This window comes from Streptomyces sp. NPDC014764 (genome assembly GCF_043082785.1).
Taxonomy (GTDB): domain Bacteria; phylum Actinomycetota; class Actinomycetes; order Streptomycetales; family Streptomycetaceae; genus Streptomyces; species Streptomyces althioticus.
Window position 1 is genome coordinate 395,106 of record NZ_JBIBXY010000001.1, and the last position, 55,323, is coordinate 450,428.

Sequence of the window (55,323 nt, forward strand, 5' to 3'; positions counted from 1 at the left end):
TCGGCGTTGGTGTGGGCGACGTGCAGCGCGATGTCGTTCTTGATGAGCGTGTGCACCACGCGGCCCTTGAAGGTGGAGGCCGCGACGGTGGTCGTGCCGCGCAGGTAGAGCGGGTGGTGGGTGACCAGCAGGCCGGCGCCGATTTTCACCGCCTCGTCGACGATCTCCTGGACCGGGTCGACGGCGAACAGGACGCGCGTGACCTCCTGGTCCGGGTCGCCCACGACGGTGCCGACCGCGTCCCAGGACTCGGCCCGCCCGGCGGGCCACAGGTCGTCCAGCGCGGAGATGACTTCTGACAGACGGGGCACGCCGCCAAGGCTACCTGCCCCTTTCGCACGGCAGTACCGGATCGGGCGCCCGCCGCGGTGCTCCGGCGATCCCCTCGCGATCTCCGCCGTGGCGGCCGCCCTCCCCGTGCCGCCGCCGTGGAGCACAGTCCCGGCGCTTCCTCAGCAGAATCGTTCCTGGAGCACCCTTACGTGTGAAGCGCGCCCCTCCGCTCCGCCGCCTCCCTCTGCGAAAACTACCGTTCGTCACCGGAGGTGACCGAAAGATGACGGTCTGCGCCATCGAACCTGCGGCGGCACACGAGAACGGAGCGGGACGGGCGGGCTGCACCATCACCGCGGACGGCTGCTACGCCGCCCGCCTGGCCCTCGCCGGCGACTCCCTGTTCCCGGAGCGCTGGACCCTGGACGGCCCCGAGCCGTACGCGGTGCCGCTCCCCGGCAACCAGCCCGAGGAGCCCGGCACCGAGGTGCAGCCCCTCGCCGACGGCCGGGTCCTCATCCACCGGCTGGTGGACGGGCGGCACGCCTTCTCCCTGCTGTACCCGACCGGCCCCGGCACCGGCGAACTGCCGCTCGGCACGGTCGACCGCCGCGAGGGGACCCGGCTGCGGCTGCTGCCCCCGGCCCCGGACGGCCGCCGGGCGTACGCCCTCGCCGCCGGCCGGCACAGCGCCGCGGTGTGGCTGGTGGCGGGCGGCGGAGCCGGACCCGAGCGGGTCGCGGAGGTCCCCGGCGGCTGCTCGGGCGGGGTGTGGCTGGACCGTGAGGGGCGGATGCTCGCCCTCGACCGGGAGTCGGGCGGACGCACCAAGTCGGTGGTGGTCGACCTCGGACGCGGCGGTGAGGTGTCGCCGTTGCTGCAGATCGCCCCCGGCAGCGACGACCGGGTGCTGCTCGCCGACCCGGACAGCGGTCTGCTGCTGATCCGCTCGGACGCGCCCTCCCCGGGAGAGGCGCGGCTGGGCTGGGGCGTGCTGGGCAGCACCCTGCCCGTGCGGTTCCCCGAGTGCCTGCGACTGCCGGACCGCACGGTGACGCCGTTCGCGGTGCAGCCGGGGCAGATGCTGACCCCGGAGGGGTGCGCGGTGGCGCTGCACGTCGAGGGGGCGGACGGCGTCGGCTGGATCGGGCTGTGGCGCCCCTCCGAGCGGCGCGTCCACCATGTCCCGGCACCGGCGGGCTGGCTGGGCGGCACGGGGCTGTGGACGGCGGACGGGGTGCTGCGGCTCCCGTACTCCACCGGCGCGGTGCCGTGCGGGGTGGCCACGCTGACGAATCCGGTTGAGGAACGGCGGCCGGAGGACGGCGGCTCCGCCGACGACGCCACGGCGGAGGCGGAGGGCGCCGAGGGCGCGGGATCGCCGTCTCCGCGCGGCGAGCAGTACGGCGGTCGACTACCCACCGGTAAGACGGAGATGACTGTCCATCACCTCGATTCCCTGGCCGACGTGCCGCGTCCCGTGCCTCTTCAGCAAGCACCCCTCGGACGGCTTGTAACGAAGTAGCGGCGGTTGGCGTGGCCGTCTGGATCCGGGGTGCGGTGGGCCGGTTAGACTCGCCCGGCTGTAGGAAAGATCATGTTTACGGGGTGAAATCCTTCCGATGAGCGACGTCATCACGCACGAGCCGCGGCCCGTCGAGCACGAGCAGGTCGCCGCGGGGCACGGCAGGCACCGGGGTCCGGTCTCCACGCAGGAGGCGGAGACGTCCCCGCGTGGCCGGCACCGCAAGCCGACCCAGGAGAACGACCGCGGGGAGCAGGCCGCCTGACCCAGGTCGGCCGGTCCCGCCCCCGCGGGCGGAACGGAAAGCACGGCCCCGATCGTCGTCCGACGGTCGGGGCCGTCTTCGTGCTCACCCTCGGGCGAACCCCACCGTCGCGCCCGCCAGCACGGGCGCGTCCCCGCGTTCCACCGCGCCCACGGCCACCCGTACCGTGGCGTCCCCGCGCCACATCCGGATCCGCAGCGTCTCGCCCGGGTACGCCACCCCGGCGAACCGGGCGGTCCAGGTGCGGACGCGGCTGACGTCGCCGTCGAGGAGGGTGTCGACGACCGCCTTGAGGGTCATGCCGTAGGTGCACAGCCCCTGCAGCACGGGGCGGTCGAAGCCGGCGCGGCGCGCGAACCCCGGGTCGGCGTGCAGGGGGTTGAGGTCGCCGGTGAGGCGGTAGAGCAGCGCCTGGTCCTCCCGTACGGGGCGCTCGACGGTGCGGTCGGGGGCGCCCCGCTCCTCCGGCGCGGCCGCGGAGGGCCCGCGGTCGCCGCCCCAGCCGCCCTCGCCGCGTACGTACACCTGCGCCTCGGCCGTCCACAGCGGGCCGTCCGCGTCGGCGGCGTCGCTGCGCAGGACGAGCACCGCCGCCTTGCCCTTGTCGTGCACGGCGGTGATCCGGTCGGTGCGGGTGGCGGCGGCCCGCACGGGCAGGGGACGGTGCACGCGGAGCGACTGGGCGCCGTGCAGCACGCTCGCGAGATTCACGTCGACGCCGGGCATGGACAGGGCCGCGATCACCCCGGGCGCTCCGCCGCCCGCGACGGTGGCGAAGCTCGGCAGGACGTGGAGGCGGGACTCCAGGGTGTAGCGCAGTTCGCGGGGGTCGGTGGCGGGGACTCCGGCGCCGATGCCGAGGTGGTAGAGCTGGACGTCCTCGGGGGTCCAGGAGATCTCGGTGGTGCGGGGCGCGGCGGCGAGCGCGCGGGCGGTGTCGACGGGCATGTCGCTCCTGATCGCCGGGGGTTGGTCCGGACCCTGTATAGCCCGGATGGCCCGACGCCCGCGCGGGCCTGCGGTCGGCCGGCGGCGCCGCCCCGGACCTCGGGTTCAGCCCGACTGCCTCGCAGGCGTCCGCGGCAGCCAGGCCCACATGAGGAGGGCGCCCAGGGCCAGGACGGCCGTGCCGGTGGTGAAGACGAGGGCGTAGCCCTCCGTCAGGGCCTCCGGGGTGTCGGCGCCGTTCGTGCGCGCCGCCGCGATCGTGGCCATGACCGCGAGGCCGAGGGAGCCGCCCATCGTGCGGGAGGTGTTGACCAGACCGGCGACCAGACCGGCCTCTTCGGGGGCTGCTCCCGATGTGGCGAGGGACGCAAGCGGGGTGCCGGCGAGGCCCGCGCCGAGCATCATCAGGACGCCCGGGATCATGATCGCGGTGAGGTACTCGCCGTCCGCCGTCATCGTGGACTGCCAGGCGAAGCCGGCCGTCGCGACGAGCGTGCCGAGCACCGCCACCGCGCGGGGTCCCGACGCCCGCATCAGGCGCGGGGCGACCTTGGAGCCGACGATCACGGCGATCGAGCTGGGCACCAGGGCGAGTCCGGCGTTCAACGGGGTGTAGCCGAGGACGTTCTGCGCGTACAGGGTCATGAAGAACCACATGCAGAACATCGCGGAGCCGCTGAGGAACATGGCGACGTTCGCGGAGGCCACCGACCGCACCTTCAGCAGCCCGAGCGGCATCAGCGGGGACTTGGCGCGGGCCTCGGCGAGGAGGAACAGGGCGACGAGGGCGAGCCCGGCGCACAGCGGCACCACCGTGGACACCGCCGTCCACCCGGCGGCCTCGGTCTGGGAGACCCCGTACGCCAGGGTGGCGAGGCCGGCCGTGACGAGGAGCGCGCCGGGCAGGTCGAGGCGGCGGCCGTCGCCCGCGCGGCTCTCGGTGATCCAGCGGGCGGCGGCGGCCAGCACGACCGCGCCGACCGGCACGTTGATCAGCAGCACCCAGCGCCAGGACAGCGTCTCGACGAGCACTCCGCCGACGAAGCCGCCCGCCGCGCCGCCGCCCGCGCCGACGGCGGTCCACGTGGCGATGGCGCGGGCGCGGGCCGCGCCCTCCGGCACCGCCGAGGTGACGAGGGTGAGCGTGGAGGGAGCGAGGACGGCCGCCCCGAGCCCTTGCACGGCCCGCGCCACGAGCAGCTGCCAGCCCTCCTGGGCGAGCCCACCGGCCAGCGACGCCAGGGTGAACAGGCCGAGCCCGACGAGGAACATGCGCTTGCGGCCGTAGAGGTCGCCGGCGCGGCCGCCGAGCAGCATGAAGCCCGCGAACGCGATCGAGTACGCGTTGACCACCCACTGCAGGCCCTGCTCGTCCAGCCCGAGGCCGCCGCGTACGGACGGCAGCGCCACGTTCACCACGGAGATGTCGAGGACGACGAGGAACTGGCCGGCGCAGGCGAGCGCCACCACCAGCCAGACGGGCGGTGCGGTACGGGCGGGGGCGCGGGTGGTGTCGGGGGCTTCGAGCATGAGGGTCATGCTCTCAAACCCCCGCGCGCGGGCCGCATCGGCATTTCGTCCGACCTTCGACTCCTCCCTCGGACCGAGGGAGGGGCCGCCGCGGCCGGGCGTCCGGTCTGCTGGTGCCCAAGGAACGGTCAAGAAATTGTTAGTGGGTCAAAACAACGGAATAGTTGCCTCGGCGCACGGGGTTCATGCTCCACGTACCTTGTCGTTCGGCCGCCTGGAGGCACCTACATGACACAGACGACGCCCGCCCGTCCCTCCGGCAGAGCGGGCGCGGCGGTGGTCCCCGTCCTGGCCTTCGCGGGCATCGTCGTCGCGGTGATGCAGACCCTGCTCGTCCCGGTCATCAAGGACCTGCCGCGGCTGCTGGACAGCGCGCCCTCGGACGCGACCTGGGTCCTGACCTCGACCCTGCTGTCGGGCGCCGTGGCCACCCCCATCATGGGGCGGCTCGGCGACCTCTTCGGCAAGCGGCGGATGCTGGTCGCCAGCCTCGCGGTGATGGTGGTGGGCGCCCTGGTCAGCGCGTTCACCAGTGATCTGCTGGTGATGATCGCCGGCCGTACCCTCCAGGGCTTCGCCATGGGCGCGATACCCCTGGGCATCGGCCTGATGCGGGACATGCTGCCGCGCGAACGCCTGGGCTCCGCGATGGCGCTGATGAGCTCCTCCATCGGCGTCGGCGGCGGTCTGGCGCTGCCCGCCGCCGCACTGGTCGCCCAGCACACCGACTGGCACGCCCTCTACCTCGGCGCGGCCGGCCTCGGCGTCCTGGCCATCGCCCTCACCCTGGCATTCGTTCCCGAGTCACCGCTGCGCGCCAAGGGCTCGTTCGACCTGCCGGGCGCGCTGGGGCTGACCGCCGGACTGCTGCTGTTCCTGCTGCCCGTCTCCAAGGGCAGCGACTGGGGCTGGACGTCCGGCACCACGCTGGGCCTGTTCGGCGCGGCGGCCGTGGTGCTGCTGCTGTGGGGGCTGATGGAGCTGCGGGTCGCCGCGCCGCTCGTGGACCTGCGCACCACGGCCCGCCGTGAGGTGCTGCTCACCAACCTCGCCTCGATCATGGTCGGCGTCTCCTTCTTCGTCGTCTCCCTGGTCCTCCCCCAGCTGCTCCAGCTGCCCACCGCGTCGGACGGGCTCGGGCAGTCGATGGTGGTCGCGGGCCTGTGCGTGGCCCCGCTGGGCCTGACGATGATGTTCACGGCGCCGGTCTACGCCCGGCTGTCCGCCCGGTACGGCCCCAAGGTCACCCTGATCATCGGCCTGCTCGTCATCGCGGCCGGCTACGGCGGCGGGCTCGGGCTGATGAGCGCCGCCTGGCAGACCGTGGTCACCTCGGTGGTCCTCGGCGCGGGCATCGGACTCGCGTACTCCTCGCTGCCCGCCCTGATCGTCGGCGCGGTCCCGGCCTCCGAGACGGGCGCGGCGAACGGCCTCAACACGCTGATGCGCTCCATCGGCACGTCGGTGTCCAGCGCCGTGATCGGCATGGTGCTGGCGAACACCTCGGACGTGGTGGGCGGGGTCGCGGTGCCGACGCTGCACGGGTTCCGCGTGTCGTTCGGGATCGCGACGGCGGCGGTGGCCGTCGGCCTGGTGCTGGCGCTCTTCCTTCCCGGCCGGCGTCCGCCGGAGGGCCCCCGGCTGCGGGCGAGCAGCGAGGAGGAGGCGAACCTGGAGCGGGCGCGGGAGGCGCTGCGCGGTTTCCGCGGCCGGGTCCTGGACGCGTCCGGCGCGCCGGTCGCCCGTGCCCGGGTCACCCTCATCGACCGCCACGGCCGCCGCGCGGGCGCCACGGTCACCGCGACCGACGGCACCTACGCCCTCGCGGTCCCGGCGCAGGGCCCGTACGTCCTCGCCGCCCGCGCCCCGGGCCACGGCCCCCTGGCCTCCCCGGCGACCCACACGGGCACCGGCGACTGCGTCGCCGTGGACCTGTCGCTGCCGCCGGAGACGGTCACGGCATGAACGCCGGGTGCCGCCCGTGACGCACCACGGGCGGCACCCGGTCACCTCCCGGCACCCCGATTCACCGGCCCCGCAGGGACTGCGGCAGCATGACCCCGTGGAGACTTCTGTGACCTGCGGAAAGACGGAGCTCGTGGTGAAGGCGCCGGAGGCGGCCGTGCTCGCCGCGTTCGAGGCGGCGAAGGGGTTCATGCCGCTGGACGAGGGGCTGGCCCTGTACGCCGCCGCGGTCGAGGCCGGGCGGCTCGGGCTTCCGCTGCTGGAGATCGGCACGTACTGCGGCCGTTCCACGATCCTGCTCGCGGACGCGGCCCGTGCGGCGGGCGTCACCGCGCTCACCGTGGACCACCACCGGGGCAGCGAGGAACAGCAGCCGGGCTGGGAGTACCACGACCCGGAGACGGTCGACCCCGAGCTGGGCGTGATGGACACCCTGCCGGCCTTCCGGCGGACCCTGCGCCGGGCCGGTCTGGAGGAGCACGTGGTGGCGCTGGTGGGGCGGTCCCCGCAGATCGCCGCCCTGTGGGGGCGTCCGCTGGGCCTGGTGTTCGTCGACGGCGGCCACACCGACGAGCACGCGAGCGCCGACTACGAGGGCTGGGCCCCGCACGTCGCCGAGGGCGGGCTGCTCGTCATCCACGACGTCTTCCCCGACCCGGTGGACGAGTTCACCGGGCAGGCCCCGTACCGCGTGCACCAGCGGGCGCTGGCGTCCGGGGAGTTCACCGAGGTCTCCGCCACGGGTTCGCTGCGCGTCCTGCGCCGTACGGGTGCGGCCGCCGCGCACCGTTAGGGTGGCTGCGTGTCGTACACAGGTCCCGACTTCGATCCGCCCCCGGAGCGGCGTTCGCGCCGTGGTCCGCTGACCGTGGCCCTCGCCGCGCTCGTCTGCGGCGGTCTGCTCGGCTGGGGCGTGTACGCGGCCACGGGCGGCACGGACGACAAGGGCGCGGAGGCCGGGGGTTCCCCGCCGGCCGCGCCCCGCACGCCGTCGCCCGCCGCCTCCTCCCCCACCGCCGACGGCTCGTCCCCGTCCGCGGAGGCCGAGGAGCCCCCCGCCTCGCGGACGCCCTCCGCGTCCGCGCCCGCCGCGGCCGGACCGCTCAAGGGCAAGGTCGTCGTCGTCGACCCGGGGCACAACCCGACGAACGCGCAGCACACGGCGGAGATCAACCGTCAGGTGGACGTCGGTACGCACCGCAAGGAGTGCGACACCACCGGCACGTCCACCAACGACGGTTACGCGGAGGCCGAGTTCACCCTGGACGTCGCCCACCGGATGCGCGCCCTCCTGGAGAAGCAGGGCGCGACGGTGAAGCTGACGCAGGACCGCGACCGGCCTTACGGGCCGTGCGTGGACGAGCGCGCCCGGATCGGCAACGCGGCCAAGGCCGACGCGGTCGTCTCCCTCCACGCCGACGGCTCCGGCGCCGGCAACCGCGGCTTCCATGTGATCCTGCCGGGTTCCGTGAACGAGGGCGAGGCGGACACCCGCGCCATCGTGGCGCCTTCGCGCGAGCTCGGGGAGCGCATCGCGGGCAACTTCGTCCGTGTCACCGGCACCGCGCCGTCCAACTACACCGGCGGCGGCACCGGACTCGTCACGCGGAAGGACCTTGGCGGTCTCAATCTGTCAACGGTTCCGAAGGTGTTCATCGAGTGCGGGAACATGCGCGATAGCAAGGACGCGGCGCTGCTGACCAGCGGCGCCTGGCGGCAGAAAGCGGCGCAAGGGATTTCCGAGGGAATCGTGAGTTTCCTGCGCGGGTAGGGATCAGCCCGCTGATCCGGGCGGACAGCCCCGTCCGGCGGACGATAGTGTCGTCCGTACGATCAGGGGCCACCCCCGCGCTTCGCACCGGACCCTACGGGGCGACCTGGTGACAGCGACGCCTCTTCCGACGACGAGACGACCTACGAAGGACCTGAAGTGAATATCCGCTCCCTCACTCGAGGCGACGGCGTGGTGATCGGAGCAGCCGTACTGCTGTTCATCGCGTCGTTCCTCGATCTGTACTCGATCGAAGGCGCCTCGGACAGCGTGGACATCCCCAGCCTGTGGGCGAGCGGTCCGGTGCTGCTGAGCGTGGTGCTGGCGGGCCTCATCGCCGCGGCCCTGATCGTCGTCGCCCGGGGTCTGCCGCAGGCGCCGAAGGTCGCGGGTCTCGACCTGGCGCCGTTCGGCGTCGCCTTCGCGGTGTTCGCCGCCTGGAGCGCGCTGGGCAACGTCTTCGACCCGGCCGGCGGCGCCGACAACTTCGGGGGCGGCGGCGACGGCCCCGACGCGGGCATCGGCCTGATCCTCGCGCTCGTCGCCACGCTGGTGATGGCGGCCGCCGCCGTGGCCACACCGCTGGTGCCGGCGCTCAAGGGCGCGCTGCTCCCGGCCGCCCGCCCCGCCGCCCCGCAGCAGCCGTACGGCGCGCAGCCGCCCGGCGGTTACGGCTACCCGGGCGCCCAGCAGGCGTCCTTCGGCGGCGGCCAGCCGGGCCAGCCGTACGGCGGTCAGCCGCAGCCGGGCCAGCCCGCGGCGGCGCCCGCTCCCGACTTCTCGCCGTTCTGGTTCGCCGTGCCGGTGCCGCGTCCTCTGTTCCCCGAGGACGGCTCGCCCACGCCGATCGCCGAACTCGCCCCGGGCACCTGGTACCTGGCGGTGGAACAGCGCGGTCAGGCGCTGGTCGCGCAGACGCAGGACGGCCGCCGCGGCGTCCTCCAGGACACGTCGGGCATCCAGCGCGGCTGAGCCCCGGCCCCGTCGTCGACGGCCCCTCGCCCTCGCGGGCGGGGGGCCGTTCGCGTGCGGGCCTCGAAGAGGGCTGGTTTCAAGCGGGCGTTCGGGGCCAGACGGACAGCATGTCCCCTCGATATCGCTCTGGTTCCACCTCCGCGGGGACGGTCATCGCGGTGATCGCGGACGTCATGGCCGTCATCCTCGGACTGTGGATTCTGATGTATCTGCTGGACGCCAACCGGGCCAACGACCTGGTGCGGTTCGTCCATGACGCGGCGAACTGGCTGGCCGCCTGGTCGCGTGACCTGTTCACCTTCGACGAGGAGTGGGCGCGGGTCGTCTTCGGCTACGGACTCGCCGCCGTGGTCTACCTCTTCATCGGCCACGCCATCGCCGGCCGCCTGCGCCGCCACTGACCCGGGCCCACGGTCCTGGCCCGGCCGGCCCGGTGGTTCGTGCACCGGTGCTACGGCGTCAGGCGTCCGGGCAGCAGTCCGGGTCCATGCCCTTCGGCAGCTGCTCGCCGCCGAAGACCGCGCAGGTCGGCTCGTGACCGCCGAGGGCGGCGACGGCCAGCAGCAGCGACCCCGCCGTCCAGGTGGTCAGCTCGCGCGGCCATATGGCGTCGTCGTCGAAGACGTAGCCCGTCCAGTACAGGCCGCTCTCCGGGTCGCGCAGGTGCTGGATCGACTGGAGGATCTCCAGCGCGCGGTCGGACTCGCCCGTCGCCCAGAGCGCCAGGGCGAGTTCGGCCGACTCGCCGCCCGTGACCCACGGGTTGGGCACCACGCAGCGCACCCCGAGGCCGGGCACGACGAACCGCTCCCAGCCCGCGTCGATGCGCTCCCGCGCCTCCGCGCCGGTCAGCGCGCCGCCGAGCACCGGGTAGTACCAGTCCATCGAGTAGCGGTCCTTGTCCAGGAACCGCTCAGGGTGGCGCCGGATGGCGTGCCGCAGCGCGCCCACGGCCAGCTCCCAGTCGGGCTGGGGCTCCTCACGCTGCTCGGCGATCGCGAGCGCGCACCGCAGGGCGTGGTGGACGGAGGAGGAGCCGGTGAGCAGCGCGTCCGCGGCGGGCGTGCCGTCGTCGTCGCGCCGCCAGCCGATCTGCCCGCCGGGCTGCTGGAGCTCCAGCACGAACTCCACGGCCGCGCACACGACGGGCCACATGCGGTCCAGGAAGGTGTCGTCGCCGGTGGCGAGGTAGTGGTGCCACACGCCGACGGCGATGTAGGCGACGAAGTTGGTCTCCCTGCCCCGGTCGGTGACGGCGTCCGGGTCCCCGTCGGCGTAGGCCGCGTACCAGGAGCCGTCGTCGAGCTGGTGCCGGGCCAGCCACAGGTAGGCCCGCTCGGCGGCCTCGTGCTCGCCCGCCGTGTCCAGCGCCATCGCGGCCTCGACGTGGTCCCAGGGGTCGAGGTGGTGACCGCGGAACCACGGGACGGCGCCGTCCTCCCGCTGCACTGCGAGGATCCCGGCGACGGTCCGGACCGCCTCCTCGGGCGTCAGCACGCCGTTGAGGACGAGGTGTTCGAAGCTGGGGGTGCGGGGGTCGCCGGCCGGCCGGGAGGTCGTCACGTGGCGTCCGCCTCGGCGCGCGGCAGGTGCGGCTTGGTCGCGTAGGCCACGAAGCTCTTGCCGATCACCGGGTTCAGGGCCCGCTCGGCGACCCGGGTGGCCAGCGGCTTCTTCATGATGTCCCAGACCAGCAGCTTGTGGTACGCCCGCACCGGCAGCGCCTTGTCGTTGTCGACGCCGAAGGCGCACTTCAGCCACCAGTACGGCGAGTGCAGCGCGTGGGCGTGGTGGGTGCCGTAGGGGCGCAGGCCGGCCTCGCGGATCTTCCCCAGCAGCTCGTCCGCACGGTAGATGCGGATGTGGCCGCCCTCCACCTCGTGGTAGGCGTCGGACAGGGTCCAGCAGACCTTCTCGGGGCCGTAACGCGGGACGGTGACGGCGATGCGGCCGCCCGGCTTGAGGACGCGCACCATCTCGGCGAGCACGCCCTTGTCGTCGGGGATGTGCTCCATCACCTCGGAGATGATGACGACGTCGAAGGACTCGTCGGGGAAGGGCAGGGCGAGGGCGTCGCCCTCCATGGCGGTGGCGGTGGCGCCGGCGGGCGCCTCACCGGCCTCCTTCATCGCCGCGAACCACTTGGCGACCTCGCGGATCTCCTCGCCGTTCTGGTCCAGCGCGACGACCTGGGCGCCGCGCCGGTAGCACTCGAAGGCGTGCCGTCCGGCGCCGCAGCCGAGGTCCAGGACGCGGTCGCCCGGGGCGAGCGGGAACCGGGAGAAGTCGACGGTCAGCACGTGGCCCTGCTTTCACGGTCGGAGGAGTCGGCCGCGGAGACGGGTACGACGCCCGTGTCCGCGAGAGCGTCGGGGACGAGGTCGAGGTTCTCGGGCGCCGGGGCCTGGGGGGCCGGTGCCGTGGCGCGCGGGGCCCCGCCCCGGCCGGCGCGGGCGGTGCCGATGGCCTCGCGGTAGCGGGCGACGGTGCCCTCGGCGGCGCGCGCCCAGGTGAAGTTGGCCAGCACGCGCTCGCGTCCGGCGGCGCCGAGGCGGGCGCGCAGTCCGCTGTCGCCGAGGAGCCGGGTGAGCGCGGTGGCCAGCGCGTCCGCGTCGCCGGGCGGCACGGCCAGGCAGGTCTCCCCGTCGCGTCCGGCGACCTCGGGGATGGCGCCACCCGTGGTGGCGACCAGCGGGGTGCCGGTGGCCATCGCCTCGGCGGCCGGGAGGGAGAAGCCCTCGTAGAGCGACGGCACGCAGGCGACCTGCGCCGAGCGCACCAGGTCGACGAGTTCGGCGTCGGAGATGCCCTTGACGAACTCGACGGCGCCTTCGAGGCCGTAGCGCTCCATCGCCTGGGCGACGGGGCCCTCGGCGGGGCGTTTGCCGACCACGACGAGGTGGGCGTCGGGCTGCTCGGCGCGCACCTTGGCGAGCGCCTCGACGAGGTAGACGAGGCCCTTCAGCGGCACGTCGGCGCTGGAGGTGGTGACGATCCGGCCCGGGACGACCTTCACGGACGGGTCGGGGGAGAACAGGTCGGTGTCGGCGCCGATGTGGACGACGTGGATGCGGTCCTGCCGTACGCCGAGGTCCTCGACGATCTCGTCGCGGGAGCTGCCGGAGACGGTGAGCACGGACGGCAGGCGGCGGGCGACCCGCTTCTGCATGCGGGTGAACGCGTACCAGCGGCGCACCGACATACGGCGCTTCCAGTCCTCGGCGGCGTCCAGTTCGAGGCGGCGGTCCACGGTGATGGGGTGGTGGACGGTGGTGACCAGGGGCGCGCCGAGGTCGCCGAGCAGGCCGTAGCCGAGGGTCTGGTTGTCGTGGACGACGTCGAAGTCGCCGCGGCGGGCGCGCAGATGGCGGCGGGCGCGCAGCGAGAAGGTCAGCGGCTCGGGGAAGCCGCCGGTCCACATGGTGGAGACCTCGAGGGCGTCGACCCAGTCGCGGTACTCGTCACGCTTCGGGGTGCGGAAGGGGTCCGGCTGCCGGTAGAGGTCGAGGCTGGGCAGCTCGGTGAGGCTCAGCCCGTCGTACCCCTCGTCGAGCACCGGGTAGGGCTGGGCGCCGATGACCTCGACGCGGTGTCCCAACCGGGCCAGTTCGCGGGAGAGATGGCGCACGTAGACGCCCTGGCCGCCGCAGAACGGGTTTCCCTTGTAGGTGAGGAGCGCGATGCGGAGCGGTCGCGAGCCGTCGGATGCGGGGCCCGCCGAGGGCCCGGCCTGACTGGCCTCAGCGGTCACTCTGGGACCCCCTTCTGCCTGCACTGTCCCGCGACAGTACGACGGGACGCCGATCTAGAACAAGTTTCAGAGTTGATCGTTCGGAGGAACCGAATCTACCGGCAGGTAAGAACGTCGGCAGCGGTGGATCAGGTGATTCACGCCACGGCGGACGCCGTGCCATGCTGTCCGATCATCGATCCTCACCGACTGTCACGGACGGGACCCATGCCCGCGGAAGCCCACAGGACCAAGGCGGCGCCGGACGCCGGGCGCGCCGGGCCGGCCTCCCCGCTCACGGAGCGGCAGGAGGCGCGGCGCCGACGCATCCTCGAGGTGTGCGCGCGGCTGGCCTCGCGGGGCGGTTTCGACGGGGTGCAGATGCGTGAGGTCGCGGAGTCCTCGCAGGTGGCGCTGGGCACGCTGTACCGGTACTTCCCGTCGAAGATCCATCTGCTGGTGGCGACGATGCAGGATCAGCTGGAGCATCTGCACGCGACGCTGCGGAAGAAGCCCCCGGCCGGCGAGACGGCGGCGGAGCGGGTCGCCGGGACGCTGATGCGGGCGTTCCGCGCGATGCAGCGCGACCCGCACCTGGCGGACGCGATGGTGCGGGCGCTGACCTTCGCGGACCGCAGTGTGAGCGCGGAGGTGGAGCAGGTCTTCCGGCGGACCACGGCGATCATCCTCGACGCCACGGATCTGACGGACCCGACGCCCGAGCAGCTCTCGGCCGTCCGGGTGATCGGGCACACCTGGCACTCGACGCTGATCACCTGGCTGTCGGGGCGGGCCTCCATCGAGCAGGTGGGCGTGGACATCGAGACGGTGTGCCGGCTGATCGACCTGACGGCTCCGCCGCGCTCCGGGCAGCACTGACGGAACGCGGTCAACGACTCCCCCTCGCCCGCACCCGCCCACGGGTGCGGGACGGCTCACGGGCGCCGTGACGCCCGTCACCTCACGCCTGTGTGCCTCTCCTCGCGCCCCCGGCCGCCCCGGACACCCGTTCTACGGGCGGGTAGAGTGGCCGCGTCGTATCACAGCCGTACGGGGGGAAGCCGGTGCGAATCCGGCGCTGACCCGCAACCGTGAGCCGTCCTGGGGACGGTGAGCCGGAATGCCCCGCACGGATCGTGACCGGCTCACGTGCCCGGCATCCGCCGGTGCACGGGCACCGTCGAGGTATACGGAGCCGAGCCGCCGGGGTGTCCCGCGCTGCCCGGCCCTCTTCAGGGAGAGGCACCCGCCCGTCATGAACGTCCGCCGCAGCGCAGCGGTGCTGGCCGCCGTCGCCGTCCTCGGCGCCGCCGCACCGGCCGCAGCCGACTCGTCCCCGTCGCCGACCCCGCAGGCACTGCCGTCCGCGCTGTACGGGGACACCGATCCGCAGTACGACGGGGTGTGGCGCCAGTCGCTCGCCCTGCTCGCCCAGCACGCCGCCGGCGCCGAGCCGCCTAAGGCCGCCGTCGGCTGGCTGACCGGCCAGCAGTGCGCCGACGGCTCCTTCGCGCCGTTCCGTGCCGACCCGTCCGCCGCGTGCGACGCGAAGACCATGGTCGACACCAACCAGACCGCCGCCGCCGTGCAGGCGCTCGCCGCGCTCGGCGGCCACGACGCCGTCACGGAGAAGGCCGTCGGCTGGCTTAAGTCCGTGCAGAACGAGGACGGCGGCTGGGGTTACACCGCGGGCGGCCCCAGCGACACCAACTCCACGTCCGTCGTCGTCGGCGCGCTCGCCGCCGCCGGCGAGAAGCCGGGTGAGGTGAGGAAGGGCGGCAAGTCCCCCTACGACGCGCTGCTCGGCCTGGAGCTGCCCTGCACCGGTGAGGGCGCGGGCGCGTTCGCGTACCAGCCGGAGAAGGACGGCTCGCTGACGGCCAACGCGGACGCGACGGCGGCGGGCGTGCTCGGCGCGCTCGGCAAGGGCCTGCTGGTCGAGCCCGGCAAGGGCGACGGCGCCGCCGGTTCCTGCGTCGAGGCGACCACCCCGGCGCAGGCCGCCGCGAACGGCGCCGCGCACCTGGCAGGCGCGCTCGCCGCCAAGGGGTACCTGCTCGCCTCGACGCCCGGCGCCGCGGACCAGCCCGACTTCGGCAACACCGCCGACGCGGTGGTCGCACTCGCCGCGCAGGGCGACACGGCCCAGGCGGAGAAGTCGTACGCCTGGCTGGAGAAGAACGCCGCCGACTGGGCCGCGCAGAGCGGGCCCGGCGCCTACGCGCAGCTGATCCTCGCCTCCCACGCGACCGGCGCGGACCCGCGCGACTTCGGCGGCACGGACCTGGTGAAGCAGCTCCGGGCCGCCGGCCCGGCCGCCCCCGAGAAGACCGCGAAGGCGACCGAGAAGGCCGAGGACGAGAAGGACTCGGACTCCCCGTTCGGCGTGTGGTGGTTCGTCGGCGTCTGCCTGGTCGCGGGCATCGGCATCGGCTTCCTGATCAGCAACCGCACCAAGAGGCAGCAGCCGTGACCCGCCGCCTCACCGTGCTGTTCCTGGCCGCGCTGCTGCCGCTGCTGGCGGGCGCCGGCCAGGCCCAGGCCGCCGGGTACCGCTACTGGTCCTTCTGGGAGCGGGACGGCTCAGCGTGGACGTACGCCACCGTGGGCCCCTCGATGTCGCGGCCCGCGGACGGCGACGTGCTGGGCTTCCGCTTCTCGGTCAGCGAGGACTCGGGCGACGCGGCCAAGCCGCGCGGCACCGCCGACTTCGACACCATCTGCGCGAAGACGCCCGCCGAGGACGGCACGAAGCGAGTGGCGCTGGTGATCGACTTCGGCACGCCCGCCGACGCCCCGTCCGGGGCGAAGCCGCCGGCCGGCCGCACGGCCTGCGCGCAGATGGCTCAGGACGCCACGACGGCGGAGGCGCTGGCCTCGGTCGCCGAGCCGCTGCGCTACGACAGCAACGCACTGCTGTGCGCGATCGCCGGCTACCCGGCGAAGGGCTGCGGCGAGCAGGTCGCCACGGGCGGGAAGGGGTCCGCCTCCACGGGGGCCGCCGAGACCGACGAGGAGGCCTCCGCGCAGGACGACGGCGGCTCCGGGCCCTCCGTGGGGCTGATCGCGGGCGCCGCGGTGGTGGTCGTGCTGGGCGCCGCCGCCGTCTGGCAGGTCCGTCGCCGTGCGTGAGGCGGACGGCTCCGGGCGTCAGGGCCTCGCCCGCCCGCGCCCGGACCGGGGGACGCCGCCCGTCGGCGTCTCCGTGCCGCGCCCGCGCCGCGCCCTGCACCCCGGCGCGTGGTGGCTGTGGGCCCTCGCGCTGGGGACGGCGGCCACCCGCACCACCAACCCGCTGCTGCTCGCCCTGCTGATCACCGTCTCCGGATACGTCGTGGCCGTCCGCCGCCCGCACACCCCGTGGGCCCGCTCCTACGGCGCGTTCGTGAAGCTCGCCGCCGCCGTGCTGGTGCTGCGGCTGGCCTTCGCGATCGTCCTGGGCTCCCCGATCCCCGGCACGCACACCCTGTTCACGCTGCCCGAGGTACCGCTGCCCGACTGGGCTCAGGGCATCCGCCTGGGCGGCCGGGTCACCGCGGAGGGCCTGACCTTCGCCCTGTACGACGCGTTGCGGCTGGCCGCGCTGCTGATCTGCGTGGGCGCCGCGAACGCCCTCGCCAGCCCGTCCCGCCTGCTGAAGTCGCTGCCCGGCGCCCTGTACGAGCTGGGGGTTGCCGTGGTGGTGGCGCTGACCTTCGCGCCGAACCTGATCGCCGACGTACGGCGGCTGCGTGCCGCGCGCCGGCTGCGGGGCCGCCCGGACAAGGGCGTGCGCGGTCTGGTGCAGGTGGGCCTGCCGGTCCTCGAGGGCGCGCTGGAGCGCTCGGTTTCCCTGGCCGCCGCGATGGACGCGCGCGGGTACGGCCGTACGGCCGAGGTGCCGACCTCCGTGCGGCGCACCACCGCCGCCCTCACACTCGGCGGCCTGCTGGGCGTGTGCGCGGGGACGTACGGGCTGCTCACCGCGGCGGGCGGCAGTTACGGGCTGCCCGTGCTGCTGGCCGGTCTGGCGTCGGCGCTGGCGGGCCTGTGGCTCGGCGGGCGGCGCAGCGTGCGCACCCGTTACCGCCCGGACCCGTGGGACGCCCGCGCCTGGCTGGTCTCCGCGTCCGGCGCGGCCGTGGCGGCCCTCATGATCCTGGCCGGCTCGCTCGACCCCGGGAGTCTCGACCCCGGTGTGGTCCCGCTGGAGCCGCCCGCCCTGCCCCTGTGGCCGGCGGCGGCCGTGCTGCTCGGTCTGCTGCCCGCCTTCGTCACCCCCGCCCCCGAGGCGGCCCGCGACCCCCGCAAGGAGCCGACGACGTGATCCGCTTCGAGAACGTGTCGGTGACCTACGACGGCGCGGCGCGGCCCGCCGTGCGGGACGTCGACCTGGAGGTCCCCGAGGGCGAACTGGTGCTGGTGGTGGGCCCGTCCGGCGTCGGCAAGTCGACCGTGCTGGGCGCGGTCGGCGGACTGGTGCCGCACTTCACCGGGGGCACCCTGCACGGCCGGGTGACGGTCGCCGGCCGCGACACCCGCACCCACAAGCCGCGTGAACTCGCCGACGTGGTGGGCACGGTGGGCCAGGACCCGCTGTCCCACTTCGTGACGGACACGGTGGAGGACGAACTCGCCTACGGCATGGAGTCGCTGGGCCTTCCGCCGGACGTGATGCGCCGCCGCGTCGAGGAGACCCTCGACCTGCTGGGCCTGGCCGACCTGCGGGACCGGCACATCTCCACGCTGTCCGGCGGCCAGCAGCAGCGGGTGGCCATCGGCTCGGTCCTCACCCCGCACCCGAAGGTGCTGGTCCTGGACGAGCCGACGTCCGCCCTGGACCCGGCGGCCGCCGAGGAGGTCCTCGCGGTCCTCCAGCGCCTGGTGCACGACCTGGGCACCACGATCCTGATGGCCGAGCACCGCCTGGAGCGGGTCGTGCAGTACGCCGACCAGGTCGTGCTGCTGCCGGGCCCCGGCGAGCGGCCGTGGATGGGCTCCCCGGCGGAGGTCATGGCGGTGTCCCCGGTCTGCCCGCCGGTGGTCGAGCTGGGCCGCCTGGCCGGCTGGTCCCCGCTCCCCCTGACGGTCCGCGACGCCCGCCGCAGGGCGGCCCCGCTGCGGGAGCGTCTGGAGGGCGGGCGGCCCGCGCCGGACACCGCCGCTCCCCGGACGGCTGCCCCGGCGAGGCGTCTCTTCGGACGGGCGAGGAAGGAGGACACCGGCGCTGCCGAACCGGTGGCCGAGGCGCGGTCCCTCGCGGTCCGCCGGGACCGGGTGCAGGCCCTGACCCGGGTGGACCTCACGGTCTCGCCGGGTGAGACGGTCGCGCTCATGGGCCGCAACGGCGCCGGCAAGTCGACGCTGCTCGGCGCGCTGGTCGGGCTGGTCGCCCCGTCGTCCGGGTCGGTCCGCACCGGCGGCGCGGTCCCGCACCGCACCCGCCCCCGCGACCTGGTCCGCAAGGTCGGCCTGGTCCCGCAGGAGCCTCGCGACCTGCTCTACGCGGACACGGTGGCGGCGGAGTGCGCGGCCGCCGACCGTGACGCGGAGGCGGACCCCGGCACCTGCCGTGCGCTGCTCGGTGAGCTGCTGCCGTCGGTCGCCGACACCATGCACCCCCGGGACCTGTCCGAAGGACAGCGGCTCACGCTCGCCCTCGCGGTGGTGCTCACCGCGAGGCCGCCCCTGCTGCTGCTCGACGAGCCGACGCGCGGCCTGGACTACGCCGCGAAGGCCCGGCTGACGGCGATCCTGCGCCGGCTGGCCGCCGACGGCCACGCCATCGTCATGGCCACGCACGACGTGGAACTGGCGGCGGAGCTGGCGCACCGGGTGGTGCTGCTCGCCGAGGGCGAGGTGATCGCGGACGGCCCGTCGGCGGAGGTGGTCGTGGCGTCCCCGGCGTTCGCCCCGCAGGTGGCGAAGATCCTGGCGCCGCAGCCCTGGCTCACGGTCGCCCAGGTGAAGGAGGCGCTGGAGCGATGAGCGCGCCGACGACACCCGCACGGCCCGTGGACCGGCAGGCCCGCGCCCTGCGCCTCGGCCCCCGCACCTGGCTGGCGCTGGCCCTGGTGAGCGCGGTGGGCGTGGCCGGCTTCGGCTGGCCGTTCCTCGCTCCGCCGGAGTCGGCGGTGAACGCGCACGAGGGGGACGCGCCGTGGCTCTTCGCGGGGCTGCTCGTGCTGCTGGTCGCCGTGGTGGCGGCTGCCCTCTCGGAGTCGAACCTGGGCGCGAAGGCGGTGGCGATGCTCGGCGTCCTCGCGGCGGCGGGCGCGGCCCTGCGTCCCATCGGCGCGGGCACCGCCGGTCTTGAGCCCATGTTCTTCCTGATGGTGCTCAGCGGCCGGGTCCTCGGCCCGGGGTTCGGGTTCGCCCTCGGCTCGGTCACGATGTTCGCGTCCGCGCTGCTCACCGGCGGGGTGGGCCCCTGGCTGCCGTTCCAGATGCTGGCGATGGGCTGGTTCACCATGGGCGCGGGCTTCCTGCCCGGCCCGGACCGGCTGCGGGGCCGCCTCGAGGTGTGGATGCTCGCCGTCTACGGCTTCCTCGCCGCCTTCGCCTACGGCACGGTGATGAACCTGGCGGGCTGGACCTTCATGAGCTCGCTCGCCTCGAACATCGCCTTCGACGGCGACGACCCGGTGGCCGCCAACCTGGCCCGCTTCGTCGCGTACTGCCTGGCCACCTCCCTCGGCTGGGACCTGGGGCGGGCCGTGATCACGGTGGTGCTGACGCTGACCGTCGGCGCGACGGTGCTGCGGGCGCTGCGCCGCGCCACCCGCAGGGCCGCTTTCGAGGCGCCGGTCACATTCGACGACGCCCCTGGGTGAGGGTGCGTACGCGCCGTGTGGGCGTGGGGGTGAAGCACCGCACATGACCGGCGTCACATACGAAGGAGGGCCGTAGAGCGGTCGCGCGCCCACTCGGGACCATCGCGCACCAAAACGGACGTTGCGGACAGGTCGGTACGAGAATCTCCGACCATCGGTAGTAAAGGGGACCTTTGCGGGCGATCCGGTGATTTGTTTCTGTGGAGCAGTCGCCAGGCGCCGACGAACCCCACGGGTCGCGGCGCCGACGTATGCCCCCGCCGCACGGCGGGGCCGCGACTCCCCTGCATCCGACCGGAAGGCCGCCTGTGTCCGCCGTTTCCATCCTCCGCTCCGTCGCCACCCCGAAGAAGGCCGTCGTCGGCGCCGCCCTGACGGCCGCCACGTGCGGCACGCTGATCGCCGCCGCGCCCGCACAGGCCGCGACCACGGCGGCCCCCACCGCCGCCTCGGCCCAGGCGACCGCGAAGAAGATGATCGGCAACTCGGCCGAGTTCCAGTGCTTCTCCAACATCGTGTCGCACGAGAGCGGCTGGAACCCGAAGGCCACCAACTCCTCCAGCGGCGCCTACGGCCTGGTCCAGGCGCTCCCGGCCTCGAAGATGTCCTCGGCCGGCTCGGACTGGAAGACCAACCCGGCGACCCAGATCAAGTGGGGCCTGGACTACATGAAGGACCGCTACGGCAGCGCCTGCGACGCCTGGTCCTTCTGGCAGGCCAACAACTGGTACTGACGAGCGAGCGTCACCCTGATACCGAAGGCGGCGGCCCCCCGATCCCCGGGGCCGCCGCCTTCGCCCGTCTCAGCCCAGGACCAGCGGCAGCCGCGCGTCGGGACCGCCCAGCGCGGAGGTCTCGCCGGCCGTGGACGTGCGCCGGCCCGTGCCGACCAGCAGGGCGTCGGTGTCGGACAGTTCCGCGGGGAAAGGGGCGCCGGCGATCCGCTCCAGCGCGGCCCGGGCGGCCGCCAGTGTCCGCGCCGGAGGCCTCGGGGCGGACGGCAGGTGGGCGACGAGGTCCAGGTGGTGCAGGGTCCACTCCAGCACGTACGCCGTGAGGTAGTCACCGGCGGTGAGCACCTTGTCCTTGGTGCTCACCGGGGCGGCGGGGTCGGCCGGCCGTGCGGCCCGCCCGGCGGCATCCCAGCGGCCCCGTTCGGCGCCGCCGTCGATCTGGACGACCTTCGAGGTGACGTGTCCGGCGGCCGGGGAGGCCGGCCGGTGCAGGGTGGCGGGCCACGTCCCCGGGCGTTCCCGCACCGCGCGACGCCCCGCACGTCCTCCGGGGACGACAGGTCCGCGGCGCGGGTGGGCGCGCCGGGCACGTCCGCCTTCTCCAGCACGTCCGCGCGCCGTCCGAGGAGCAGCACCCGGCCCCCGGCCGTCCCGAAGGCCCGCGCCGCCGCGAGCCCGATCCCCGTACCACCGCCGCCGATCACCACCTTGCGTGCCATGGTCCGGATCCTGGGCGCCGCGCCCGGCGCGCCGCGGGGAGTTCCGGCGCGGGCCGCTGCCCTCAGATCTCCCCCGCCGCCCGCAGCCACGCCCTGAACCCCGCGGTCAGTCCGGGCGGGTTGGCGGCCTCCGTGGCGTGGGCCTCCCAGCCGGGGCGTGCCATGTCGAAGACGACGACAGGAAGGGGACGGCCGAGGACGCGCTCGATCACACCGTCGGCGTGCAGATGCCGGGCCAGGTCGATCACGGCGTCGCAGAAGTGGGCGCGCAGCAGTTCGGCGCGGGCGGCCACGTCCTCGTCCTCCAGCACCCGGTCCAGGTCGAACTCGCCGTCGTACCAGGCGCCGAGGCTGCGCACCTCCTCCTCGTACACCTCGCTGCCGACCGGGTCCTCGGGGACGTTGCCGAGGGTCTCGAAGCCCTCGAGGAGCCAGTAGGCGTAGTTCCAGCGCGCCTCTCCGTCGTCGCCCGGGGTGCGCTCCCGCTCGTACCGGCTCTCGGTGTTGTAGCCGATGGCCACGTACGGGCGGCGGTCGTCGTCGTCCACCCGCCAGATACGGAAGGACAGGGCGTAGATCTCGGGTCGCAGGCCGGCGGGGAAGCGTTCGAGGACGCCGACGGCCGCGGTGCGCAGATGGGCGAGGAAGGTCTCCGGTCGATCCGTCATCGCAGGAGCATCCCATCCGTCAACGACGGCCGAGGGGACCCCCCTTGAGGAGTGAACGCGGGGGCGGAGTATGACGTCCTCATGATCGTGCCCTCTGCCGACCTCACCCTGCTCCGGCGGCCGGCCCCGGCCACTCGGCGGACGGGGGCCTTCCGCTCCTTCTGCCGGCATCGCCGCGCCCCGCTCCTGGCCACCCTGGCCGTGCTGCCGCTGTACGTGCTGTGGTGGGCGGCGCTGGCGACCGGCGGCGGTGACCTCGCCGCCCAGGACGCGTGGGCGGGGTTCGCGGCGCGGCACGGCTCGTCGGCGTACAACCTCTTCTGGTACGGCGGCATGCACACCGCCAACTACAGCCTGATATCCCCGTACTTGATGGCGGCCGTCGGGGTGCGGGCGCTCACCGTGGCCTCGGGGCTGGTTGCCACCTGGATCGCGGCGGTGCTGGTGGAGCGGGTGCTGCCGCGCCGGCCGCTCGCGCCCGCGCTGCTCGCCGCGCTCGGCCTGTGGGGCAACGTGGCGTCGGGGCGCACCACGTTCGCCCTCGGGGTCGCCTTCGGACTGGCCGCGTGTCTGTACCTCACCGGCGGCGCGGCCCAGCAGAAACGTCTCGTCCTCACCGGTTCCTACGCCGCCCTCGCCACCATGGCGTCCCCGGTCGCGGGCCTGTTCCTCGCGGTGGCCGGCGCCGGGTACGCACTGGTGCGACGCCCGGCTCCCGCCGCCGCCCTGCTCGTCCCGCCCGCGCTGGTGGTGGGCGCGACCGGTGTGCTCTTCCCCTTCCATGGGGAGCAGTTGATGCCCGCGGGCCGCATATGGATACCCGCGGCCCTGGGGATCGCCGTCGCGGTACTGTCCCCGGCGTCATGGCGGGCCGCGCGGTGGAGCGGCGCCGTCTACGCGGCCGGGACCGTGCTGGTGTATCTGATCCCCTCCCCCATCGGCACGAACGTCGAGCGGTTCGCCGAGTACGCCGCCCCCGTCGCGCTGCTGCTGGCCCTGCTCGCCCAGCCCCGGCTGCGGCCGGTGCGCCGCGCCCTGCTCGTGGCGGCGCTGGTGTTCTCCGCCGGGTGGACCGTCAAGAAGACCGTCGACGACCTGAAGGTGTCCACGGACGTCCCCGCCTGGGCGGCGCAGACGGACGGCGTGGTGCGCGCCCTGGAGTCGCTGGGCGCCGACCGGACTCGGGTGGAGGCGGTGCCTGCCCGCAACCACCGGGAGGCGGTGGCGCTCGCCCCGCACGTGCACCTCGCGCGGGGCTGGAACCGGCAGCTCGACATGGAGCGGGCCCGGCTGTTCTACGACGGCTCGTTCTCCGCCGCCGCCTACCGGGCATGGCTGGACCGGTGGGCGGTCGGGTTCGTGGTGCTGCACGACGGCAAACCCGACGGGTACGCCGAGGAGGAGGCTCGGCTGCTGCGGGAGCGGCGGCCCGACTGGCTGGTGCCGGTCTGGCAGGACGCCCACTGGGAGGTGTTCCGGGTCCGGGACGCGGTGCCGCTGGTGTCCGCGCCGGGGTCGGTGGTGCGGACCTCCGGCGCGGACCTGGTGCTGCGGGCGGCACGGCGGGGCGCGATGACCGTGCGGATCGCGTACTCGCCGTGGCTGCGGGTGGACGGCGGCGGGTGCCTGTCCCGCGCGGGCGAGTTCACCCGGCTCACCGTGTCGGCGCCCGGCGAGTACCGGATCAGCTCGGAGTACGGTCCTTCTCCTGCGCCGGCGGCCCGCTGCTGACCTCGTTCGCCGCGCTCTCCTCGGCCGCCGCCGTGACCGTGCGGGCCCGCGGCCCCTGGAACAGGTAGGTCAGGGCGAAGCCGCCGCCGACGACGACCGCGCCGCCGGCCGCGTCCAGGATCCAGTGGTTGCCGGTCGCGACGATCGCGGCGGCCGTGAACAGCGGATGCAGCAGCCCGAGGGCCTTCATCCACGTCCTGGGCGCGATGATCGCGATCACCAGCCCGCACCACAGCGACCAGCCGAAGTGCAGCGACGGCATCGCCGCGTACTGGTTGGTGAGCGCGGTGAGCGTGCCGTAGTCGGGCTTGGAGAAGTCCTGCACGCCGTGGACGGTGTCGATGATGCCGAGGTCCGGCATCAGACGCGGCGGGGCCAGCGGGTACAGCCAGAAGCCGACCAGGGCGAGCAGGGTGGCGAAGCCGAGGGCGGAGCGCGCCCAGCGGTAGTGGACGGGGCGGCGCCAGTAGAGCAGGCCGAGCACCGTCAGCGGCACGACGAAGTGGAACGACGTGTAGTAGAAGTCGAAGAAGTTCCGCAGCCAGCCGACCTTCACCACGGCGTGGTTGACGGCGTGCTCGATGTCCATGTGGAGCACGCGCTCCAGGTCGAGGATCTGCTGCCCGTGCTTCTCGGCGCGGGCGCGCCCCGCCTCGTTGCTGCCCCCGGTCGCGGCCAGGCGCACCTTGGCGTACCCGGCGTAGGTGACGCGGATGAGGAGCAGTTCCAGCAGCAGGTTCGGCCGGATCAGCACCCGCCGCAGGAACGGCAGCAGGGGCACGAACGCGAACCGGGCCGGCACGGGCGGGGCGTGGGGCGTGGGCACCGGGTCGCGGAAGCAGGGGGACGTGCGGCCGAGGAACGGCACGGCGGTGGCGGCGGCCAGCGCGGCGAGCAGCACCACGTTGTCCCGCAGCGGGTACAGGAACGCCATGTTCGGCAGCATCATCTTGGCCGGCAGCGTCATCACCAGGACGACGGCGACGGGCCACACCAGCCGGTCGCGGGCGCGGGTGCCGACCCGGCCGACGACGGTGAGCAGCACCCACAGCAGCTGGTGCTGCCACGCGGTCGGGGACACCGCTATGGCGGCGCACCCGGTGATGCCGACGGCGAGGAGCAGCTGGCCGTCGCGGGCGTAGCGGACGGCGCGCCTCAGACCGAGGGTGACGACGACCGCGCCCAGCAGCAGGAAGAGGGCGATCTCCAGCGGGCCCTCGAGGCCCAGGCGGAGCAGCGCGCCGTGCAGGGACTGGTTGGCGAGGGCGTCGGCGGGTCCGCCGAGCCCGACGCCCGCCAGGTGGTGCACCCAGTAGGCGGCGGAGTCCTGCGGCATGGCGGCCCAGGCGAGCGCGGTGGCCGAGGCGAACGTGACGGCGCTGACGGCGGCGGCCTGACGGCGGCCGGTGAGCCACAGCAGCGGCGCGAAGAGCAGCAGGGTCGGCTGGAGGGCCGCGGCGACGCCGACGAGGACGCCGCCGGCCCGCTGGCCGTGGGCGACGAAGCAGCCGAGCAGGACGAGCAGCACCGGGATGATGCTGGTCTGGCCGAGCCAGAGGGTGTTGCGCACCGGCAGGGACACCATGAGCAGGCTGACCGCGACGGGCGCGGCGAGCAGCGCGGTGCGCCGGCCGACGGGCTGCGGCAGCGCGCGGGCGGCGATCAGCGCCAGCGCCACGACCAGCAGCAGGGTGCCGAAGGTCCAGCCCCAGCCGAGGGTCTGCTCGGCGGATCTGGTGAGCGGTTTGAGGACCAGCCCGCCGAACGGCGTGCCGGTGAACTCGGTGGAGTCGTATAGGGAGCCGCTGACGTGCAGCACGCCCTCGGGGCCCACCCAGGTCTCCAGGTCGGTCAGGCGTTCACCGCTCGGGGTGGTGAGGACGAGGGCGACCTGGCGCACCGCGAGGACGGCGGCGAGCAGCCACAGTCCGAGGCGCGCGGCCCGCAGCCGCGCCTGGGTGCCGCCCACGGCCGTCGCGCCGAACGCCTCGGCCGCTCGCCCACTGTGTTCCGCATTCGCCACGCCTCGTCGGCCTCCCGCCCCGTCGTCGCCCCGCGCGTCCCGTGCGGGGGTCGTGCCGTGCGCGGCCCGCAGGGCGCGCACCCCTCGGCTAGGACGCCCGACACCGCCGCTTCACCTGACGGCCCTCTCTCTTTTGTCCGGATGACGATAGTCCGCGCGGGATGCGGTTGCCCCGGGGCGACGCGAGAAGCATCACAACCGGCCACCCACGGCGAGTGTCCCCGGGAGCACGGCGTACCTGCGCACGGCACATTTCCGTGCAGTATGCATCGATCTCCGTACCGTACGTAACGGGGGAAACGCCGCCTATCGTCGCTGGCTTCGGCCCGCCCGACAGTGCCGCCGCGCGGACCCGTCCCCGTCCCCGACGAAAGGCAGGCGAGCGAGGTCTTGTCGACGTCCCAGGTCGCCCATCACTCCGTCGCCCACGGTCCCGCCGGCTCACCCCGGGCCGGTACGGCACAGGCACCCGACCCCTCCGCCGGTCCCCCGACGGTCACCGACCCCGCGCTGGTCAGGCGCGCCGTGAAGGCGGCCGCGCTCGGCAACGCCATGGAATGGTTCGACTTCGGTGTCTACAGCTACATCGCCGTCACCCTCGGCAAGGTCTTCTTCCCCACGGGGAACGCCACCGCCCAGCTGCTGTCCACGTTCGGCGCCTTCGCCGCGGCCTTCCTGGTCCGCCCGCTCGGCGGCATGGTCTTCGGCCCGCTCGGCGACCGCGTGGGCCGGCAGAAGGTCCTCGCCCTCACGATGATCATGATGGCGGCGGGCACCTTCGCCATCGGCCTGATCCCCTCCTACGCCGCGATCGGCGTGGGCGCCCCGATCCTGCTGCTGGCGGCCCGCCTGGTGCAGGGCTTCTCCACCGGCGGCGAGTACGCGGGCGCCTCCACCTTCATCGCCGAGTACGCCCCCGACAAACGGCGCGGCTTCCTCGGCAGCTGGCTGGAGTTCGCCACGCTCGCCGGATACATCGGCGGCGCCGGCCTGGTGACCCTGATGACGGCGTTGCTGTCCACCGACGACCTGCTCTCCTGGGGCTGGCGCATCCCGTTCCTGATCGCGGGCCCGATGGGCATCATCGGCCTCTACCTGCGCATGCGTCTTGAGGAGACCCCGGCCTTCGCGGCCGAGGTCGCCAAGGCCGAGACCGAGCGCCCCAAGGTGCCGCTGCGCGAGATGGTCACCGGCCAGTGGCGCGCGCTGCTGCTGTGCGTGGGCCTGGTGCTGGTCTTCAACGTCACCGACTACATGCTGCTGTCGTACATGCCGAGCTACCTCACCAGCGAGCTGGGCTACGACGCCACGCACGGCCTGGTCGTCGTCCTCGGCGTGATGGTGCTGATGATGGCCGTGCAGCCGTTCGCCGGCGCGCTGACCGACCGGGTGGGCCGCCGCCCGGTGATGGCGGCCGGCTGCGCGGGATTCCTCCTGCTGTCCGTTCCGGCGCTGCTGCTGATCCGCGACGGCGGGCTGCTCGCGGTCGCCTCCGGCCTGGGCGCGCTCGGCCTGCTGCTGGTCTGCTTCACCGCCGCGATGCCGTCCGCGCTGCCCGCGCTGTTCCCCACCCGGGTCCGCTACGGCTCGCTGTCGATCGGCTTCAACGTCTCGGTGTCCCTGTTCGGCGGCACGACCCCGCTGGTGGTCACCGCGCTGATCGGCGCGACCGGCGACGTGATGATGCCCGCCTACTACATGATGGCGGCCGCCGTGATCGGCGGGTTCGCGGTGTGGCGCATGGCCGAGTCGGCCGGCCGCCCGCTGCCCGGCTCGCCCCCGTCGCTCGAGCCCGGGACACACCCGGAAAAGGTCTGACGTCCCGGGGCCGCGCCCCGTATCTTCGACAGCCGGTCCGGCCGGGCAGTTCCGGTCGGCGCGACGGAAGGCACCCTGCATGAGCGAGGCGCGGCTCTGGAACGCGGTGGACGACTATTTCACCGGACGGCTGCTGGGCGACGACCCGGACGAGGCCCTGACGGCGGCGCTGCGCGAGAGCGACGCCGCCGGCCTCCCGCCCATCGCCGTCTCACCCCTCCAGGGCAAGCTGCTCCATCTCCTCGCCCGGATCCAGGGCGCCCGGCGCGTCCTGGAGATCGGCACGCTCGGCGGCTACAGCACCATCTGGCTGGGCCGCGCCCTGCCCGCCGACGGGCAGCTGATCACCCTGGAGTACGACCCCCGGCACGCCGAGGTCGCGGTCCGCAACATCGCCCGCGCCGGCCTCGCCGAGCAGGTGGAGGTGCGGGTCGGCCCGGCGCTGGAGTCGCTGCCGAAGCTCGCGGACGAGCAGCCGCCGCCGTTCGACCTGGTGTTCATCGACGCCGACAAGGCGAACAACCCGCACTACGTCGAGTGGGCGCTGCGCCTCACCGCAGCGGGCAGCCTGATCGTCCTCGACAACGTGGTGCGCGGCGGCCGGGTCGCCGACCCGGACAACACCGACCCGGACGTGGTGGGCACCCGCGCGGCCTTGGAGCTGTTCGGCACCCACCCGCGGCTGGACGCGACGGCGATCCAGACCGTCGGGGTCAAGGACCACGACGGGTTCGCACTGGCGCGCGTGGTGTCCTGAGCCGACGGAGGGCCGGGCGGGCGCCGGAACGGTCCCGCGGGCTCAGACCTCGTGGTAGAAGCCCACGTTGACGCTGCGCGGGGCGGCGCGGTCCATGATCACGACCTCGCCGCTGCCGCCCCGGGGCAGCGGCACGGTCCCGCCGTACGAGACCGGCCGGGCGTGTCCCCCGACGGTCAGCCGCACCTCCGACGACGGCTCGGGCAGCGAGCCGCGCAGCCAGGTCAGCTGCCAGCTGCCGTCCTGCGCGCACTGGAACTCAAGGTGCACCCGGGACACGAACAGCCAGTCGTCCGGCGTCGCGAGCCGGCACAGGGACGTGTCCCGCCCCACCCGCAGCACGGTGCCCGGCTCGCTGGGCGCGTCGGCCATCAGCATCCCGGCCGTGGCGCCCGATTCCGCCGCTGACACCGCGGCCATGGTGAGTTCGAGCACGTGCGCTCCTCCTGAGAGGTCCTGGGGGCCGGGACAGCCGGATCGGCTGCCCGCCGCCAGATGATAAAACGCCCGGCCGTACCGCGTCCGGCACAATGGGGTCATGACCGAGCGGAAGCCACCGGGCGTCGACTTCGAGAGCTGGGTGGACAAGCAGATCCGTGACGCCGACGCGCGCGGGGAGTTCGAACGGCTCGAAGGCGCCGGCCGGCCGCTGCCGCCCGAGGTCGAGAACACCTATGACGAACTCTGGTGGGTCAAGCGGAAGATGGCCCGCGAGGGCATGTCGGTGCTGCCGCCGACGCTGGCCCTGCGCAAGGAGGCCGAGGACGCGCTGGCGGCGGCCCTCGCGGCCCCCTCGGAGCGGATCGTGCGGCAGATCCTCGCGGAGATCAACGCGAAGATCAGCGACATGATGTTCAAGCCGCCGCCCGGCCCCCCGCTGGGCAAGAAGCCGTACGACGTCGAGGACGTCGTACGCCGGTGGCGGGAGCGCCGGGCGGCGTCGGACGGACAGGGTGGGCCGGGTGCACGGGGCGGCTCAGACGCCTAGCAGGCGCTCCGCCAGCTCGCGGTAGTCCCGCAGCGCGAGCCGCAGTTGCTCGGTGTCGGCGGCCGGGGCCGCGTCGCCCTTCTTCGGCTCGCCCGGGACGGGCGCCTTCCAGTTCCGGGCCAGGGTGCGGCGGCGCTCGGTGAGGGCGTCGTTGAGCCGCTCGGTGATCTCGTGCAGGACGAGGTCGGCCTCCTCGACGGCGTCCCGCGGCCGGTCCACGAACCCGGCGACGGCCTGCCGCAACTGCGCGGAGAGACGGTCGCAGGTGTCATGGGCGAGGAGGCGGGAGCCGGGGTGCCCGGACGTCCCGTCCGGGCCGTGGGCGGCGGCGTGGGTGCCGGGGGTGTGGGTGCCGGTGCCGTCGGGGGTGTGGGTGCCGGTGCCGTCCAGGCCCGGCGCGTGGGTGCCGGTGCCGTCCGGGCCGGACGCGTGGGTGCCGGTGCCGTCCGGGCCGGACGCGTGGGTGCCGGTGCCCGACGGGCCGGGGGTGTGGGTGCCGGTGCCGTCCGGGCCGGGTACCGCCGAGGTGCGGTCCGCCGTGCCGGACGTACCGGCAGGGGTGCGGTCGCCGGTCTGCGGGTGGGCTGCGACCAGCGGGCTCTCCGTGCCGCCGGAGCTGCGTGCGGCGTCCGTGCCGGCGGAGCCGGAGCCACGCGGGGCGCCGGTCTCGCCGAAGCCGACGGCGGAGTCCGCGCCCCCGCGGGCGGCGGGGGGCTCCGCCCTGCGGCCGGCCTCCGTCTTGTGGTCGAGGGTGGCCGCCTCGTGGCCGGGGTCCGCGGAGGCGGGGCCGGGCGCCGGGGCGTCCGGGCCGTTCGGGATCCAGGTGTCCTGGGTGGTGCGGCGGGGTGCCTCGGGCATGACGATCAGCTCTCCTTCGCCTGGCGGCGGTGCAGCAGCGACGGGGTGCGGTGACCGTCGCGACGGGTGGCGGGGGCGGCCGTACGCTCACCGGCGGCGCCACGGCGCCCGCCGTCGTGGTGCGTCCGCGACGGCCGGACCAGTTCCTCGAACAGCGCCCGCGCCTCGACCATCGCCTCGCGCATGTCCTCCGTGCCGGCGGCGCCGTCGTGCGCGCCGTCCGGGTGGGCCTGCGCGACGCGGTGGACGCGGCGGTAGCCCTCGACGTGGTGGGCGTGGTGCACGGACAGCGCCGCGACCTGCTCCTCGTACTGCCCGCCGGCGGGGAAGCCCCGCGTGCCGGCGAGTTCGGCGATCAGGCGGTCGGCCTCGGCGACCGCCTCACGCGGCGCGTCGACGAACCGCTCCTGGGCGGCCGTCCAGCGCGCCTCGTAGCGCTCGCGCTCGGCCGGCTCCAGCGGCCGCACCTGGAGGGAGCCGTGGCGCTCCACGCGCTCGGACAGCTCCCGCTCGGCGGCCTTGGCGTCCCCGTCGTGCCGGGCGACGGCACGCTCGTACTCGGGGCCGAAGCGCCGCTTGAGGCTCGCGCCGTGTCGCGGGCCGCGTGCACGCAGGGTCAGGACGGCCGCGATGGCGACAACGACCGCGACAATCACGATCAACGCAATGATCAGGCCAGTGGACATGGATGCCTTCCGGGGGTTCTCGTCCCAACCGGCACTCCTCGCGAGCCGGTTCGTCCCAACGGGTTGCCCGTTGCACCGCGCACAAACTGCACGGCGCAGACGCCCGCCCGCCGCCCGGCACCGCCCGGCCTCCAATTCGCTTGCGCCCAGGGCCGGTAGGAGGCACAGAATGCGGCCATGACCTGGACCGTGGCCCCGGAACCCCACGACTCGCCCGCCGCCGTCGCGCTCTGGCGGGCGTACTACACGGAGGTCAGCGACCGCTGGTACCTGCTGCACGAGGGGCGCCGGACCGACCCGGACGAGCTGGAGCGGGAGATCGCCGCCCGGTCGGGCGCCGACCTCGCGCCGCCGCGCGGGCAGCTGCTGGTGGCGCGGTACGGGGGCGAGCCGGCGGGCAGCGCCGGGATCCGCCTGTCACCGGACGGCACGGCGGCCGAGCTGACCCGGGTGTTCCTGTACGCGGGGATGCGCGGCCGGGGCGGGGCGGCGCTGCTGGTGCGGGCCGCGGAGGAGGCGGCACGGGACCTCGGCGCCCGCCGGATGATCCTGGACACCCGCAGCGACCTCGTCGAGGCGCGCACCCTGTACGCCCGCCTCGGGTACGCCGAGACCGAGCCGCACAACGACGACCCGTACGCGGAGCACTGGTTCGCGAGACAGCTCGTCTGAGGCCGGGGCACCGCCCGTGTCTCAGCGCGACGGAGTGACCGCGCGGGCGCCCTGGGGGCGTTCGCCGCTGGAGCCGCACAGCTGGTCGTTGAGCTCGTGCACGAGCTGCACCAGGTCGGTCGGCCGGTCCGGCCCCCACCAGTCGCCCAGCAGCTCGGCCAGGGACTCCTCACGCGCACGCGCCAGCCGTTCACCGACCTCGCGGCCCTCGTCGGTGAGCACCATGTCGACGCCCCGGCGCACGGCGAGGTGCCGGCTCTCGACCTGCCGGGTGGCCTCCAGGACGACGTCCAGCGGGACGGGGTTGCGCTCGGCGAGCCGGGCCGGTTCCACCGAGCCGTGGCGTCTGATGCGCAGCAGCAGCCAACTGGACGCGGGCAGCAGGTCGTAGCCGGCGCGGTCGGTGATCTTCCGGTAGATCTCCCGGCGTCCCTCGCGGGTGCCGAGCACCGACAGGGCGCGGCACACCTCGTCGTGCGAGGAGCGTTCCACCGGGTTGGGGGCGATCGTCTCGGAGGCGTCGGGCGCGGTGACCGAGGCGCGCAGGGGGTCCTCCTTGAGGAACCAGGCCAGCACGAAGCCCAGCAGCGCCACCGGCACGGCGTACAGGAAGACGTCGGTGATGGCCGTGGAGTAGGCGTCGAGCGCGGCGGGGCGCAGGGGAGGCGGCAGGGCTCCGATGCCGCGCGGGTCGGCCTCCAGCGTCTCGGGCGAGACGCCGGACGGCAGGTCCGCGCCGCGGAAGGCGGCGCTTAGCTGGCCGCCGAGCCGGCCGGAGAAGATCGCGCCGAACACGGCCACGCCGAAGGAGGCTCCGATGGACCGGAAGAAGGTCGCCCCGGAGGTGGCGACGCCGAGGTCCTCGTAGGGGACGGCGTTCTGCACGATCAGCACCAGGACCTGCATGACCAGGCCGAGTCCCAGGCCGAAGACGAAGAAGAAGGCGCTCATCACCGCGGTGGAGCTCTGCGTGTCGAGCTGGTGGAGCAGCAGCAGTCCGACGGAGGTGACGGCGGTGCCCGCGACCGGGAAGACCTTCCAGCGGCCGGTGCGGCTGACGATCTGCCCGGAGCCGGTGGAGGACAGCAGCATGCCGGCCACCATCGGCAGCATGTGCACCCCGGACAGGGTCGGGCTGATCCCGTGCACCACCTGGAGGAAGGTCGGCAGATAGGTCAGCGCGCCGAACATCGCGAAGCCGACGATGAAGCTGATCACGGCGGACAGGGTGAAGGTCCGCACCCGGAACAGCTTGAGCGGCAGCACCGGTTCGGCGGCCCGGCGCTCCACGGCGACGAACGCGGCGATCAGCACGACGCCCAGCACCGCGAGCCCGATGATCTGCGGCGACGTCCAGGGCCAGGTGTTGCCGCCGAGGGACGCGACCAGGACCAGGCTGGTGGCGACGGAGGCGATGAGCAGGGTGCCCAGGTAGTCGATGACGTGCTTGGTGGAACGGCGGGGGATGTGCAGCACGGTGGCGATGACGACGAGGGCGACGATCCCGACGGGCAGGTTGACGTAGAACACCCAGCGCCAGCTCAGGTGTTGGGTGAAGAGCCCGCCGAGCAGCGGCCCGAGCACGCTCGTCGCTCCGAACACCGCACCGAACAGGCCCTGGTACCGCCCCCGTTCACGGGGCGGCACCAGGTCGCCGACGATCGCCATCGACAGCACGATCAGTCCGCCGCCGCCGAGTCCCTGCAGCGCGCGGAAACCGATCAGCTGGGGCATGTCCTGCGCGGCCCCGCACAGGGCGGAGCCGACCAGGAAGATGACGATGGCGGTCTGGAAGAGACGCTTACGGCCGTACTGGTCGCCGAGCTTGCCCCACAGCGGGGTCGCGGCCGTGGACGCCAGCAGATACGCGGTGACCACCCAGGACAGGTGCTCCAGGCCGCCCAGGTCACTGACGATGGTCGGCAGGGCGGTGGAGACGATGGTCTGGTCGAGTGCGGCCAGCAGCAGCCCGAGAAGCAGCGCGCCGATGGACAGCCACACGCTGCGCGACGCCTGGTCCGTGCCGGTCCCGCCCGCGGCCGCCGAACCGTCCGGGCGTTCGGGCTGCGTACGTCCCGTTTCCGACGCCGAACGGTGCGCGTCCCCGGCCATGCGGACCTCCAGAGGTTCTCGTGACCCCTCCATCGTGATCGGTGTGACCGGTTATGGCCTGTCGAGCCCGAGCGGAACTCTGCATTCCGGGGGCGCGCGAACAGGAGTGTGAAGAAGATCTGCATAATCTCTGGAGTTCGCGAGGGGAGGGACGACACGTGGACCAGCCGAACGGGCACCCGTGCCCGGAATGCGGTGCGCCCAGGCACGCCGACCGCACACCGACGTGTGTCTGCACCCGCCGCACGGCCGACGCCCTCCGCGACGCCCGCACGGCCGAGGCGGCCGCGGCGGAGGACTTCGATCCGCTGCGGATACGCCCGTACGTCGACCTCGACGGCAGTAGCCCGGACGGGTTGCCGGAGGCAACGAAGGGTTCGCCCTCGACGTCGGGAACGCCTCGCGCGGCGATGTGGGAGGGTGCGCCGACGGGCACGCCCGCGGGGCCGGGGGCGCGCCCCGACGCGGCAGCCCCTTCCGCGCACGGGACGCCGCCCACGGGAGGCCCGGCGGCCCACGACGGCGCCCCCGCCCCCGGAGAGCGGCGAACGGCGGCGACCCCGGCGGAGCACGAAGGACCGGGCGCAGCCGACGCCACCATGACCTTCCAGGGCATCGCCCCTGACGCCGCGACGCGCGACGCGACCCAGGGCACACCCGCAGCGGGCGACGCGGCGGGGACCGGGACGGCACCCCGCGCGCGGGCCGGGCACACCGGCACGGCGCCGAGCACCGAGAACGCCGGAGGCGCCGAAGGCACCGGGGCGGCACCCCGCGCGCAGGCCCCACACGCGGGCAGCCCCGCCGGCACGGCACTCGGCGCCGGGAACCGCGCATCCACGTCCGGCACGGCGGAAGCCGCAGACACCACAGACACCGGGACGGCACCCCGCGCGCAGGCCGGGCACACCGGCACGGCGCCGAGCACCGAGAACGCCGGAGGCGCCGGGGCGGCACCCCGCGCGCAGGCCGCGTACACCGACGGGGCTCCCGGCGCCGGGACCCGCGCCCCCGCGCCCGGCTCGACGGGAACCGCATCCGCAGGCACGGCGGACACCGGGGCGGTGCGCCCCACACAGACCGCCCGCACCGGCAGCCCCGCCGGAGGGCCGCAGGCCCGGACCGGTGACGCGCCCGACGCCACCATGACGCTCCGTGCCGTCCGTCCCGACGGCGCGGCTCCCGGCGCGCCCGCCGCCGACGACCGCACGTCCGTCCTCCCCACCCCCCTCGCCCCCGGCGCCGCGCAGCCGAACGCCGACGACCTGGGCCTCTTCGACGACGCCACGCGTCCCCTCCGCGCGGTGCCCGCGGGGGCGGCGGCCCCTCACCCCGAGGCCGCCGCGCCCCGGAGCCGCCGCCGGCGCGGAGCGCTCATCGCGGCGACCGGGGCCGTCGTGGCCGTACTGGGCGCCGCGGGCTGGGCGAGCGGACTGTTCTCGTACGAGACGCCGTCGCGGGACACCGCCGCGCCGGACGACGTCAGGGCGAGCGTGCCGGACGTGTCGTCGGAGGCTCCCTCGGCGGAGCCGTCCTCCGCGGCCACGTCCGCCTCCCCCAGTGCGTCCGCGTCCGCGTCGGAGTCCCCGTCCGCGAGTGCGAGCGCGTCGGAGTCGCCGTCGCCGTCGGCGTCCAGCTCCGCGCCGAGCGCGTCCGCGGCCGCCGATCCGTCGGTGACGCCGTCGGCCGGTGGGGCGTCGTCCCCGCCCGCCGTGGCGCCGGAGCCGGAGGAGCCGGTCGACACCGCGCCCGTGCTGCGGCGCGGCGACCGGGGACCGGAGGTCGTCGAGCTCCAGCAGCGCCTGCGCACGGTGTGGCTGTACCAGGGCGACACGGACGGCCGGTACAGCCACCGGGTCGAGGAGGCCGTGCGCCACTACCAGTGGTCGCGGGGCATCCACGAGGAGCTGGGCGTGTACGGCCCGCAGACCCGCTCCCGCCTGGAGTCGGAGACCGGGGGGTCCTGACAGGACGGGGCGTCCGGAGCCGCCACAGCAGCCCTCCGCCTTCACGGGCCGGGGGAGGACGTGCCGGGCCTGTCCGACCGGGCCGAGGACGCGAGGTCCGGCACGCCCTGCCCTGAACGGGCGCGGGGGGCGCCACCAGCGGCGTTGTCGCCACTCGCCCACGCCCCCCGTCAACGCCCCCGGCCCGATCCGCCGGCCAGGCCTACGCGGAGACGTGCAGCAGGATGGCCCCCTCCGGCGTGCGCTCCACCCGTACCTGGGTGAGGTCGCGTACGACGACGTCCGGCTGGTGGAAACCGGCGCGCGGGCCGATGCCGACCACCCGCATTCCCGCCGCGCGCCCCGCGGCGATCCCCGCGCCGGAGTCCTCGAAGACGATGCAGTCGGCCGGGTCGACGCCCAGTTCCGCCGCGCCCTTCAAGAAGCCCTCCGGGTCGGGCTTGCTCGCGCCGACGGACTCTGCGGTGATCCGCACCGCGGGCTGCTCGAGACCGGCGGCGGCCATCCGCGCCGTGGACAGGGCGACGTCCGCGGAGGTGACGAGCGCGTGCGGCAGCCCGTCGAGGGAGGCGAGGAACTCCCGGGCGCCCGGTATCGCGACGACGCCCTCGGTGTCCGCGGTCTCCTCCGCGAGCAGCCGTGCGTTCTCGGCGTAGTTCTGCTCCATGGGCCGGTCCGGCAGCAGCAGGGCCATGGAGGCGTAACCCTGCCGGCCGTGCACCACCTTCATGACCTCGTCGCCGTCCAGCCCGTGGCGGTCGGCCCAGCGGCGCCAGATGCGCTCGACCGAGGAGTCGGAGTTGACAAGGGTGCCGTCCATGTCGAGCAGGAGGGCGCGGGCGGGAAGTACGGCGGTGGTGGTGGCCGTCATCGGCTGCTCCAAGGCGGGGGTGCGGGACCGTGGAGGCGGATCCCGGGCGGGACAGAGCGGCCCCGCCCGCCGGTCAGGGGAAACGGGCGGGGGCCACTTTGTTCAACTACGGTACAAAACAAACCCGGCTTCCCGCCACCGCCTCCACGGGGTGTTCACCGGCGGGACCGCCGCACATCACCCGGCGACCGCCTCCCACAGACTCCAGACGCCCAGGCCCAGCATGAGCAGCGCGGCTATCCGCGTGATCAGCTTCAGCGGCACCCGCTTCATCAGCGCCTTGCCGCCGACGATGCCGAGCCCTGCCACCGCCCACAGCGCCAGCACGGCGCCCAGGCCCACGGAGATCGGGTCGTCGTAGCGGGCGGCGAGGTTGGCCGTCATGATCTGCGTCAGGTCGCCGAACTCGGCGACCAGGATCAGCATGAACCCGGCCCCGGCGACCTTCCAGAAGGACTGGTCCGCGGGCTTGCGGACCTCCTCCTCGTCGTCGTCCTTCTTGAACAGCAGTATCGCCGCGCCGCCGAGGAAGAGCACACCCGTGATCGCGTGCACGAGCTGCTGCGGCAGCAGGGTCAGCACACTGCCCGCCGCCACGGCCAGCGCGACGTGCACCGCGAAGGCGGCGGCGACACCGGCGAAGACGTACGAGGCGCGGTAGCGGGTGCCGAGGACGAGACCGGCGAGCGCGGTCTTGTCGGGCAGTTCGGCCAGGAAGACGACGCCGAAGACGACGGCCGTCACGGTCAGGCTGATCAAGGTTCCTCAATCGGTCGGGGGCTGCCCCGCCGAGAGTGACGAACTTGCGCGCAAGACACCTCGGCACGGCAGCACACGCGGTGCCCGTGCCGTACGGCACGAGGTGTGCACTGCTTGCCGAAGGTCTCGCCGGCCGACCCTCGCGGGCCTGCCTCCGGGCGCCGGCTCAGGCTGGCTGAGCAGTATGTCGACGGTCCGGCAAAGGGCTACTCCCCTTCTGCGCCGTCCATGGTACGTGAGGTCCCCGCGGACGCCGAAAGCCGTCCCCCATGACGGGCTCCGCACCGCCGTGCGCGGAAACTTCACACCCGAACCATAGACGTGTCATGTGCGCGTCACTAACTTCTTACCGGACCCTCGCCTCCCGGCAACACGGCGCCGCGAGCATCCCCCTGCACGCACGCCAACGCCCGCACCCCACAAGGGAGTTCGCATGTCGAAGTTCTACGCGCGTCGACGGCTCAGCATAGCCGCGGCACTCACCGGACTCATAGCCTCCGCCGGGCTCTTCAACGCCCCGGCCGCCTCCGCCGCCCTCCCCACCCCGGTGAGCGCCGCCACAGCGCGCAGCTACCTCGCCACCCTCCCCGTGCGCACCGAGAGCCGCACCGGCTACAACCGCGACAAGTTCCCGCACTGGATCACCATCAGCGGCAACTGCAACACCCGCGAGACGATCCTCAAGCGCGACGGCTCGAACGTCGTCACCGACTCCGCCTGCGCCGCCACCAGCGGCAGCTGGTACTCCCCGTACGACGGCGCCACCTGGTCCGCGGCCTCCGACGTGGACATCGACCACGTGGTGCCGCTCGCCGAGGCCTGGGACTCCGGTGCGGGCTCGTGGACCACGTCCCAGCGCCAGGCATTCGCCAACGACCTGACGCGCCCGCAGCTCATCGCCGTCACCGACAACGTCAACCAGTCCAAGGGCGACCAGGACCCCGCCACCTGGATGCCGTCCCGCACTGCCTACCGCTGCACCTACGTCCGCGCGTGGGTCCAGGTGAAGTACCACTACGACCTGGCGGTCGACTCGGCCGAGAAATCCGCGCTGCAGGGGTACCTCAACAACTGCTGACGCAGCACGGCCCGGACCGCCGGGTGCGCCGGTCTCCCCGACGGCCTCCGTCGCTGCGTACCGTACGGGGCGACGGAGGAAGGGGTCACCATGGCCGGACTGCGGCTCGGACCACTGCTGAGGTACGTCGACGGGTCGTCCGCGACCGTGTGGGCGGAGACGGACGGCCCGGGCACCGTGGAGGTGCGCTGCCCGGACGGCACCGGCGGGAGCTCCGGCACCTTCCAGGTGTGCGGCCACCACTACGCGCTGGTCCGGGTCACCGGCCTCACCCCGGGCACGGCCACCCCGTACGAGGTCCATGTGGACGGCGAACGCGTGTGGCCGCTCGCCCGGGAGCCGTTCCCGTCGTTCCCGCCGTCGGTGATCCGCACCCCGGCCGGCGACGACCGTGCGCGCATCTCGTTCGGCTCCTGCCGCTGGGCCTCCCCGCCCACCGGGGAGGCCGACCCGGTGGGGCCGGACGCGCTGGACGCCCTCGCCAAGCGCATCGCCGCCGACCCCGAGGGCGAGCGGCCCGACGTCCTGCTGCTCCTCGGCGACCAGGTGTACGCGGACGAGACCTCCGACGCCACGAAGGAGTGGCTGGCCGCGCGCCGCGACCTGAGCGAGCCGCCGGGCAGCCAGGTGGCGGACTACGAGGAGTACACCCACCTCTATTACGAGTCCTGGCTCGACCCGCAGGTGCGCTGGCTGCTGTCCACCGTCCCCACCTGCATGATCTTCGACGACCACGACGTCATCGACGACTGGAACACCTCCGCCTCCTGGGTCGAGGACATGCGCGCCACGTCGTGGTGGCGGGACCGTGTGCTCAGCGGGCTGATGTCGTACTGGGTGTACCAGCACCTGGGCAACCTCTCCCCCGCCGACGTCGAGGCCGACCCCGTCTACGCGGCCGTACGCGAGACCCCCGACGGCACCGACGCGCTCCGGGACTTCGCCGCCCGGGCGGAGGCCGACGCCACGGCCGTGCGCTGGAGCTACCGGCGCGACTTCGGACGGGTGCGGCTGGTCATGGTGGACAGCCGCGCGGCCCGGGTGCTGGAGGAGGGGCGGCGCTCGATGCTCGACCGGGAGGAGGCCGACTGGCTGCGCGCCCAGGCGTCCGACGACCGCGGGTCCTACGACCATCTGCTCGTCGGCACCTCTCTGCCCTGGCTGCTCCCCCACCTCGTCCACGACGTCGAGGTGTGGAGCTCCGTGCTGTGCCGGGGTGACAAGGGCCCCCGCTGGGCGCGGCTCGGGGAGAAGCTGCGGCGGGCGGCAGACCTGGAGCACTGGTCGGCGTTCCCCGACTCGTTCGCCGAGCTGGCGGAGGTGCTCGCCGACGCGGGCAGCGGCCCGGACGCGCCCGCCACGGTGTGCGTGCTGTCCGGGGACGTCCATCACGCCTATGTCGCCGAGCCGAGCTGGCCGGGGCGGGCGGAACCCGACGCGCGGGTGGTGCAGCTGACCTGCTCCCCGGTGCACAACTCCATCCCCGCCTCGATGCGGGTGGGCTTCCGGTTCGGCTGGAGCGCCGCCGCGCGAGGGCTCGGACGGGTGTTCAAGCGGCACGGCGGTCTGGGGGAGCCCCCGGTCCACTGGCGCAGGACGGGCGGACCGTGGTTCGGCAACCAGCTCATGACGCTTGCCACGCGGGGGCGTTCGTCGGTGCTGCGGCTGGAGCACGCGCAGGAGGAGCGGGGCGGGGTGCGGCTGCGGCGCGTGATGGAGCGGCACTTGAGTGCGTGACGGGGCGGCGCTCGAGCGCGGGACGGGGCGGCACTGAGCTCGTGACGGAGCGGCGCTCGAGCGGAGGACGGGGCGGCACTGAGCTCGTGACGGAGCGGCGCTCGAGCGGAGGACGGGGCGGCACTCGCGCCGTCGGGGAGTGCGGGCGGTGACCTGTGAGTCCGCTGTGCGACGAGGGGCGGTTCCGGTCATCCGGGTGATCAAGGGAGCACCCCGGGGCGGGCGGTGACGTGCGGTTCCCGCCTGTGGGAGGGGGTCAAAAGGGGGCGAAGCCATGGCCAAATGTTGAACTTGCAAGCAAGATTTAGGCGCACCTAACGTGGATCTCCGACTCGGTTCCGTCCCCCTGGACCGGCCTCATCCGGGGGCCGGCCCGACCGAAGGAGACTCCCCCATGAACGGACGCCTCACCAGCGCCCAGCCCTACGTCCTGGGCCTGTTCCGCATGGTCGTCGGCCTGCTCTTCGCCTGTCACGGCGCCGTGTCCCTGCTCGGCCTGTTCGGCGGCACGGACGGCAACGGCGGCACCGTCGAGGCCGGCGCCTGGCCCGGCTGGTACGCCGCGGTCATCGAGCTCGTCGGCGGCACTCTGGTCCTGCTCGGGCTCGCCACCCGGGCCGCCGCCTTCATATCGTCCGGCGCGATGGCCTACGCCTACTTCAAGGTGCACCAGCCCGAGGCCCTGTGGCCCATCGAGAACCACGGCGAGAGCGCGGCCATGTACTGCTGGGCCATGTTCCTGCTGATCTTCACCGGCTCCGGCGCCTTCGGCCTGGACCGCCTGTTCGCCAGGCGCGCCTCGGCGCGCGAGGGCCGGCCGGCGGAACAGACCCCCGTGGCCGCCTGACCGCACGGTCCCGCTTCACCCACCCGCACGACCGCCGACGCCTCCCCACGGCACCCGCCTCCCCGACGGACCACCGAGTCGCACCGGGCGTCCCCCGCGCACACGCGGGGGGCGCCTTGGCGTACGCGGGGGTACTACCGGCGTACGGGGGCTGCCGGGCACACGAACCCCCCGTGACCTTTCTGTCACTTACCGGGCGTACGCTGTATGGCTGTCATCGGCCTCTCCTGCCACTCCTGCCGCCTCCACCGCGACAGCGCGGCAGACACGGGCCCACGGGGGCGTACGGGGAGTGCGAGTGGAGAGTGTCGGGTCGCTGGTCGGCAGCCCGTGGATCTACGCGGTGGTGGCCCTGTCGGTCCTGCTCGACGTGTTCCTCCCGGTGCTGCCCAGCGGGGTGCTCGTGATCACCGCGGCGACCGCGGCCGCCGCGAGCACGGCCGCATACGTGCCCGACATCCTGGTGCTGACGCTCTGCGCCGCGACCGCCTCCGTCCTCGGCGACCTGGTCGCCTACCGCCTCGCCTGGCGCGGCGGCGCCCGTCTGGACCGGGCCCTCGCCCGCTCCCGTCGGCTGCGGGGCGCGCAGGAACGTCTCGGCGCAGCGCTGGCCCGGGGCGGCGGCGGCCTCGTCGTGCTCGCCCGGTTCGCGCCGGCCGGCCGCTCGGTGGTCTCCCTCGGCGCCGGCGCCGCCCGCCACCGCGCCCGCGACTTCCTTCCCTGGTCCGCCCTCGCAGGCCTCACCTGGGCCGGCTACAGCGTCGCCCTCGGCTACTTCGGCGGCCAGTGGCTCGGCGCGACATGGCTGGCGGCGGCGGTCTCGGTCGGCGCGCTGTTCGCGGCGGGCGCGGGGGCGGGGTACCTGATGCGGAAGCCGCAGCCGAGGGAGGCGGGCTAGACCCCGGGCGCATCACGCCTGTCCGGCGGCCGGACGACGACGGCTCGGCTGCCGGGAGCGCCGCTCCCTGCGGCGCGGCGGGCCGACAGCCGACAGCCGACAGCCGACAGCCGACAGCCGACAGCCGACAGCCGACAGCCGACAGCCAGGGTGCAACGCTCCCGGCGCCCAGGCAACCGCCTTCGACAGCAGGGAGCGTCGCCCGGTTCACGGCGCGGTGCACTGACAGCCCGACCGTCCACTCGACGGCCGAAGAGTCGGCGCCCGCCGTCGTTCAGCCGGCCTGTTGGCGGGCCGGGGCGCCCCTGACCTCCAGGTTCTCCAGCAGCTCCGCCGTGGCCGCGGCGATCGCCTCGACCGCATGGTCGAACACCTCGCGGTTGTGGGCGGCCGGCGCCCGGAAGCCGGACACCTTCCTTACGTACTGAAGGGCGGCGGCCCGGATGTCCTCCTCCGTGGCCTCCTCGGGGAGCGCGGGCGGACGCAGGGTCTTGATACTCCGGCACATGACCCCAGTCTCGCGCCTCCCGCCAGCCGGGTCCACGATGGAGTGAATACCGCTCCGGAGACCCCGGAACACCTCGCCACCCAAAATCGAACAGGCGTATCATTGTGCCGTGGCTGCGACCTATGACTTTCCGAGTGACCTCCTTGCCGGTCAGGAGGAACTGCATCAGGTCCGGGCCGAGCTGTCGGCCCTGCTGAAGCGGCTCCCCTGGTCGGTCGAACCCCTCGACGGGTTCAGCGACGACAACGGCTGGCGCAAGGTCGAGCGCCCCGCCTCGCCCGGCTGGACCGAGGACGAGCAGGCCGAGGTCGAGAAGCTCCGGCGCCGCGAGCACGAACTCGCGGTGTTCGTCAGCACCCACCGCTACTGGGCCGAACTCACCGGCTCCGACGGCGTGCACGCCCGCTCCGTCCTGAAGCACGCCCACGAGCACGCGGAGAAGTCGCCGTAGCTCCCAGGACGACCAGTGAATTGCAGGGAAAGCGTCCCGGCAGCAGCATGGAAGTGGACCGGAACGGCCCTCGTTCCAGCGGCCTTGCGTCACATGAGGAGACCACGAGGGGCAGAGGTGGGCAGCCGAGACGTCCTGAGCAGGGGATTCGCACTCGTGGCCGGGTTCGCGCTGCTGCTCGTCGGCCTCGCGCTGCTGGTCCTGCCGGGGCCCGGACTGCTGCTCATCCTCGCCGGGCTGCTCGTCCTCGCCGACCGGTTCCCCGCCGTGGCCCGCTTCGTCGACCCCGTGCGCCGGCGCGCGATGAGCGCGGCCAGGGAGAGTGTCTCCTCCGCCGTCCGGATCGCCGGTTCGTGCCTCGTGGCGGCGGCCTTGCTCGTGGCGGGTCTGTTCTGGGGCGTCATGCCCGAACTCCCCTTCGGCGGCTGGCCGACGGGCGCGGGGCTCATCCTGTCGGGCATCATCCTCGTCGCCCTGCTGATGTACAGCTACCGCACGACGCGCACCGGTACCCGCGATACCGGCTGACCGGGTCACCGGGTCACCGGCCGTGGCTGCCCGCACGGTCTCCTACGGGTCTCCTGAACGACCGGTCTCCTGAACGACCGGAAAGAGGCCCCTCACCGCACGGGTGAGGGGCCTCTGATCTGTGTGGGCGCGGACGGTTTCGAACCGCCGACATCCTGCTTGTAAGGCAGGCGCTCTACCCCTGAGCTACGCACCCCTGACCCGCGCACGCCGCCCGGGTCAAGTGGACAGACTACATGGCCGGGGTCACGGTCCCGCAAACCCCAGACGCCCCGGCACGGGGGATATCCCCACCCCTGATCCGCCGGTCGGCCGGATCCCTTCCGGGCCCCCGTCTCCGTACGGTCGAAGACGTCCGACGCCGCCGCACCGCGCGGCCGTCCGCCCGCCCCGTCCGTCCGTCCGTCCGTCCGTCCGTCCGTCCGCAAGCAGTATCTCCAGGGGGAGCCCGTCATGACCGCCACCGCCCGCGCCGCCTCACCCGCCCGCACGTCCCGTCCCGTACGGGCTCGCGCCCTCGCGCTCGCCGGCGCCGCCGTGGTGCTCGGTGCCGCCCTGAGCGCGTGCGGAGCGTCGGCGGCCGACGACGACAAGCCCGAGCACCGCGCCTTCGACCTGCCCGGCGCGAGCCTCACCGTCGACTCCGACGACTCCGCCCTGGAGATCGTCGCCTCGGACGAGCAGCCGGACGGCGAGATCGCGGTCACCCGCTGGTTCCAGGGGACCGTCGCCATCGGCTCCGACCCGAAGGTCACCTGGTCCATGGACGGCGACCGGCTCGTGCTGCGCGAGGAGTGCTCCGGCATCGTCGCCGACTGCTCCTCCAAGCACCGCATCGTGGTGCCGCGCGGTGTCGCCGTCACCGTCGAGAGCCACGACGGCAGCGTCCGCGCCGACGGCTTCCGCGACGCGCTGGCCGTCCGCACCAAGGACGGCTCGGTCCGCATCACGGACACCAGCGGGCCTCTGGAGCTGCGCAGCGGCGACGGATCGGTGCGCGCCGAGGTCTCCTCCCCCACCGTGCGCGCCCAGAGCGGCGACGGCTCCCTGCACCTCGTCCTCACCGCCGCGCCGGACCGGGTGGAGTCCCGCAGCGGCGACGGTTCGACGACCATCGAGCTGCCGCGCGGCAGCTACCGGGTGGACTCCTCCACCGGCGACGGCGCCGAGCACGTCACCGTCCCGCGCGACGACTCCAGCCCCCATGAGGTGACCGCACGCACCGGCGACGGCAAACTCACCGTCCGCACCGCGAACTGACGGGCCCGTGTGTTCGTCCTGTACCGGTGGGAGAATGACAACGGGCAGGGCGAACGACAGTACGGGAGAGGGATGTGACGGCGACACCAGCACAGCCGTACTCGCCGTCGGAGCCGCGCGTGCCTCGCGCGCGCCGCACCCTGTTTCCCCCACCGGCGGGCCGGCACGCCCGCCGCGTCCCCGCACCCCTGCGTGACGCGCTCGCCCTGGCGGCCCTGCCGCTGGTCGCGGCACTGGTGCTGCCCGCCGCGTTCGCCGGGGGCGGCACCCGGCGCTGGTTCGGCGGGCGTGCGGAGAACCAGCGCGCCGAGGCGCAGGCCGCCAAGGACGCCGCGGCCGCCGCCTTCTACGAGCTCGACACCGCCCAGCGCGACCTGCGGATCTCCATCGAGACGATCACCGCCGTCGACGACTCCCCCGCGGCCCGCCGCGCCGTCGACGACTTCGCCGAGCTGGGCCGGCGCATCGACGAGGCCAGCCACCGCTACATCAGCGCCGTCGACGCCCATGACCTCGACCGCGACGACCTGGACGCCTCGACGGCCTCCCGGGCCCGCGTCGACCTGACCGCCGCCAAGGACGAACTGAGTCGGGTCAAGCGGGACCTCGACCGGTTCGCCGACGGTCTCGGCCCGCTGCTCGGCAAGGCCGAGACTCAGCTGGCCCGGCTCGCGCCCGCCGTCGAACGCGCCCGGCAGGCGCTGCTCGCCGCCTCCCAAGCCCTGGACTCCGCCCGCGGCTCCGGGCTGAAGGCCGACGACCTCGCCGCCCGCCTGGCCGCCCTGTCCCCCGAGCTGACCAAGCTCAACCAGGGCGCCGGACAGCACGGCGTGCCCGCCACCCTGGACCGGGCTGCCCGCGTCACCCGCGAGGCCGAGGCGATTCGCGTCGAGGCCGAGCGGCTGCCGGAACGGGCCGCCGAGATCGACCGCCGGCTGGTCTCCCTGCGTACCCGCGCCCAGGCCCTCACCACCCGCTCCGAGCAGGTCGAACCCATTCTGAGCGAACTGCGCCGACGCTTCACCGTCGCCTGCTGGCAGGACCTCCAGGGCGTGCCCGAGCTTGCCGAGCGCAACGTCCGACAGGCGGAGTCCCGCCTCGCCGAGGCCCGCACCGCCCGCGACGATCAGCGCTGGGCCGACGCCACCTCCCTGCTCTCCACCGCGCGCGCCCTGCTGAACACCACCGACGAGGCCGTGTCCGCCGCCGGCGACCGCCTTCGCAGGCTGAACGCCGTGCAGAAGGACCCCGAGCAGGAGATCGAACGCACCCGGTTCGCCATCAGGGACGCCCAGCGGCTCGCCATGGCCGGCCGCAACACCCCCGACCCGCGCCACGCACGCCCCCTCGACGATGCCGTGGCCCGGCTGGAGCGGGCGATCGCCGGGCTTGAGGGCCGCCACCCCGACTACTGGCACTTCCTCACCGAGACCGAGGCGGTCCGGGAGACCGCGAGCCGCGTGGTGTCCCAGATCCGTGAGGAGCGCGGCGCCGGCGCCAACTGACCGACCCCCTCCCGGCGGTCCGGTTAACCTGTGCCCATGCCTCGCTACGAATTCCGCTGCCGCACCTGCGGCGACACGTTCGAACTGAGCCGTCCGATGGCGGAGTCCTCCGCCCCCGCGGCCTGCCCGGCGGGTCACGACGACACGGTCAAGCTCCTCTCCACGGTCGCGGTCGGCGGCACCGCCTCCGCGGCGGCACCGGCGCCCCGCCCGGCCGGCGGTGGCGGCTGCTGTGGCGGGGGCTGCTGCGGCTGACACCACGTCGCCCAGCCCGGCGGGTCAACTGCCCAGGTAGCGGAGCACCGCCAGCACTCTGCGCGAGTAGCCCTCCCCTCCGCCCGCCAGCTCCAGCTTGTCGAAGATCGCATTGGTGTGCTTCTCCACCGCGCTCTGCGAGATGTGCAGCCGCCGGGCGATGGCCGCATTGGTGTGCCCTTGCGCCATCTCCGCCAGCACCGACCGCTCCCGCGGGCTGAGCCGGGCCAGCGGGTCGACGTGGGTGGTGCGGCCGAGCAGCTGCCGGACGACCTCCGGGTCGAAGGCGGCCCGCCCGGCGGCCACCCGCTCCAGCGCGTCCAGGAACTCGTCGACCTGGACGACCCGGTCCTTCAGCAGATAGCCCACCCCTTCCGACTCACCTGTCAGCAGCTCTGTCGCATACCGCTTCTCCACGTACTGCGAGAGCACCAGCACCCCCACCTCGGGCCGGCTCCGGCGGATCTCCAGGGCCGCGCGCAGACCCTCGTCCGTGTGCGTGGGCGGCATCCGGACGTCGGCGACCACCACGTCCGGCGGGGTCGCGGCGACCGCCTGCAGCAGCCGGTCCGCGTCGCCGACGGCGGCGAGCACCTCGTGGCCCTCCTCCGCCAGCAGCCGCACCAGCCCCTCCCGCAGCAGGATGGAGTCCTCGGCCAGGATCACCCGCACGGCAGCTCCGCGGTCACCAGTGTCGGCCCGCCCGGCGGACTGCGCACCTCCAGCCTCCCGTCGAGCGCGGCCACCCGTCTGGCCAGTCCGAACAGGCCGCTGCCCGACGCGTTCGCCCCGCCCCGGCCGTCGTCCTCCACACTCACCCGCAACGCCCCCTCCTTCGATCCGATCGCGACGACTATCCGGCTCGGCGCCGCATGCTTCACAGCGTTGGTCACGGCTTCGCAGACGACGAAGTAGACGACCGTCGCCACCGGCCGCTCCGGTTCCCCGCTCAGTCCGTACTCCACCCGCACCGGGACGGACGCCCGCTCGGCGACCGTCTCCAGCGCCGCCCGCAGCCCGGCCTCGTCCAGGGTGGTGGGGTAGATCCGCCAGGCCACTTCTCTCAGGTCGTCCAGGGCCTGCCGGCTCTCCTCGTGCGCCTGGCGCAGCAGCCGGTCCGAGCGCTCGGGGTCCTGGCTGCGCAGGGCCCGGCCGAGCAGCATGCCGAGCGCGACCAGACGCTGCTGCACCCCGTCGTGCAGGTCCCGCTCGATGCGGCGCCGCTCGTCGTTCACCGCGTCGACCACGGCCGCGCGGCTGGCGGACAGCTCGGCGATGCGCCGCTCCAGCTCCTCCTGGTGGCGAGGACCGAGCATGCGGCGGGCCAGCTTTCCCTCCAGCTCGGCGACCGCGAGTATCCCCTGCACGGTGAGGAAGAGCAGGAAAAGCCCGGCGAGGGACGTGTAGACGACCGCGCCCGTGTTCCGCACGTCGTCCACCAGCAGCCACAGGTACATCCAGGACGTGCCGTAGCCGAGGCCGACCGCCGCCGAGAGCATCACCACCGCGCCGAGCAGTCCGAGGGCCCACCGGCAGGCCAGATATTGCAGGGCCTGCGTGTCCTCGTACACGGGAGAGGTGTGGACCCGGAGCCAGACCCGCAGCCGGGCCCGCTCCAGCTCCGTCACTCTCCGCGCGCATGCGAGGACCGGGCGGAGGACGGCCCGGCGGGGCCGCGGCCAGGCCACGACGAGCAGGAGCAGCAAGCCGGCCAGGACAGTCCCGAGCAGCTCGACGACGGCCGCGGCGGCCCCCCACATGAGACCGACCGCGCACCGCACCACGCGCCGCGCCATGACTCGCATGATCGCGAGACTAGCCGGGCCGGTCGGGGGCACACACTGCGGAAAACCGCAATTCCCCCTGCAGGAAACCACACGAGTCCGTACGGGGAACCGCAGTCGATCGTGCGGCTTTCCTCAGCGACCCTTCAGCTCCGATTTCCTAGCGTGGACGACATGACAGCCATCGCAGCGCAGACGATCACGGCGGCCGCGGGTGCGGACGCCGGACCGCAGTGGGTCGACGACCTGATGGACGCCCTAGGTGCGCCCGGGGCCGGCATCGCCATCGCGCTCGAGAACCTCTTCCCGCCCATACCGAGCGAGGTGATCCTGCCGCTGGCGGGGTTCGCCGCGAGCAACGGGCGGATGGGCCTGATCGCCGTGCTGCTGTGGACCACCGTCGGTTCGGTGGTCGGCGCGCTCGCTCTGTACGGGGTGGGGGCGCTGCTCGGCCGGGAGCGGACTCTGGCGCTGGCGGGACGGCTGCCGCTGGTGAAGGTCTCGGACGTGGAGAAGACGGAGGCGTGGTTCCTGCGGCACGGGTCGAAGGCGGTGTTCTTCGGCCGGATGATCCCGGTGTTCCGCAGTCTCGTGTCGGTACCGGCCGGGGTGGAGCGGATGCCACTGCCGTTGTTCCTCGGCTTGACGACGCTGGGCAGCGCGATATGGAACACGGCGTTCGTGCTCGCGGGTTACGCGCTCGGGGACAACTGGGCGGAGGTCACCTCCGTCGTCTCGGCCTACTCCAAGGTCGTGTTGGCGGCGGCTGCCCTGGCCCTCGTCACCTTCGTGATCCTGCGCCTCCGTCGCGCCCGCAACGCAAAGAGCGATGGCCCCGCCGGCTCCGAGGACACTCCTCCCCACTCCTCTTCCACGGACACCCTCACCCTGCGCCGCCCCGACTGACGCGGCAGCCCTCGGCCCCCTCCTTCGCACCGGGGCAGCCGAAGCGAGCGACGCCACCGCACCGACCCGGCAGTCCTGCCCCACCGGCCGCCCTGTACCACCGGCCGCCCCGGCCCTGCCGTCGTGCGAGCCGGGGCTGAGGGTTCCTCACCGGGTGTCCGGGCCGGCTCCTCGCAGGAAGAGATCGACGACGTCCTGGGCCAGACGGTCGGCGGCAGCCGGGGTGCGGTCGTCCTGTGGGAAGTCCACGGTGCCGGCCAGCTCCAGGAAGGCCGTGGCGAGGAACGCAGGATCAGCCTCGCGCAGTTCACCGGTGGCCACTGCCCGGGCCATGAGGTCGGTGACCGGCTGGATGAGCCCGCGCACGTAGGCGTCGGAGACCTCGGCGCGCTGGTCGTCTTCGAGGTGGCGGATCGCGTAGTAGATCTGGTTGCTGAGCGCGGAGTTGTAGGTCCCCTGGGCATACGAGGCGGCGAGGGCGAGGAGCTTGTCGCGCAGGGTCCCGGGGGTCGCGAGTGCGGTCTGGAGGAGAGCTGAGGCTTCCTTGGTGTAGTGGTCGGCCACCTCCATGAACAGTGCGGGCTTTCCGCCGGGGAAGTGGTGGTAGAGGCTGGCCTTCTTCACGTCGACGGCCTTGGCGATGTCGTCGAGGGAGACGCCGAGGTAGCCGTAGTCGGTGAGACGAAGGGCGAATTCGTCGCGGGCGCGAGCCCGGGTGTCGGTCTGGCGGGGCATGGTGGTCAGACTCCTGTACGGGTGCGGCGGGTGAGGGTGAGGTGGGCTACGGCGGCGCCCACCAGCAGGACGACGAGAGCGACGAGGCCGCCCGACAGCAGATTCTGCTCGGCCCAGGGTGTGGTGAGCAGGCTGCGCATGGCTTCCAGCAGCGGGGTGAGCGGGTTGATGTCCGCCGCGTGGACCATCCAGCCGCCGAGCTGGTCACGTGGGACGAAGGTGGCGGTGAAGAAGGAGAGCGGGAAGAAGATCGGGGTCACGGAGCCGACCGCCGAGCTGTTGCCGGTGTGGAGACCGACCGCGGCGGCCAGCAGCAGGAATCCCGTCCCCAGCAGCACGGTGGCGCCGATGAGCGCCAGGAGGGCGGGGGCCCCGGAGACCGGATCCAGGCCGAGCAGCAGGCCGAGTCCGGTGAGGGCGGCGGCCTGCGCGGTCAGGACGGCGACGACTGCCATGACGGGGGCGGTGATGAGGGTCCAGCGACCGACCGGGGTCAGCCAGAGCCGTGCGTGGTAGCCCGAGGCGATGTCGCTCACCAGCAGCTGCCCTGCGGTGGCGCCGCCCGTGAAGGCGGTGGTGAGAAGACACAGCGGCAGGACCACGTCGATGTAGCGGCCACCGGGCGCGGTCGCGGCTGTGACCGAGGACAGCTGGCCCTCGTAGATCACCATGAAGAACGCGCTCGTGAGCAGCGGCGAGAGCAGCAGGGAGGGCGTACGGAGGCAGGACTTGAGCGAGCGGGTGGTCAGTGGCCCCAGAGCCGCCCACGGTTTCGGTGCGGCCGTCGGGGTCGCGGGGCCGGCGACAGCGGTGGTGGTGTCGGTGGTCATGCGGCGGTGGCGCCTTCCGGGGTGAGGGCCAGGCGGAGGAAGACGTCTTCCAGGCTGGGTTCGTCGACGGTCAGGGATTGGGCGTGCAGGCCGGCGGAGGCCAGGGTGAGAGCGTCTCGCCGTCGGCTCCGGGGCGGGTGAGCCGGACGCTCACCGCGTGGGGGGCGTCTTCGGGTGTGTGGAGCTGCTCGCCTCGGGCCGCGAGCAGTTCCTGGGCCCGGTCGGCGGCGGTGGCATCGCGGAAGCGCAGGGTCAGGACGCGGTCGCCGGCCTCGCTCTTGAGGACCCGTGGGGAGGCGGAGGCGATGAGGCGGCCCTCGCGGAGGATGCCGACGCGGTCGCAGAGCTGGTCGGCCTCTTCCAGGTACTGGGTGGTCAGCAGGACGGTGACCCCGTGATCGGCGGACAGTGCGCGGATCTGGTCCCACAGCTCCCGGCGGCCGGCCGGATCGAGACCTGTGGTGGGTTCGTCGAGGAAGAGGACGTCCGGGCGCTGGACCAGGGCGACGGCGAGGTCGACGCGGCGGCGCTGGCCCCCGCTGAGCTTGCCGACCGGGGTGTCCGCGAAGTCCCGCGCGTCGAAAGCGGTGAGGAGTTCGGCGCAGCGTGCGCGTGCCTGCCGGGCGGTGAGCGACTGGAGCCGTCCTTGCAGACGCAGCAGTTCGCGGGCGGACATCAGAGGGTCGAGGGCAGTGCCCTGAAGAACGACTCCGGTGCGGCGGCGGACCGTTCCCGGATCACGGGAGACGTCGGCTCCGGCGACCTGGGCGGTGCCCCGGGAGGGCCGGAGCATGGTGGTGAGCATCCGGACGGTGGTGGTCTTGCCCGAGCCGTTCGGGCCGAGCAGGCCGTAGACCTCTCCGGGGTTCACTTCCAGATCCAGCCCGTGCACTGCCGGGCGGTCGGCGAAGTCCCGGCCGAGCCCGACGGTGCGGATGGAAGGGGTGGCGGCGGCACTCATGCGCAAAACCTACCTACCAATAGGTAGGTTCCGCAACGGCACCTCTCGCCTTGAGGCGGTCATCGGACGGCGCCCGTCGCCGGAGTGCCGCGGGCGGCCCAGAGCCGAGCGGAGTTGACCGGCGCCCGCGTCCGCCCGGCCGGGTGCTCTCCGGGTCGGCCATGCGCGTCAGGTCTCGGGCTCGGCGATCCGCCTGCGTCCGGCCGACGCCGGGCTCAGGCAGTGACCCTCACTCAGGTGGCGGCCCTCACGGCCGGACATGCGGCGCAGGTCGCGAGGGCCGGCCTCTTCAATGATCAGGGAACCCACCGCTGTTCTCCGGAACCGCGGGACCCCGCGCGACGAGGGCACATGCCCGGGCGACGGGACGCCGGACCTTCCACCCGGCGGTGCGCCGGCTCGCCGCCACGCGGGGCCCGCGCCGGCGTCAGGCGGGCGGGGTCAACGAGAGCGGACGGTGCGGAGGAACTCGCGGAGGATGCGTTCGCCGGCCAGGACTCCCCGCTCGGGCAGGGCCCGGACGCCGGGGGCCGTCCAGGAATCCTCGGCCAGTTCGCCGTGGCCCGGGCGCCAGCCCAGATCGGCGGCGAGGAGCAGGTCCGCGTCGAGGAGGGAGTCGCCCGCGGCGAGGGTCAGGTCGGCGCCGGCGCGCCGGGCGACCTCCCGCATGGCCGCGCTCTTGGTGAGCGGCTTGGGGACGGCGTAGATCTTGCGGCCCTGGAGGGAGACCGTCCAGCCGCGGTTCTCCGCCCACTCCCCGAGTTCCTTCACCCACTCCTCGCGCAGCAGCTCGCGCTCCACGACGAGGTAGGCGAAGAGATCCTCGGCGGTCCGGTGCTTGCGCACCCACACGGGGTCGGCGGTGCGCAGCAGGTGGTCCTGGACCTCGGCCAGCGGGGCGCACTCGTCGGCCAGCCGGGCCTGGACACGCGCGTGCCAGTCCCGGTCGGAGACGCCGTCGACGAGCAGATGGCCGCCGTTGGCGCAGATCGCGTAGGTGGGAGGAGGACCGGGGAGGTTGATGCGCTGGTACTGCTTGCGGGTCCGGGTGGTGGTGGGGACGAACAGGGCCTCGTCGCCCAGCTCGGTCAGGAGCTGGGCCGCGGTCTCCGTCAGGTAGGACAGGGGCCGGCTCTCGTGGACCTCCACGCACAGCAGCCTGGGCGCCCGAGCGTCGGGCATGGTCAGGGCGAGTGCGGCGGCCGAGTAGATGAGGGTGCGGTCGAGGTCGCTGGCGACGATGACGGACATCAGCGGGTCACCGCCGTGCCGTCGGCGCCGGTGGCGCCCCGGGTGTAGCGGGGGTGGATCAGGCCGACGCAGGTGTAGGGCAGGTCGGAGACCTCCTCCACGGGGACCCCCCGCTGCTCGGCGAGGAGCCGGACGTGGTCGAGGTCGCTGCCGGCCCCGGCGCGGGCCAGCACCTTCCAGGGCACCCGGCGCAGCAGCACGCGGGTGGTCTCGCCGACGCCGGGCTTGACGAGGTTCACGTCGTGGATGCCGTACTCCTCGCTGATGCGCTCCACGGCGGCCCAGCCCTCCCAGGTGGGCGTGCGGTCGGCGGCGAGCAGGTCCTTGGCCTCGGCGCAGGCGGCCTCGGTGACCTCGTCGAAGCGGGCGGAGACCGCGTCGAGGAAGGCCACGGACAGGTCGGAGTCCGCGAGTTCGCGGTAGTACTTGGCGCCGTGGTAGTCGTCGGGGCCGACCAGGTCGGCGCGGAGGACGGTCCGTGAAATCAGGCCGGATACCGTGGAGTTGAGGCAGGCGGACGGGATCAGGTAGTCCTCGCGGGTGCCGTAGGTGCGGACGCAGGATCCGGGGTCGGCGAGGACGGCGATCTCCGGGTCGAAGCCGGAGACACCGTGGTCCTTCTCGAACTCTTCGACGGCTTGGGCGAGTTCACGGGTGATGGCGCCCTTGCCGGTCCAGCCGTCGACGAACACCACGTCCCGCGGGTCATGGTGGGCGGCCAGCCAGCGCAGGGCGTTGGCGTCGATGCCGCGGCCGCGGACGATGGAGACGGCGTAGTGCGGCAGGTCGAGGCCGTGGCGGTGCTGCGCCCAGCGGCGCATCAGGATGCCGACCGGCGTGCCGGCGCGGGCCAGCGACACCAGCACCGGGCGGGGTGGCCGCTCGGCGAGGACGGTCTCGGTGACCACGCCGACCGCGTGCGCCAGGCGGGCGGCCGAGGCGTCCAGGGCGTTGTGGAAGAGCTGCTGGTACTGCTCGCTGGGCTGGTACTCCACCGGCAGCGACTCGGCGTAGTGGGCTCCGCCGCTCTGGATGGCCTCCTCGCGCTCCTCGGTCGGCGCCTCCAGCGTCACGTCCGAGAGGTCCTGGAGCAGCCAGCCGACCTCCTCCGGCGCGTACGAGGAGAAGGCGGGGCCGCGGAGGGGCTCGGGCAGCATGGTGACGGGCCTTTCGGGGGCGTCCGTGACGACGGCGGGCACGTACGACGGTACGACCGCCAGGAGGACGTGCGGGGTGTGTTCGGCGAGCCGGGCGAGCAGGCCGTCGGGGGCGTGCAGCGCGGGGGTGTCGGCGACCGAGTCGACGACGGCGACCACGGCGTCGAAGCCGGCGCCGGCGACGTTGTAGGCGTAGCGCTCGCCGGGGCCGTCCGCGGGGTCGTCGTGGGCGGGGAAGACGAGGCGGGTGCGGATGGCGTAACCGGGGTCGTCGACCGCGAGGACGGGCGAGCGGGTGGTGGTGGAGTAGCGCACCTCGGCGGTGGTGGTGCGCTCCAGCTCGGCGGCGAGGCGCAGGGGGGCGTACATGAGTTCCTCGAAGCCGAGGATGAGGACGCGGTGCGCGTTCGTCGGGAGGGCGGTGGCTATTCGGGCCGCCATGGCGGGGAGGGCGTTCTCGAGCGCGGTGCGGTGGGCGGGGGTGAAGCCGTGCCGACCGCCGTCGGGGAGACGCGCGGGCCAACGCAGGTCCACTCGGGTGATGCGGTCGGACGGCGGCTGCGAGCCGGTGGGAGCGAACGGCCCCGACGGCGCCGCGGCCGTCTCGAACTGCGCAACCAGCTCCTGCCCCTTCTCCAGCACGCCGTCGGGCAGCCGCACCGTCCCCGACGCGACCGTCACCAGGTCGATCCGCGCCCCGATCTCCCGGGCGAACTCCTCCAGCCGCCCGGCGTCGGCCGCCGACCGCATGTCGACCAGGGCGACCACGACATACCGCTCCCGCGGATACCGCGCATGAAGGTCGCGCACGGTGTTCAACACCGTGTTCCCCGTCGAGAACTCGTCGTCGACCAGCACCAGCGGCCCGTTGCCGGCCAGCAGGGACGGGTCCTCAGGCAGCAGGAGGTGGGAGGTGGCGTGCGAGTGGGACTCCTCGAAGCCGCCCGCGGTGGCGACCCCGGCGACCGGGCGGCGTGTGGAGTGCAGGTAGGGCGCGCTGCCCAGGCCGTCGGCGACGGAGTGGCCGAGACCGGTCGCGGTCTCGGCGTACCCGAGCACGACGGCCTGCGCGGCCGCCGCGTCGCCCAGCAGCTCGCGCACCCGGCGGCCCAGCTCGACGCCGTGTCCGTGGACCAGGGACGGCGCCTGGGGCACGTGCTTGCCGAGGACGTTCGACACGAGCAGGTGTGCCCGCTTGGGGTTGCGCCGCAGCGCGAGCCCCAGCATGCCGCGCAGCCGTTCGTCGCCGGCCAGCTCGACGCCGAGCCGCTCGGCGACCCAGGTGCCGGACCAGGTGTTCACTCTTCTCTCCCTCTCGGTCACTCGCCGACCGTCTCGCTCGATCCGCCCAACGCCCCGCTCACTCCGCGAGCGTCTCGGCCACTCCCTCCAAGCACCGCTCACTACGCCAGACCGGCCGCGAGCAGTTCGACGAAGCCGATGTCCTCGTTGGCGACGCCGAAGACCTCGGCGCG

At 73.9% G+C, this 55,323-nt stretch carries 53 protein-coding genes, 1 tRNA gene, 2 pseudogenes and 1 riboswitch (2 of these 57 running past the window's edge); of the genes and pseudogenes, 30 read left to right on the forward strand and 26 right to left on the reverse strand.

The features are described 5' to 3' along the window. Window positions 1–311, reverse strand: the 5' portion of a protein-coding gene (locus ACF1AG_RS01810) for a Nif3-like dinuclear metal center hexameric protein (RefSeq protein ID WP_359601789.1). The gene continues 556 nt to the left of window position 1, outside the view; only the first 311 of its 867 coding nucleotides appear in the window; its start codon is at window positions 309–311; its stop codon lies beyond the left edge, outside the window. A gap of 245 nt (window positions 312–556) precedes the next feature. On the opposite strand from ACF1AG_RS01810, the gene ACF1AG_RS01815 reads away from it, so the two are divergent. Then, complete coding sequence (locus ACF1AG_RS01815; RefSeq protein WP_391809190.1) at window positions 557–1,798, forward strand: hypothetical protein; 1,242 nt, start codon at window positions 557–559, stop codon at window positions 1,796–1,798. A gap of 97 nt (window positions 1,799–1,895) precedes the next feature. Continuing rightward, a complete protein-coding gene (locus tag ACF1AG_RS01820) occupies window positions 1,896–2,063 on the forward strand; it encodes a hypothetical protein (RefSeq protein WP_167338175.1) in 168 nt (55 codons plus the stop codon). An 84-nt stretch (window positions 2,064–2,147) separates the two neighbouring features. Here ACF1AG_RS01820 and ACF1AG_RS01825 read toward each other — a convergent pair whose 3' ends face one another. Together ACF1AG_RS01825 and ACF1AG_RS01830 are read right to left on the reverse strand one after the other, a co-directional pair. Continuing rightward, window positions 2,148–3,011, reverse strand: coding sequence for a MaoC/PaaZ C-terminal domain-containing protein (locus ACF1AG_RS01825; protein WP_391809191.1), 864 nt, complete (start codon window positions 3,009–3,011; stop codon window positions 2,148–2,150). A 105-nt stretch (window positions 3,012–3,116) separates the two neighbouring features. Continuing rightward, a complete protein-coding gene (locus ACF1AG_RS01830; protein WP_391809192.1) occupies window positions 3,117–4,550 on the reverse strand; it encodes an MFS transporter in 1,434 nt (477 codons plus the stop codon). A gap of 219 nt (window positions 4,551–4,769) precedes the next feature. Between ACF1AG_RS01830 and ACF1AG_RS01835 the strand changes: the two genes are divergently transcribed. The 5 genes from ACF1AG_RS01835 to ACF1AG_RS01855 all read left to right on the forward strand — a co-directional run bounded on the left by ACF1AG_RS01835 (window position 4,770) and on the right by ACF1AG_RS01855 (window position 9,653). Beyond that, window positions 4,770–6,506, forward strand: a complete 1,737-nt coding sequence (locus ACF1AG_RS01835) for an MFS transporter (protein ID WP_391809193.1) — start codon at window positions 4,770–4,772, stop codon at window positions 6,504–6,506. A gap of 190 nt (window positions 6,507–6,696) precedes the next feature. Beyond that, window positions 6,697–7,299 (forward strand): class I SAM-dependent methyltransferase, encoded by a 603-nt coding sequence (locus tag ACF1AG_RS01840; protein WP_387794836.1) that lies wholly within the window; start codon window positions 6,697–6,699, stop codon window positions 7,297–7,299. A 9-nt stretch (window positions 7,300–7,308) separates the two neighbouring features. Continuing rightward, window positions 7,309–8,277, forward strand: coding sequence for an N-acetylmuramoyl-L-alanine amidase (locus ACF1AG_RS01845; RefSeq protein ID WP_391809194.1), 969 nt, complete (start codon window positions 7,309–7,311; stop codon window positions 8,275–8,277). A gap of 159 nt (window positions 8,278–8,436) precedes the next feature. Continuing rightward, window positions 8,437–9,249, forward strand: a complete 813-nt coding sequence (locus tag ACF1AG_RS01850; protein ID WP_359601006.1) for a DUF5336 domain-containing protein — start codon at window positions 8,437–8,439, stop codon at window positions 9,247–9,249. Between the two features lie 110 nt (window positions 9,250–9,359). After that, window positions 9,360–9,653, forward strand: coding sequence for a hypothetical protein (locus ACF1AG_RS01855; protein WP_048457677.1), 294 nt, complete (start codon window positions 9,360–9,362; stop codon window positions 9,651–9,653). Window positions 9,654–9,711: 58 nt separating this feature from the next. Here ACF1AG_RS01855 and ACF1AG_RS01860 read toward each other — a convergent pair whose 3' ends face one another. Genes ACF1AG_RS01860 through ACF1AG_RS01870 form a run of 3 tightly spaced genes read right to left on the reverse strand, consistent with a single transcriptional unit; the run spans window position 9,712 to window position 13,003 of the window. Further along, window positions 9,712–10,815 carry a prenyltransferase gene (locus ACF1AG_RS01860; RefSeq protein WP_359601007.1) on the reverse strand — a complete coding sequence of 368 codons (1,104 nt, stop codon included), beginning with the start codon at window positions 10,813–10,815 and terminating at the stop codon, window positions 9,712–9,714. Then, entirely contained in the window at window positions 10,812–11,552 is a 741-nt protein-coding gene (locus tag ACF1AG_RS01865; protein WP_349793279.1) for a class I SAM-dependent methyltransferase, read from the reverse strand. The genes ACF1AG_RS01860 and ACF1AG_RS01865 overlap by 4 nt, the downstream gene beginning before the upstream one ends. Continuing rightward, complete coding sequence (locus ACF1AG_RS01870; RefSeq protein WP_391809195.1) at window positions 11,546–13,003, reverse strand: glycosyltransferase family 4 protein; 1,458 nt, start codon at window positions 13,001–13,003, stop codon at window positions 11,546–11,548. Before ACF1AG_RS01870 ends, ACF1AG_RS01865 begins: the two co-directional genes overlap by 7 nt. 207 nt (window positions 13,004–13,210) lie before the next feature. Between ACF1AG_RS01870 and ACF1AG_RS01875 the strand changes: the two genes are divergently transcribed. The 7 genes from ACF1AG_RS01875 (at window position 13,211) to ACF1AG_RS01905 (ending at window position 20,528) form a co-directional block, all read left to right on the forward strand. Further along, window positions 13,211–13,861: a TetR family transcriptional regulator gene (locus ACF1AG_RS01875; protein ID WP_359601009.1), complete on the forward strand. Its 651-nt coding sequence runs from the start codon at window positions 13,211–13,213 to the stop codon at window positions 13,859–13,861. A gap of 129 nt (window positions 13,862–13,990) precedes the next feature. Beyond that, window positions 13,991–14,129, forward strand: a riboswitch (cobalamin riboswitch). A gap of 108 nt (window positions 14,130–14,237) precedes the next feature. Further along, window positions 14,238–15,455: a prenyltransferase/squalene oxidase repeat-containing protein gene (locus tag ACF1AG_RS01880; RefSeq protein WP_391809196.1), complete on the forward strand. Its 1,218-nt coding sequence runs from the start codon at window positions 14,238–14,240 to the stop codon at window positions 15,453–15,455. Beyond that, a complete protein-coding gene (locus ACF1AG_RS01885) occupies window positions 15,452–16,114 on the forward strand; it encodes an SCO2322 family protein (RefSeq protein ID WP_359601011.1) in 663 nt (220 codons plus the stop codon). Before ACF1AG_RS01880 ends, ACF1AG_RS01885 begins: the two co-directional genes overlap by 4 nt. Beyond that, entirely contained in the window at window positions 16,107–17,288 is a 1,182-nt protein-coding gene (locus ACF1AG_RS01890; protein ID WP_387794643.1) for an energy-coupling factor transporter transmembrane component T, read from the forward strand. The genes ACF1AG_RS01885 and ACF1AG_RS01890 overlap by 8 nt, the downstream gene beginning before the upstream one ends. Next, window positions 17,285–18,949, forward strand: a complete 1,665-nt coding sequence (locus tag ACF1AG_RS01895) for an ATP-binding cassette domain-containing protein (RefSeq protein WP_359601012.1) — start codon at window positions 17,285–17,287, stop codon at window positions 18,947–18,949. Before ACF1AG_RS01890 ends, ACF1AG_RS01895 begins: the two co-directional genes overlap by 4 nt. Further along, complete coding sequence (locus ACF1AG_RS01900) at window positions 18,946–19,794, forward strand: ECF transporter S component (RefSeq protein WP_359601013.1); 849 nt, start codon at window positions 18,946–18,948, stop codon at window positions 19,792–19,794. Before ACF1AG_RS01895 ends, ACF1AG_RS01900 begins: the two co-directional genes overlap by 4 nt. A gap of 308 nt (window positions 19,795–20,102) precedes the next feature. After that, window positions 20,103–20,528, forward strand: a complete 426-nt coding sequence (locus tag ACF1AG_RS01905) for a lytic transglycosylase domain-containing protein (RefSeq protein WP_359601014.1) — start codon at window positions 20,103–20,105, stop codon at window positions 20,526–20,528. 69 nt (window positions 20,529–20,597) lie between these two features. Here ACF1AG_RS01905 and ACF1AG_RS01910 read toward each other — a convergent pair. The 3 genes and pseudogenes from ACF1AG_RS01910 to ACF1AG_RS01920 all read right to left on the reverse strand — a co-directional run. Beyond that, window positions 20,598–20,933: pseudogene (locus tag ACF1AG_RS01910) on the reverse strand (maleylpyruvate isomerase); the annotation flags it as partial. Between the two features lie 122 nt (window positions 20,934–21,055). Beyond that, window positions 21,056–21,247, reverse strand: a pseudogene (locus tag ACF1AG_RS01915) (oxidoreductase); the annotation flags it as partial. Window positions 21,248–21,309: 62 nt separating this feature from the next. Beyond that, a complete protein-coding gene (locus ACF1AG_RS01920; RefSeq protein WP_359601015.1) occupies window positions 21,310–21,915 on the reverse strand; it encodes a hypothetical protein in 606 nt (201 codons plus the stop codon). 81 nt (window positions 21,916–21,996) lie between these two features. Here ACF1AG_RS01920 and ACF1AG_RS01925 point away from each other — a divergent pair, with 81 nt between their 5' ends. After that, the gene (locus ACF1AG_RS01925; protein WP_391809197.1) at window positions 21,997–23,646 is read left to right on the forward strand and encodes a hypothetical protein; all 1,650 of its coding nucleotides are present in this window, start codon (window positions 21,997–21,999) and stop codon (window positions 23,644–23,646) included. Here the strand turns inward: ACF1AG_RS01925 and ACF1AG_RS01930 are convergent. After that, complete coding sequence (locus ACF1AG_RS01930; RefSeq protein WP_359601017.1) at window positions 23,600–25,669, reverse strand: phosphatase PAP2 family protein; 2,070 nt, start codon at window positions 25,667–25,669, stop codon at window positions 23,600–23,602. The two genes, ACF1AG_RS01925 and ACF1AG_RS01930, sit on opposite strands and share 47 nt — an antisense overlap. 390 nt (window positions 25,670–26,059) lie before the next feature. Between ACF1AG_RS01930 and ACF1AG_RS01935 the strand changes: the two genes are divergently transcribed. Beyond that, on the forward strand, window positions 26,060–27,487 hold the full coding sequence (locus tag ACF1AG_RS01935; RefSeq protein WP_391809198.1) for an MFS transporter: 1,428 nt from the start codon (window positions 26,060–26,062) through the stop codon (window positions 27,485–27,487). Between the two features lie 79 nt (window positions 27,488–27,566). Further along, a complete protein-coding gene (locus ACF1AG_RS01940; RefSeq protein ID WP_387794640.1) occupies window positions 27,567–28,244 on the forward strand; it encodes an O-methyltransferase in 678 nt (225 codons plus the stop codon). A 42-nt stretch (window positions 28,245–28,286) separates the two neighbouring features. On the opposite strand, the gene ACF1AG_RS01945 is transcribed toward ACF1AG_RS01940, so the two are convergent. Beyond that, window positions 28,287–28,679, reverse strand: coding sequence for a hypothetical protein (locus tag ACF1AG_RS01945; protein WP_359601020.1), 393 nt, complete (start codon window positions 28,677–28,679; stop codon window positions 28,287–28,289). Window positions 28,680–28,782: 103 nt separating this feature from the next. Here ACF1AG_RS01945 and ACF1AG_RS01950 point away from each other — a divergent pair, with 103 nt between their 5' ends. Beyond that, window positions 28,783–29,232 (forward strand): DUF1992 domain-containing protein, encoded by a 450-nt coding sequence (locus ACF1AG_RS01950; protein WP_359601021.1) that lies wholly within the window; start codon window positions 28,783–28,785, stop codon window positions 29,230–29,232. Here ACF1AG_RS01950 and ACF1AG_RS01955 read toward each other — a convergent pair. Both ACF1AG_RS01955 and ACF1AG_RS01960 read right to left on the reverse strand, forming a co-directional pair. Continuing rightward, complete coding sequence (locus ACF1AG_RS01955; RefSeq protein WP_391809199.1) at window positions 29,221–30,090, reverse strand: hypothetical protein; 870 nt, start codon at window positions 30,088–30,090, stop codon at window positions 29,221–29,223. The two genes, ACF1AG_RS01950 and ACF1AG_RS01955, sit on opposite strands and share 12 nt — an antisense overlap. A gap of 5 nt (window positions 30,091–30,095) precedes the next feature. After that, window positions 30,096–30,776, reverse strand: a complete 681-nt coding sequence (locus ACF1AG_RS01960) for a hypothetical protein (protein WP_359601023.1) — start codon at window positions 30,774–30,776, stop codon at window positions 30,096–30,098. A gap of 177 nt (window positions 30,777–30,953) precedes the next feature. Here ACF1AG_RS01960 and ACF1AG_RS01965 point away from each other — a divergent pair, with 177 nt between their 5' ends. Then, window positions 30,954–31,448, forward strand: coding sequence for a GNAT family N-acetyltransferase (locus ACF1AG_RS01965; RefSeq protein WP_359601024.1), 495 nt, complete (start codon window positions 30,954–30,956; stop codon window positions 31,446–31,448). Window positions 31,449–31,469: 21 nt separating this feature from the next. Here ACF1AG_RS01965 and ACF1AG_RS01970 read toward each other — a convergent pair whose 3' ends face one another. Next, complete coding sequence (locus ACF1AG_RS01970; protein WP_359601025.1) at window positions 31,470–33,560, reverse strand: MFS transporter; 2,091 nt, start codon at window positions 33,558–33,560, stop codon at window positions 31,470–31,472. Between the two features lie 158 nt (window positions 33,561–33,718). On the opposite strand from ACF1AG_RS01970, the gene ACF1AG_RS01975 reads away from it, so the two are divergent. Then, window positions 33,719–35,527, forward strand: a complete 1,809-nt coding sequence (locus ACF1AG_RS01975; RefSeq protein WP_391809200.1) for a peptidoglycan-binding protein — start codon at window positions 33,719–33,721, stop codon at window positions 35,525–35,527. Between the two features lie 202 nt (window positions 35,528–35,729). Here ACF1AG_RS01975 and ACF1AG_RS01980 read toward each other — a convergent pair whose 3' ends face one another. After that, the gene (locus tag ACF1AG_RS01980; RefSeq protein WP_359601027.1) at window positions 35,730–36,398 is read right to left on the reverse strand and encodes an HAD-IA family hydrolase; all 669 of its coding nucleotides are present in this window, start codon (window positions 36,396–36,398) and stop codon (window positions 35,730–35,732) included. Window positions 36,399–36,575: 177 nt separating this feature from the next. Next, window positions 36,576–37,157 carry a TMEM165/GDT1 family protein gene (locus ACF1AG_RS01985; RefSeq protein WP_359601028.1) on the reverse strand — a complete coding sequence of 194 codons (582 nt, stop codon included), beginning with the start codon at window positions 37,155–37,157 and terminating at the stop codon, window positions 36,576–36,578. A 433-nt stretch (window positions 37,158–37,590) separates the two neighbouring features. Between ACF1AG_RS01985 and ACF1AG_RS01990 the strand changes: the two genes are divergently transcribed. From ACF1AG_RS01990 to ACF1AG_RS02005, 4 genes are all read left to right on the forward strand, one after another. Further along, window positions 37,591–38,235, forward strand: a complete 645-nt coding sequence (locus ACF1AG_RS01990; RefSeq protein WP_359601029.1) for an HNH endonuclease family protein — start codon at window positions 37,591–37,593, stop codon at window positions 38,233–38,235. Between the two features lie 90 nt (window positions 38,236–38,325). Next, a complete protein-coding gene (locus ACF1AG_RS01995) occupies window positions 38,326–39,972 on the forward strand; it encodes an alkaline phosphatase D family protein (protein ID WP_359601030.1) in 1,647 nt (548 codons plus the stop codon). A gap of 394 nt (window positions 39,973–40,366) precedes the next feature. Then, the gene (locus ACF1AG_RS02000; RefSeq protein ID WP_359601031.1) at window positions 40,367–40,819 is read left to right on the forward strand and encodes a DoxX family protein; all 453 of its coding nucleotides are present in this window, start codon (window positions 40,367–40,369) and stop codon (window positions 40,817–40,819) included. Window positions 40,820–41,117: 298 nt separating this feature from the next. Beyond that, complete coding sequence (locus ACF1AG_RS02005) at window positions 41,118–41,717, forward strand: VTT domain-containing protein (protein ID WP_359601032.1); 600 nt, start codon at window positions 41,118–41,120, stop codon at window positions 41,715–41,717. Window positions 41,718–41,991: 274 nt separating this feature from the next. Here the strand turns inward: ACF1AG_RS02005 and ACF1AG_RS02010 are convergent, their stop codons facing one another. After that, a complete protein-coding gene (locus ACF1AG_RS02010) occupies window positions 41,992–42,225 on the reverse strand; it encodes a DUF2277 domain-containing protein (protein ID WP_359745288.1) in 234 nt (77 codons plus the stop codon). A 109-nt stretch (window positions 42,226–42,334) separates the two neighbouring features. On the opposite strand from ACF1AG_RS02010, the gene ACF1AG_RS02015 reads away from it, so the two are divergent. Continuing rightward, the gene (locus ACF1AG_RS02015; protein WP_387794634.1) at window positions 42,335–42,676 is read left to right on the forward strand and encodes a hypothetical protein; all 342 of its coding nucleotides are present in this window, start codon (window positions 42,335–42,337) and stop codon (window positions 42,674–42,676) included. Between the two features lie 117 nt (window positions 42,677–42,793). Next, window positions 42,794–43,204: a PGPGW domain-containing protein gene (locus ACF1AG_RS02020; RefSeq protein ID WP_359601035.1), complete on the forward strand. Its 411-nt coding sequence runs from the start codon at window positions 42,794–42,796 to the stop codon at window positions 43,202–43,204. Between the two features lie 124 nt (window positions 43,205–43,328). On the opposite strand, the gene ACF1AG_RS02025 is transcribed toward ACF1AG_RS02020, so the two are convergent. Next, window positions 43,329–43,400: transfer RNA gene (locus ACF1AG_RS02025), tRNA-Val, on the reverse strand. 257 nt (window positions 43,401–43,657) lie between these two features. Here ACF1AG_RS02025 and ACF1AG_RS02030 point away from each other — a divergent pair. The 3 genes from ACF1AG_RS02030 to ACF1AG_RS02040 all read left to right on the forward strand — a co-directional run bounded on the left by ACF1AG_RS02030 (window position 43,658) and on the right by ACF1AG_RS02040 (window position 46,224). After that, window positions 43,658–44,464 (forward strand): DUF4097 family beta strand repeat-containing protein, encoded by an 807-nt coding sequence (locus ACF1AG_RS02030; protein WP_391809201.1) that lies wholly within the window; start codon window positions 43,658–43,660, stop codon window positions 44,462–44,464. Window positions 44,465–44,538: 74 nt separating this feature from the next. Further along, window positions 44,539–45,969: a hypothetical protein gene (locus tag ACF1AG_RS02035; RefSeq protein WP_391809202.1), complete on the forward strand. Its 1,431-nt coding sequence runs from the start codon at window positions 44,539–44,541 to the stop codon at window positions 45,967–45,969. A 36-nt stretch (window positions 45,970–46,005) separates the two neighbouring features. Further along, window positions 46,006–46,224 (forward strand): zinc ribbon domain-containing protein, encoded by a 219-nt coding sequence (locus tag ACF1AG_RS02040; protein ID WP_337674687.1) that lies wholly within the window; start codon window positions 46,006–46,008, stop codon window positions 46,222–46,224. A gap of 24 nt (window positions 46,225–46,248) precedes the next feature. On the opposite strand, the gene ACF1AG_RS02045 is transcribed toward ACF1AG_RS02040, so the two are convergent. Both ACF1AG_RS02045 and ACF1AG_RS02050 read right to left on the reverse strand, forming a co-directional pair. Continuing rightward, window positions 46,249–46,896: a response regulator transcription factor gene (locus tag ACF1AG_RS02045; RefSeq protein WP_359601038.1), complete on the reverse strand. Its 648-nt coding sequence runs from the start codon at window positions 46,894–46,896 to the stop codon at window positions 46,249–46,251. Continuing rightward, entirely contained in the window at window positions 46,887–48,029 is a 1,143-nt protein-coding gene (locus tag ACF1AG_RS02050; RefSeq protein WP_359601039.1) for a sensor histidine kinase, read from the reverse strand. The genes ACF1AG_RS02045 and ACF1AG_RS02050 overlap by 10 nt, the downstream gene beginning before the upstream one ends. Window positions 48,030–48,182: 153 nt before the next feature. On the opposite strand from ACF1AG_RS02050, the gene ACF1AG_RS02055 reads away from it, so the two are divergent. Beyond that, window positions 48,183–48,914 (forward strand): DedA family protein, encoded by a 732-nt coding sequence (locus tag ACF1AG_RS02055; RefSeq protein WP_387794630.1) that lies wholly within the window; start codon window positions 48,183–48,185, stop codon window positions 48,912–48,914. Window positions 48,915–49,061: 147 nt separating this feature from the next. Here the strand turns inward: ACF1AG_RS02055 and ACF1AG_RS02060 are convergent, their stop codons facing one another. The 6 genes from ACF1AG_RS02060 to ACF1AG_RS02085 form a co-directional block, all read right to left on the reverse strand. Further along, window positions 49,062–49,649, reverse strand: a complete 588-nt coding sequence (locus ACF1AG_RS02060; protein ID WP_191880710.1) for a TetR/AcrR family transcriptional regulator — start codon at window positions 49,647–49,649, stop codon at window positions 49,062–49,064. 5 nt (window positions 49,650–49,654) lie between these two features. Beyond that, window positions 49,655–50,479 carry an ABC transporter permease gene (locus tag ACF1AG_RS02065; protein ID WP_391809203.1) on the reverse strand — a complete coding sequence of 275 codons (825 nt, stop codon included), beginning with the start codon at window positions 50,477–50,479 and terminating at the stop codon, window positions 49,655–49,657. 70 nt (window positions 50,480–50,549) lie between these two features. After that, entirely contained in the window at window positions 50,550–51,440 is an 891-nt protein-coding gene (locus tag ACF1AG_RS02070; RefSeq protein ID WP_359601043.1) for an ATP-binding cassette domain-containing protein, read from the reverse strand. 441 nt (window positions 51,441–51,881) lie between these two features. Then, on the reverse strand, window positions 51,882–52,691 hold the full coding sequence (locus ACF1AG_RS02075; RefSeq protein ID WP_359601044.1) for an HAD family hydrolase: 810 nt from the start codon (window positions 52,689–52,691) through the stop codon (window positions 51,882–51,884). Further along, the gene (locus ACF1AG_RS02080; protein ID WP_359601045.1) at window positions 52,691–55,150 is read right to left on the reverse strand and encodes a phosphoribosyltransferase; all 2,460 of its coding nucleotides are present in this window, start codon (window positions 55,148–55,150) and stop codon (window positions 52,691–52,693) included. The genes ACF1AG_RS02075 and ACF1AG_RS02080 overlap by 1 nt, the downstream gene beginning before the upstream one ends. Before the next feature lie 101 nt (window positions 55,151–55,251). Continuing rightward, on the reverse strand, window positions 55,252–55,323 hold the final stretch of the coding sequence (locus ACF1AG_RS02085) for an HpcH/HpaI aldolase/citrate lyase family protein (protein WP_359601046.1). Its footprint extends 1,092 nt past the window's final position; 72 of the gene's 1,164 nt are visible here — the last part of the coding sequence; its start codon lies off the right edge, out of view — the gene reads right to left on this strand; it ends in the stop codon at window positions 55,252–55,254.

Excerpts from the sequence above, each read along its gene's own strand:
- ACF1AG_RS01835 (WP_391809193.1), top strand. The coding sequence starts at position 4,770 with ATGACACAGACGACGCCCGCCCGTCCCTCCGGCAGAGCGGGCGCGGCG.
- ACF1AG_RS01950 (WP_359601021.1), top strand. The coding sequence starts at position 28,783 with ATGACCGAGCGGAAGCCACCGGGCGTCGACTTCGAGAGCTGGGTGGAC.
- ACF1AG_RS02030 (WP_391809201.1), top strand. The coding sequence starts at position 43,658 with ATGACCGCCACCGCCCGCGCCGCCTCACCCGCCCGCACGTCCCGTCCC.
- ACF1AG_RS02000 (WP_359601031.1), top strand. The coding sequence starts at position 40,367 with ATGAACGGACGCCTCACCAGCGCCCAGCCCTACGTCCTGGGCCTGTTC.
- ACF1AG_RS02050 (WP_359601039.1), bottom strand. The coding sequence starts at position 48,029 with ATGCGAGTCATGGCGCGGCGCGTGGTGCGGTGCGCGGTCGGTCTCATG.
- ACF1AG_RS01880 (WP_391809196.1), top strand. The coding sequence starts at position 14,238 with ATGAACGTCCGCCGCAGCGCAGCGGTGCTGGCCGCCGTCGCCGTCCTC.
- ACF1AG_RS01875 (WP_359601009.1), top strand. The coding sequence starts at position 13,211 with ATGCCCGCGGAAGCCCACAGGACCAAGGCGGCGCCGGACGCCGGGCGC.
- ACF1AG_RS01925 (WP_391809197.1), top strand. The coding sequence starts at position 21,997 with ATGATCGTGCCCTCTGCCGACCTCACCCTGCTCCGGCGGCCGGCCCCG.
- ACF1AG_RS02065 (WP_391809203.1), bottom strand. The coding sequence starts at position 50,479 with ATGACCACCGACACCACCACCGCTGTCGCCGGCCCCGCGACCCCGACG.
- ACF1AG_RS01970 (WP_359601025.1), bottom strand. The coding sequence starts at position 33,560 with ATGGCCGGGGACGCGCACCGTTCGGCGTCGGAAACGGGACGTACGCAG.
- ACF1AG_RS01920 (WP_359601015.1), bottom strand. The coding sequence starts at position 21,915 with ATGACGGATCGACCGGAGACCTTCCTCGCCCATCTGCGCACCGCGGCC.
- ACF1AG_RS01980 (WP_359601027.1), bottom strand. The coding sequence starts at position 36,398 with ATGACGGCCACCACCACCGCCGTACTTCCCGCCCGCGCCCTCCTGCTC.
- ACF1AG_RS02070 (WP_359601043.1), bottom strand. The coding sequence starts at position 51,440 with ATGAGTGCCGCCGCCACCCCTTCCATCCGCACCGTCGGGCTCGGCCGG.
- ACF1AG_RS01815 (WP_391809190.1), top strand. The coding sequence starts at position 557 with ATGACGGTCTGCGCCATCGAACCTGCGGCGGCACACGAGAACGGAGCG.
- ACF1AG_RS02060 (WP_191880710.1), bottom strand. The coding sequence starts at position 49,649 with ATGCCCCGCCAGACCGACACCCGGGCTCGCGCCCGCGACGAATTCGCC.
- ACF1AG_RS01825 (WP_391809191.1), bottom strand. The coding sequence starts at position 3,011 with ATGCCCGTCGACACCGCCCGCGCGCTCGCCGCCGCGCCCCGCACCACC.
- ACF1AG_RS01960 (WP_359601023.1), bottom strand. The coding sequence starts at position 30,776 with ATGTCCACTGGCCTGATCATTGCGTTGATCGTGATTGTCGCGGTCGTT.
- ACF1AG_RS01940 (WP_387794640.1), top strand. The coding sequence starts at position 27,567 with ATGAGCGAGGCGCGGCTCTGGAACGCGGTGGACGACTATTTCACCGGA.
- ACF1AG_RS01990 (WP_359601029.1), top strand. The coding sequence starts at position 37,591 with ATGTCGAAGTTCTACGCGCGTCGACGGCTCAGCATAGCCGCGGCACTC.
- ACF1AG_RS01855 (WP_048457677.1), top strand. The coding sequence starts at position 9,360 with ATGTCCCCTCGATATCGCTCTGGTTCCACCTCCGCGGGGACGGTCATC.
- ACF1AG_RS01820 (WP_167338175.1), top strand. The coding sequence starts at position 1,896 with ATGAGCGACGTCATCACGCACGAGCCGCGGCCCGTCGAGCACGAGCAG.
- ACF1AG_RS01840 (WP_387794836.1), top strand. The coding sequence starts at position 6,697 with ATGCCGCTGGACGAGGGGCTGGCCCTGTACGCCGCCGCGGTCGAGGCC.
- ACF1AG_RS01955 (WP_391809199.1), bottom strand. The coding sequence starts at position 30,090 with ATGCCCGAGGCACCCCGCCGCACCACCCAGGACACCTGGATCCCGAAC.
- ACF1AG_RS01900 (WP_359601013.1), top strand. The coding sequence starts at position 18,946 with ATGAGCGCGCCGACGACACCCGCACGGCCCGTGGACCGGCAGGCCCGC.
- ACF1AG_RS02010 (WP_359745288.1), bottom strand. The coding sequence starts at position 42,225 with ATGTGCCGGAGTATCAAGACCCTGCGTCCGCCCGCGCTCCCCGAGGAG.
- ACF1AG_RS01965 (WP_359601024.1), top strand. The coding sequence starts at position 30,954 with ATGACCTGGACCGTGGCCCCGGAACCCCACGACTCGCCCGCCGCCGTC.
- ACF1AG_RS02075 (WP_359601044.1), bottom strand. The coding sequence starts at position 52,691 with ATGTCCGTCATCGTCGCCAGCGACCTCGACCGCACCCTCATCTACTCG.
- ACF1AG_RS01995 (WP_359601030.1), top strand. The coding sequence starts at position 38,326 with ATGGCCGGACTGCGGCTCGGACCACTGCTGAGGTACGTCGACGGGTCG.
- ACF1AG_RS01830 (WP_391809192.1), bottom strand. The coding sequence starts at position 4,550 with ATGACCCTCATGCTCGAAGCCCCCGACACCACCCGCGCCCCCGCCCGT.
- ACF1AG_RS02055 (WP_387794630.1), top strand. The coding sequence starts at position 48,183 with ATGACAGCCATCGCAGCGCAGACGATCACGGCGGCCGCGGGTGCGGAC.
- ACF1AG_RS02040 (WP_337674687.1), top strand. The coding sequence starts at position 46,006 with ATGCCTCGCTACGAATTCCGCTGCCGCACCTGCGGCGACACGTTCGAA.